The organism is Synechococcus sp. J7-Johnson (genome assembly GCF_024345795.1).
In the GTDB taxonomy this organism is placed as follows: Bacteria; Cyanobacteriota; Cyanobacteriia; order PCC-6307; family Cyanobiaceae; genus Regnicoccus_A.
In genome coordinates this window covers 1-56460 of record NZ_JAGQBU010000009.1, presented here as the reverse complement: position 1 = coordinate 56460, position 56460 = coordinate 1, and the positions used below count along the sequence as shown (strand labels likewise).

The window sequence follows — 56460 nt, the reverse complement described above, 5'->3', positions numbered from 1 at the left end:
GCCCACGGCAAGTCGATTGCGGCTGCCATGGCCGCAGACCATCACACCGAGTTTGCCGTGGGGGCCAAGGGCCGCCAGGGATTGCGCTGGAGAAAAAACCATGGGCCGTCCTGCCTGGAGGGACCCTATCGCTCCCCCCGGGGCAGTTCAGGGACCGCAGGCAGAGGGCAGAAATGCTTGGCGATATTGACTCTTGTTCGCCAGCTCAGGCGCTGTAGGCCTTGTGCGCCGGAATCGGGTAGGGAATGCGGCGATGGCGCATACGCCGCCACACCTTCACGAAAGCGCGGATCACCAGCTCAAGTTCGCCGCGGCTGATGCCGCTGTCTCGGAGCTGTCCATCGAGGCGCCGGGCATCGATCAGGCGCCGGACCATCGCCGCAGCATCCTGCTCCGACGTTCCCGGAGGCAGCGAGCGCAGGGCGGCCTCGCAGCCATCGGCGAGCATCAGGATCGCCGTTTCCCGGCTCTGGGGAGTGGGGCCGCGGTAGCGAAAGGCGGATTCCGGAGTGGAGGGATCGCGCTCACGCGCCTGGTGGAAGAAATAGCCCATCCGCAGGGTGCCCTGGTGCTCGGGAATGAAGTCTTCGAGGGGGCGGGGCAGGCGGTACTTCCGCGCCAGCTTGAGGCCCTCATCCACGTGGGCCTGCAGAACCTTGGCACTGCCGAAGGGATCATCGAGCTGATCGTGGGGGTTGGGCCCCTCGGACTGGTTCTCGATGAACCACTGGGGCGCATGCAATTTGCCCACATCGTGATAGAGCGAGCCTGTGCGGATCAGGTCCACGTCGGCACCGATAGCCCGGGCACCCTCCTCGGCCAGACCGCAGATCATCAGGGTGTGCTCGAAGGTACCCGGGGCCTCGGTGGAGAGGCGGCGCAACAGCGGACGTTCCAGATCGGCCATCTCCAGCAGGCGTGCCCGCGTCAGCAGCCCGAAGAAGCTCTCCACTAGAGGCCCAAGCAGCAGGACCCCCATCAGCAGCCCCCCCATCAGCAGGGCCTCGGCGGCCAGTTCGGTGCCGCTGGGAAGCACCTGGGTGCGCCCATGCCAGAGGGCCACGCTCTGCAGCACGAGCCACTGCAGCACCAGGGCACCGACCGGCAGCAGGGTCGCCAGCTGCACAAGCTGAGCCCGGCTGCGCTGGCGTCCGGCCAGCAGCGCCCCAGCCAGCGCCACTAGGGCCGCCACGAGCAGGCGGATTTCGCTGAAATCATCCAGCGGCTGGGGCCAGATCAGGCTGGCCACCGCCAGCCAGGCCAGGCCAGCCGGTGTTCCCAGGGCCTGGGCCAACAGCAGGGTGGGGGGCACCAGCAGAGCCAGGGGGCTGGCGGCGTTTCCCAGCCAGAGCTTGAAACCCTGCACCACAGCCAGCATCGCCAGGGCCAGCAGTGCGTGGCGCGGCTCCAGGCTGCACCGCCATCTCCGCATGATCAGCACCATCACGATGCAGCCGGCCAGGGCTTCGATGGAATAGCCCATCCAGGCCCAGAGCAGCGGCCTGCGGTTCACCATCCCGAAATAATCGAGCACGTCGTAGGCCTGGGGACTGATCGGTTCCCCGCGGCGGGCAATCAGATCCCCCTTCTTGACCACGATCCGGGGAATGCCTTGCTGGCTGAGCAGCTCCTCGATCAGCTGCTGGCTCATCAGCGTGTCGGTGCGCAGATTGGTGCGCCCCTGCAGGTTCGTGGCCAACAGGCGCCCACCCAGGCTCAGTCCGGGTTCCTCCATCGGCAAAAGCTGAAGGCGGGCAGCCTGCTCCAGCTGGCGCTTGGCGAGGTTGCCCACGATCCCCTGGCTGAGCATGCGTTGCTGGGACTTGCGCAGAGCCAGCTTCCAGCTGTTGAGATCCTTCGGGTCGCGGCCCACGAGCCAGGTCTGCTCCAGGGAGCTGAGGTTTAGGGGTCCAACACGGGTCTGGCTACTGCGCGACACCTGATCAAGCTCCAGCAACTGGCGCTCCAGCCGCTCCTGCAGCACCCTGTTGGCCTCCAGATCCACCACCTGCACATGGGTCCGGGTCCCCAGCTGGGAGCGACGCTGCTCCAGGGCCTCGCTGTTGATGACGGTGGCGTCCTTGGGCGCACTGACGCTGATCGGTGCAGGAATGCCCGGCCGCAGGCTCGGCTCCACCAGCCAGGGCCAGCTGGAGATCAGGGCCACCAGCGCACTGGCCAGCAGGATCGCAGCCCAGTCCAGCCGGCGCCAGGAGCAGAGGGCCTGGCATGGGCTTTCCTGCCGCAACAGCTGCCGCCAGATGTTCTTGAGGCGACCCCGTCGCAGCACCTTCACCATTGCCTGAGGTCAAACGCTAGCCAGGGCGCCTGCGCACGCTCCACTGCATGCTGGGCTGACAGCAAGCATGAACCGATGGCCCTTCGCCTCGATGGCCGCCAATTGGCGTCCGAGCTGGAGAATCGCCTGCGCGCAGTCATCAGCGACAGGCTTGAGCGGGCATGCCGCGCACCCGGTCTGGCGGTGCTGCGGGTGGGAGATGATCCCGCCAGTGGCGTATACGTGGCCAATAAAGCGAAGGCCTGTGCCCGCGTGGGCATCCACAGCCTGGTGAAGCACCTGGGCTCTGACATCGCTCCGGCAGAACTGCTGGCCGCGATCACGGCACTCAACAATGATCCGGCGGTGGATGGAATCCTGCTGCAACTGCCCCTGCCGGCAGGTATGGAGGAAGCACCCCTGCTGGCGGCGATCGATCCGGCCAAGGACGCAGATGGACTGCACACCCTCAACCTCGGCCGGCTGCTCAAGGGAGAGCCGGGCCCGCGCAGCTGCACACCGGCGGGTGTGATGGCCCTGCTGGCCCGCCATGGGATCGATCCCGCCGGCCGCCGGGCCGTGGTGGTGGGCCGCAGCATTTTGGTGGGTCAGCCGATGGCCCTGATGCTGCAGGCCGCTGATGCCACCGTGAGCGTGGCCCATTCCCGCACCACCGACCTGGCCGGTCTCACCCGCCAGGCGGAAATTCTGGTGGTAGCCGCCGGTAGGCCGCGCCTGGTGGGCGCCGAGCATGTGAGCCCCGGGGCCGTGGTGGTGGATGTGGGCATTCACCGCCTGGATGGGGGCCTCTGCGGTGATGTCCGTTTCGAGGAGGTGGAGCCGCTGGCCAGCGCCATCACACCCGTGCCGGGTGGTGTGGGGCCCATGACGGTGACGATGCTGCTGGTTAACACCGTGGTGAGCTGGTGGAGGCGGACGGAGGCGGGTGATCCGGGCCCAGGTTCTGCTGACAATCCTTTGGCGGATCTGCTGCCTTGAGCCACTGCCGGACCGGTGGCCTGAGAGAATCCCCGCCAGCGCGCTGGTATCCATGGCCGTGGCGGTGAGCACGGAATTTGATTTCGCCGCCTACCTCGAGTCGGCCCGGGGGCAGGTGGAACTGGCCCTTGAGGCGGCTCTGGGGCCTGAGCGGCCGGAGTCGCTCCGGGAAGCGATGCGCTATTCGCTGCTGGCCGGTGGCAAGCGCCTGCGTCCGATCCTCTGTCTGGCGGCCTGTGAGCTGGCAGGCGGCGAGGTGAACCTGGCCCTGCCCACAGCGGTGGCGCTGGAGATGATCCACACGATGTCGTTGATCCACGACGATCTCCCCGCCATGGACAACGACGACCTGCGCCGGGGCCGTCCCACCAACCACAAGGTCTATGGCGAGGCCCAGGCGATCCTCGCCGGTGATGCCCTGCTGACCCGAGCCTTCGAGATGGTTGCCCTGCGCAGCCCGGGCGTGCCGGCGGAGCGTCTGCTGCAGGTGGTCGGTGAACTGTCCCTCTCCGCCGGAGCTCCGGGGCTGGTGGGCGGTCAGGTGGTCGACCTGGAATCGGAGGGCAAGGACGTGGACCTTGACACCCTGGAGTACATACACTTGCACAAGACCGGCGCCCTGCTGCAGGCCTGTGTGCTCACCGGGGCCATGATCGCCGGGGCCTCAGAACCCCTGCTGCAGGGGCTGCGCACCTATTCCCGCGGCATTGGTCTGGCCTTCCAGATCATCGACGACATCCTTGATCTGACCGCCAGCAGCGAAGTGCTGGGCAAGACAGCAGGCAAGGACCTCACCGCCGACAAGACCACCTACCCCAAACTGCTGGGGCTGGAGGAATCGAGGCAGCGGGCTGACGCCCTGGTGGCGGAGGCAAAGGCTGCCCTCCAGCCCTGGCAGGCCAATGCCCAGCCTCTGCTCGCTCTGGCCGACTACATCACGAGCCGCGACCGATGATCGGTTCTCCCTTCTCGGCTGGTCCCCTGATTCAGTTGCTCGACAACGGAGTGCTGGCCTGGGCTCTGATTGCCTGTGGTCTGGCCCAGCTCGGCAAGTTGCTGGTGGAACTGGTGGAGCACGGCCGTTGGCGGCCGGCTGTGCTGTTCGAAACCGGTGGCATGCCCTCCAGCCACTCGGCCCTGGTCACCGGAGCCTGCGCCGGCATCGGCTGGGAGCTGGGCTTCGCTGATCCCCTCTTCGCCTTCGCCTGCACCATCGCCTTCATCGTGATGTACGACGCCAGCGGTGTACGCCGGGCCGCGGGTCTGCAGGCCGCCCGCCTCAACTCACTGCCAGCCTCCCTCTGGACCCCCGAGCCACGGCCACAGCCAGCGGCCGCCACGGCACCGCTCAACCGCCTCAAAGAAAGCCTCGGCCACACCCGCTTGGAGGTGCTGGCCGGCAGCCTGATCGGCCCGGCGATCGCCCTGACAGGGCTGGCCCTGGCCGGATCCCCGCTGCAGATCGCCCAGGGGTGGGGTTGGCTGCCCCTGGCCTGAACGACGGCGCAGCCGCTGCCCCCCTGGAGCTCACCCTCTCCCAGAGCCTCGCCGTGGACACCTTCACGGCCTGGCTGGCGCGACCGGCCCGGGATGAGCCATTCGTTCTCAGCGGCTATGCCGGCACCGGCAAGACCTTCCTCTCAATGGTCTTCCTGGCCGCGGCAGAAGCCAGGGGTCTCTGCTGGACCGCGGTGGCCCCGACCCACAAGGCTGTCGGGGTGTTGCGGGGATATGTGGAGCGGGCGGGACTGCGGCCCACCTGGCACCCCTCCACCCTGCACCGGCTGCTGCGGTTGAAGCTGCGCCGCCAGGGGGGGCACGAGGTCTGCGAGGAGACCGATCAGACCGCCCTGGCCCTGGAGCACCTGGGGCTGGTGCTGATCGATGAGGCCTCGATGGTGGACGGCAGCCTGCTGCGCTTCAGCCTGCAGGGGGCCCATCCCTACGGCACCCGCCTGGTGTTCGTGGGGGATCCGGCCCAGTTGCCGCCGGTGGGGGAAGCGAGCAGCCCGGTGTTCGCGCTGCAGCGGGCCTGCCGCGCCGATCTCAGCGAAGTGGTGCGCCACCAGGGGCCCGTGTTGCGCCTGGCCACCGCTCTGCGCCAGGAGCAGCTTCCTTGCCGATTACCGCCGGTGGGGCCCCGACGACAGACGGCCCAGGGGGATGTGGTGGTGCTGGAACGCAGCGCCTGGCTGGAGTCCGCCCAGGCTGCTCTGCGCAGGGCCGCCGCCAGCGACGATCCCGATGAGGCGCGTATCCTCTGCTACACCAATCGATCGCTGGAGCGGTTGGTGCCCCTGGCCCGCCGCGCCATCCATGGCGCCATGGCCGACCAGCTGCCGGTGCTGCCCGGCGAAGTGCTGCTCAGCCGCATGGCGGTGATGGCGCCAGCCTGCCGCCAGGGGGCCGCAGAGGGAGAGGAGCCAGACATGGTGCTGGCCTCGAACCGGGAGCTGCTGGTGCGGGATGTGACCCCGGAGCGCTGCGACCTGGCCGAGTTCGGCGTGGCGGATGCCCCGGTGATCGACACCCAGCTGGTGGAAGTGGTCTTCGGGGAGAACCCCCTGAGTCTGCGCCTGCTGCCGCCGGTTGGAACCGCCGCCAGGGAGCAGCTGGAAACCGTGCTGGCGTCCTTGCGGCGGCAGGCCCGGGAGGCGGGCCAGGACAGGGGCCGCTCCCTCTGGCGCCGCTACTTCCTGGTGCGTGATGCCTTCGCCTCGCTTGGCCCTGCCGCTGTGCTCACCGTGCATCGCTCCCAGGGGAGTGGGTTCGGAGAGGTGTTCATCGATGCGGATGTTTTCTGGCCGTCCGACCTGCGCCTGCGTCGCCAGCTGGTTTATGTGGCCGTGACCAGGGCACGGCGCGGCGTATGGCTGGCAGGAGGTCCGGGCGATGCGGCGGATCGCCGCCGCTGGCAGGAGGCTCTTGCTGAAGATCCCAGTGCTACCTAGGCCAGCTGAAGCCCCTCGATGCCCTGCCAGGCCAGATAGGCCGCCAGGGCCAGGCTGATCGTGCCCATCACCAGCTCACCATTGGCGTAGAGGCTCTGCTTGCCCCGCTGCAGCAGTGGCAGCACCCGCTCACGGCCCAGGGCCACCCCTAGCAACGGCAGCAGCAGCAGCAGACTGGCCGCCAGGCTGAAAAGGCCGGCCAAAAGCACCTCCTGGCCGCGACCCAGGCCGGCGGCCAGGAGGGCGGAGGCCCCCTTGGCAAGCAGGACCAGGTCGTCGGGGCTGACCACCTCGATCGCCACACTCACGCCGATCAACAGCGGCAGCGGCAGGGCGCAGAAGCGATCCAGCTGGCGAATCCAACCAGCGGGTTCTTCTGCGCCGGCCTTGGTGGGCAGCAGATCCCTGATCCCCAGGGCCAGCAGAGCCCCGGCACCGATCAGATCCAGGCCGGTGCGGTGGTCGCTGCCCTGCTCCATGGTCAGCAGCAGGCCATGACCAACCGACAGCAGCAAGGCCATCATCGTGGCGATGGTGAGAATCCAGCTCAGCAGAAACAGACCGCCCCGGCGCAGGGGATCGGGCCCGAGCAGCAGCAACAACAGCAGGCCGATGTGGATCGGACTGAGGCTGATGACGCTGCCGTAGGTCAGCAGCTCGGCCCAGAGTTTGGCATCGGTCATGGGGCTGGCGAGAGATCGAGGCTCAACGACGCACCTCAAACCAATCGTGCCCATCGAGCGGAATCATGCACTCGCTGACGCTGCTCACCTGGGCACCGGCAGGGCCCGACTCACACCAGATCCTGAGCTGCTCGAGGTCGTGGCTGCATCCTTCCGCCTCCAGTTCCACCCGACCGTCGGAGCGGTTCCTCACCCAACCCCCCAGGCCAAGGGCTTGCGCACGTTGGCACAAGGCCTGCCGGTAGCCGACCCCCTGAACCCGGCCACTCACGATTAGGCGCCAGCGCTCAATGGAGGCACTGCCAGCGCTGCGTCCCCGGCTGTCAACGCTGCCTCGGGGAAAGGAGTCGCCTGGGCGACCGCGTTGCGCAGGCGCCGGCAGATCTCCGGACATCCAGCCCAGTGGAGGTGCAGCCAGCTTGCGTGAATTGTTGGTGTCGTCCATCCTTCCAGCCGCGGTGCCCAACCCCAGCCTTCAAGCTGCCACAGCCGTTCGCTGCCGTCCATGGCTGTGTCGCTCAGTTCCCAGCGGTGAAACTCATGGCCAGCGAGCACCTCACCGCGGCGGGTCACCAGACCGTCGCCTAGGGGAGTGGCCTGGCGATAGCCCAGTTGCAACGAACCGCGCCTGGCGCTGAACGGCAGCAGGCCGGCCATGGCGTGGGCCTCACCCAGGGGATCCTCCAGCATCTGGCCAAGCAGCAGCAGGCCGCCGCACTCGGCGTAGATCGGCAGGCCGGCGGCGGCGGCCCGCCTCAGGTCGCACTGGCTGCGATGGCTGGCGGCCAGCTCAGCGGCATGCAGCTCCGGGTAACCCCCCGGCAGGATCACCCCCCGGCACCCCTGGGGCAGGGGCTGATCGGCCAGGGGTTGCCAGGGCAGAGCGGTCACACCCAGAGCCGTGAGCAGTTCCGTGGCTTCGGGATAGCGGAAGTGGAAGGCGGCGTCGCTGGCGATGGCGATCGGCAGCTCCCCTCCGCGCTCGTTGCACTCCAGATCCGCTGGTGTCTGGGCTGAGCGCTCCAGGCACCAGCGGATCGGATCGCGGGCGCTGCCCTCAGCGACCTTCAGGGGCGGCGGCGGCGCCAGAAGAGGCAGCAGGCGCTCCAGATCCAGGTGGCGCTCTGCCAGGGCGGCCCACTCCTCGCTTCTGGCCTGGAAATCCTGCAGCTCATCGGGAGGCAGCAGTCCCAGATGCCGGGAGGGCAGGCTCAGGTCAGGGTGGCGGGGCAAGGCCCCCAGCAAGGGCATGGCGATTGAGGCGAGGGCCTCGCTCAACAGGGCCCGGTGGCGTTCAGTACTCACTCCGTTGAGCACCACCCCGGCCAGCTCAAGCCCCGGCTGGTGATCACGAAAGCCCCGCACCAAGGCCGCCAGTGAGCCCGCCTGCCGGCTGGCCTCCACCACCAGCACCACCGGCAGACCCAGCAGGCTGGCCACCTCGGCGGAGCTGCCTTCGGCGCTGGCCCCCCGGCCATCGAAGAGGCCCATCACCCCCTCCACCAGGCAGTGGTCGGCCTGGCTGCCCCACCAATGGAAGGCCCGTTGCAGCCACTCCTGGCCGCAGAGCAGGCGGTCAAGGTTGCGGCAGGGCCGCCCGCTCACCCGCCCCAGCAGCTGGGGGTCGAGGTAATCCGGCCCCACCTTGAAGACCTGAACGCTGCCCCGGCTGCGGCGCAACAGGGCGCTGAGGGCAAGGCTGAGAAGGGTCTTGCCGCTGCCGCTGCAGGGGGCGGCGATCAGGCAGGCCATGGCTTCGAACCCGCAGGCCGTCAGGCGTTGGGCAGGAGTTTGGCAGCCAGCGGCGCCGCGGCGGCCAGCAGGGGATTGGTGGAGTCGTGTCCACCCCCGAGCAGCCGGGCCATCTCCCACTCATCAGTGGCATGGGCCATCGGCACCACCTCCTCGGCCAGCTCCATCCGGGCCATGCCCCCGGCCTCAAGGCGCATACAACCGCCCGATTCTGAACAGAGGATCACGCAGAGGGGCTGGCTGCCTGGCGGTTGGCAGATCAGGCGCAGACCCACCACGCTGCCCGGATGGCTGCTGGGCACACCCACAGGCACGGGTGTGAGATGGAATTGGACGGGGATTCCGTCATTACGCTCGAATTCGGCACTGATCCCCTCCTCAGCGGCGGCGTTGCTCTCCACCCAGTGCCAGCCGAGGCGATCGGCCAGCCAGGCGGCCAGTAACAGGCCCTGCACGGGATGGGTGCCTTCGACGTCGATGTCTAGCTGCACCACGTGATTGAGGGCGTCACGGCGGCTGGGGGGGTCAAAGACCATGGCCAGCGATTCCCGCCAGGCGCGCTGCCGCAGCCAGTTGAGGTCGTTAACGGGCTGACCGCTGCCCACGCAGCTCTCCAGCAGGTCCAGGCAACGGCGCGGGGTGCCGAGGGCCGTGTCAATCACCAGGCGGCGACCAGGTTCAGCGAGAGCCTCCAGCAATTCAGGCGCCTCATCCAGGGAACCGTTCCACCAGACCCAGCAGGGCAGATCAGCGGGCACGAGAGGCTGCAGCAACTGCAGACCCTGCTGCAGTGCACCGAAATCGCCCCGCAGCACCACCACATCGCCGCAGGCTGCGGTGGTGCCTTCGCCCGGCAGGGGGCAGTAGGCCGCCACCAGGGTTTCCAGGGGCTGGCCGTGGTTGAGGGTGGGCGCCAGAGTGATCAGCCGACGGGGCTGGAAGGCGCTGATCGCCGCGTCAATGTGCTGGCCGCGCAGATCTTCGATGGCATGGTCACCGCTCTGCTGACCCAGGGCCCAGGCGAGCTTGGGCGAGAGGGGGGAGATGCTCAGGGGCAGATCACAGGTGAGCACGGCCTCCCGTGCGGCCTCCAGCAGTTCAGTGCGGACCACACCGGTGACGGGGCCGTCGAGGCGGCCGGTACGCACCAGATGCTGCTCAACCCAGGCCGGTTGCCAGACCAGCAGGGTGAAGGTGGAGGCCCCGCTGGCGGATTCGAGGTCCTGGCTCCAGAGCTTCTCGAGGTAGTCGGTGAGCTCGGGCGGTGGCAGGGCCACGGGGGCCTGAAGGGTGAGCTGGGGGGACATGGGGTTGGCTCGTTAGGGGAGGGGCAATGCCGGGGGCAGCCATCGGAATTGGGCTCGGAGCGGGGCTCACCTCAGGGGCGGCGCCACATCAGTCCATCGCGGCCCAGGAGGTTGTCGGCAGCGGCGGGGCCCCAGGTGCGGGCTTCATAGGGGTGGACGGGCAGCTGCCAGGGGCTGTCCTCGATCAGCTCCAGCAACGGGGTGTACAGCCGCCAGGCGGCCTCCACCTCATCGCCGCGGGTAAAGAGAGTGGGGTCTCCCAGCATGGCGTCGGCGAGCAGGCGAACGTAGCCCTCGTCGGAGGGTTCACCGAAGGATTCGTCGTAGGAGAAGTGCATGTCGACCGGACGGCTGCGCATCCCCGATCCCGGGGATTTCACTTCAAAGCGGAAACCGGCCCCTTCATCGGGCTGGATGCGCAGGATCAGCTGGTTGGCGGTGGGACTGCCTCCGGCTGCATCGAACAGATGCACAGGTGCCTCCCGGAAGGTGAGCACGACCTCGCTCATGCGCTTGGGCAGGCGTTTGCCGGTGCGCAGGTAGAAGGGCACCCCCTGCCAGCGCCAGTTGTCGATGAACAGCTTCATCGCCACATAGGTTTCCGTGGTGCTGTTGGGATTCACCCCGGGTTCCTGGCGGTAACCGGTCAGGGGGCGCCTGGCGGTGCCACCGGGGCCGTACTGGCCGCGCACGCAGCAGTTCCAGGGTTCAAGCTCATCGGCCAGCCGCGCCGACTGCAGCACCTTGGCCTTCTCATTGCGGATCGCCTCCGCATCGAAGCGTCCCGGGGCTTCCATCGTTGTGAGCGCAAGCATCTGGGTGAGGTGGTTCTGCACCATGTCCCTCAGGGCACCGGAGCTTTCGTAGTAGCCAGCCCGCTCCTCCACACCCACGGTTTCAGCCGCGGTGATCTCGACACTGGCGATGTAGTTCCGGTTCCAGATCGGCTCGAAGATCGTGTTGGCGAAGCGGAGCACGAGGATGTTCTGGACCGTCTCCTTGCCGAGATAGTGGTCGATGCGGAAGACCTGGCTCTCCTTGGCGCTGGTCTGCACGATCCGGTTGAGCTCCTGCGCACTGCCGTAGTCACGACCGAAGGGCTTCTCGATCACCACCCTGCTGCGCTCGGGGTCACTGAGCAGGCCAGCGGCGGCCAGGGCGCTGCAACCACTGCCGTAGAACTTCGGCGACACCGAGAGGTAGAAGGTGCGGTTATTGCGCGTGGCCCGGTGGCGGTCGATCACCTCGAGCCGCTGGGCCAGGCGCACCAGGTGCTCGGGTTGCTGCAGATCCACCGGCTCATAGAACAGACCGGCGGCGAACTGGTCCCAGGCTCCGCGGTGCTCATGGATCAGGTCGCCGAGGGCTTCGGCCATGTGGCCGCGGAACTCTTCGTCGCTCCAGGGGCGCCGGGCGCAGCCCAGCACGGCGAACTCGGTGGGGAGCCGCCGCTGGCGGAACAGCTCGAACAGGGCCGGCACCAGCTTGCGAGAGGTGAGGTCTCCGCTCGCCCCGAAAATCACCAGGCACTGGGGCGAGACCACACGCTCCTGGCGTAGCCCGACCCTCAGTGGATTGGTGAGCGTGACGGTCATGGAGTTGCAGCTGATGACACTGGTTTACCCACGAAAGCGGGGAACACCCAGCAAAGGGCATGGGCAGGCCCCCTCTGTGCTGATTTCGGCAAAAAAAAGCCCGCCGTCATGGCGGGCTGAAGCGGTACGGAAAGGGCTGTCCGGAGGGTGCCTGATCAGTAGGTTTCCACGTGCCAGCGATCGGCCTTCTTGAGCTGGGGACGAAGTTCTGACCAGTTGAGACCCTTGCTTTCGGCGGCCTTGCTCATCGCTTCATCGATGCCGGGTTCCATACCCCGCAGGCCGCACATGTATACGTGAGTCTTAGGGTCTTCGATCATGGTGAAGATCTCATCGCCGTGCTCAGCAACACGATCCTGGATGTACATCCGACCACCGCTGGGATTCTGCTGTTCACGGCTGATCGCTTTGGTGTAGCGGAAGTTGTCGGGGAATTCGGAAAGGTAGCTCTGGAGATCGTCTTCGTAGAGCAGGTTCGGAGTGGTGGGAACACCCATGATCAGCCAGGCCTTGCCCCGGAACTGATAGCCGGGGTTTTTGGCCCGCTCGCCTGGATCGAACATGCGGCGCAGGTAGGCCCGCATGGGGGCGATGCCGGTGCCGGTGGCCAGCATGATCACATTGGCGTCTTCATCGGGGGGAAGCAGCATCTCCTTGCCAACTGGGCCGGTGATCTTGACCTTGGCGCCAGGTTCAATGTCACAGAGGAAGGTGGAGCAAACTCCATTGATCGTCTCGCCATCCTTTTCGTACTGCAGTTGGCGGACGCAGAGGGAAACGGTCTTGGCTTCGAGGTTGTCGCCGTGGCGGGTGCTGGCGATTGAGTAGAGACGAAGCTTGTTGGGCTTGCCATTGCTGTCGACTCCATCGGGAATGATGCCGATGCTCTGGCCCTCCACGTAGTGAAGGTTGCCCTCGGAGAGATCGAAGGTGATGTGATTGACCCTGCCGATCGCCCCTTCAGCCAGAAGGGAATAATTTCCGAGCACGGTGCCGATGTATGGATCCTTCGGCTTGTAGAGATTGACGGGAACAGCTTCGTGCTTGACGGGGGTGGTCACGGGAGCAGGGGCAGCGTTGGCAGCGGTCGAGGCGGGCTCGGGAGTGAGAGCGGCGGAGGCCTGATCAGCAGGCGTGACCGAGAGCAGGCGTCCGCCCTGCTGGTTGATCATGCGCAAAGTTGCCTGCATCTGAGAGAAAGGGATGGTCAAGCAGCGCTCGGCCGTGCGTGTGCCAGCCGCTTTGAGGCCCTCCACCACAAGGGTGAACATGCGGGCATCGGACTGACGAGGCGCTGCGGTCGAGATGCGCATGAACCCTCAAACTCCTGAAAATCGGATCGATCATAGGCAACGCCAATGATCGATCCCTCCCAGACCGTTGGCCTTTCCGCACCAGCAACCGAGTGTTGCGGTTAGGTTTGGTGGCGGCTGGATTGATCCGGCTTGCCACGAATCCGGCGTTCCCCCTCACTTGGCGCAACTTTCGGTTCTGACAACTCCATCGATCCAGGGCCTGCTCAGCAGCCAGGAAGCCTGTTCACTGGACACGATCCAGCAGGACATGGAGAGACTGCCGCAGGGGGCCCGGCGTCTGGCGGTTCAGTTGCGCCTCGAGCTCCCACCTCCGCAGATCTGGGCCGTTCTCACCGATTACGAGAACCTCAGCCGCTTCATCCCCAACCTCTCGACCTCGCGGCTGCTCTGGCGCCGGGGGAACACCGTTGGACTGGAGCAGGTGGGCTGTCAGCAGTTCTGCGGCCTGCGGTTCAGCGCCCGCGTCGAGCTGGAACTGCAGGAGCATCACGACGACGGCCTGCTCAGTTTCAGCATGCGAGAGGGCGACTTCCGCCGCTTCGAGGGTGCTTGGCAGGTCAGCGGCGAACCCGGTGGATCGCGGTTGCTCTACGAACTCACCGTGCAGGGTCGCCAGGGCATGCCGATAGGCCTGATCGAGCAGCGCCTGCGCGAAGACCTCGCTGCCAACCTGCGCGCCGTGCAAAGGGAAGCCCTGAGCCGCGCCCGCAAATCCTGAGCGAATCACATCAAGCCGGGATCTTACGAAGGGCCTGATTTCAGATGAGATCATTCTAAAGAATGCAGAACCGAGCCATTACTTGCTCACGTCTGCTCGCACTAAATCAGAGTTTCGGTTACAGCCATTGACATTCTGATTCAGAAAATCTCTTCAGACGAACATTGTCAAAATGAGATCAAAATGTATACTGCCGATCAGCATCAATCGGAAGCATTCTGCGAATCTCAGCAATCATCAAGACCTCTGAAATGCCTGACAGAGCAGACATGATCCAGAGTTGAAAACATTTGCGTGATCGACTGAATCTGCCCAGGTCTAAATACAAAGACGAGTGCAAGAAGAATAATCGTGATACCCCCAAGGGGATTCGAACCCCTGTCGCCTCCGTGAAAGGGAGGTGTCCTAGGCCTCTAGACGATGGGGGCGAGGCCACGGAGCAAGAGCGTTTTCAGGCGCCGTTTCCGTTATCTGGACGCTACGGGTCGGAGTGTCCCTTCGTCAAGGCAAGACCTGGCTGGGGGAGTTCTGCCCTGACCACACCGGAACGGTGAAATGGAAGCAGGCCCCTTCACCGGGCTCGGAAACCACCCAGATTCGCCCGCCATGCACTTCGACGATGCGGCGACAGACCGAGAGGCCCACCCCGAAGCCAGAGGTCGTTCCCGAGGTCTGCGGAAGCCGCACCCGCTCAAGGAAGATCCGCTCCTGCTCGCCGCGGGGAATTCCCGGACCGGTATCGCAGACACTCACCTGCACCCATTGGCTGGTGCGGTGCAGCAGCGAAAGAGTCACCTCGCCATCGTCGGGGGTGAATTTCAGCGCGTTCTCCAGCAAGTTCAGCAGCACTTGGCGCATGCGCCGCTGATCCGCGAACACATCCGGCAGGTCGGCGGGGATGTCGGTGGTCAGGCGCAGCGTCCTGCCAACCCACATTTTCTCCAGCTCCAGGATCGCCTCCGCGGCCACTGGCGCCAGGTCAAGCCGCTGGGGGTTGAACAGAGCTTCCCAGCGGGTGGTGCCTACCTCCAGCAGATCCTTGGACAGATGCTCAATGTCATCTAGGCGGCGGTCGAGGACATCCCTGCAACGGGTGTTGTTGATGTGCCCGAGTTGCAGGCTTTGCAGAGCCAACTTGGCAACGGTCAGGGGGGTGCGCAGCTCATGGGCCACCATTCGCAGCAGCCGCTCCTGCACCCGCAGGCGTTCGATCAGGGTTTCGTTCTCCTGACGCAGCACCAGCACCTGATCCTCCAGCTGCAGCTCCCGCTGGGAGCGGCTGCCATCCATTTCGGCGGGCCGCAGACTCATGCCCAGATCGCTGACCACCTCCAGCTGCTGCCAGCGGGGCAGCCAGCCCTTCAGCTGATCCAGCACCGCATTCCCGGCCAGCACCTGGCGAGGAGGCGGCTCCAGTTTCACCAGAGCCGGGGTGGCCACCAACCGATGCAGCTCCAGCAGCTCAGGACGCAGGGCCGGGTCGGCCAGCTCAAGGGCCACATCAAAACCACAGTCGCAGGTTTCGAGGTAATGCAGGACCCCAGTCAGATCGGCGGAAGCGAGATGGTGCGGGGCCGCCACCAACAACAGCTTGAGAGGCCGGCGCTTTGCCGGGAGGCTGCCCTTGGCGTTGCCGGAGAGTGGCCCTGGGGCAGTCGTGCCGGAGTCAGCATTTCCCGCTTCAGGCACCTTGGGGGCAGGCGAGATCGTGGAGATCACCTTATGGCTTCGAACGCTGGGCCGAGAGCTGGCTATGACGAACCTGTCAACCGTCCCTCTGACGTTCACGCTCTTCATGACCCCATCCACGGAACGGGTGCCGCTGGACCCGTCCGGGCCTGCAAGGCGAACCCCCCAGGACAGCCGCATCCAGTTGGACAGCAGCCTGCGGCGGTGGTTTTCGCGCAACCTCGGCCTGTGGCGCTCCCGGCGCCTCTATTTCTTCCGTGACGAGGAGGAGCCCCTGCGCCTCGACCTCCTGCTGCGAATTGAAACGTTCGAGCAGCCGGTGGAGGGGGAGGCGGCTTACCGCTTCAGCTGGAAGCCGGAGCAGGATTTCGGCTTCTATGCCCGCAAGCCCCAGTACCAGCCAGAGGGGAGCCTTGACGCCTATCTCTGCGGACACCAGCTGCGGCGCAGCAGGGGGTATCTCGTGGAGCAGCCGATGCGCTCACAGATTCGCCAGGTGGATGAGCATCAACTGATCTTCGAGTCGCAGCACCAGCACTGGGACATCCAGCAGCACATCCGACTGATCGATCAGGATCGCTTTCGGACCTGCTCGATCTTCTCCTGGCGGGACGGTGAGCTCGACATCACCGAGACGCACCACGAGATCCGGCTGGAGGGTCCCGGAGATCCCCTTCCCGCCGATTGAAGTTCGCGCCCCTGTGCATCAGCATGGAGGTTGATGAACACGCTCTCCTTGCGCCTCACACGCCGCCTCCGCCGGTTCCTGTTGCTGGCTGCCGCCCTGATCATTCCAGCCGCTGCAGGAGCCGCCCCCGCCCAGGCGGCACCCGCCAGCGAAAGCGAGATGTCGCTTTACACCAGAATTGCGGCGGTCAACGTCTGCATTGCCCGTGGCGCCAAAGTCGAGTTCGACAAGGCAGCCAGCATCGCCGGTGAAACCATCGCGCAGTTGATCATGGGCCAGCACAACGGTCAGATCAAGCAGGTAGGCACCAAAGCCCTCACGATTGAGGAGCTGCGGCGCGGCTCGGTGAACTCTGCGGTGATCGGTGCCGTTGAGCTCTGCCCCAAGGAGGTGCCGCCGGATGTGGTCAAGAAGGTGAACGATGCCCTCAAGCAGCAGGGCGGCAAGTAGTCCCAAGGGCCACCTGCGTTGGCCCACCGGCGGACGCATCCGGACACATCCGGCCACAGCCAGAGTTGCAATTCAGACGGTCCTGTTGGCTTTGCTGATGGCATCCCCTCGGGGCTGTCCTCCAGCTTGAACACCATGACCGTCTTCATTCGCCATCTTCCCTTGCTGCTCGCTGCCGGGCTCTGTGGCCTCGGCGCTTCGCTGCCCGCCTCAGTCTCAGCCCAGGAGTACGGATGGGGCTATCAGGGCTACCGGCTGCCTACGGATCGGTACCCGATCTCCCGCAACGCCGCTTATGGCGTGACTCCAGTCCGCAACTGGCCGCCGGCTCCCTACCAGGACTACGACAACCAGGCCTACGACAGCCGGGACTTCACCAGCCAGCTCCCCAACGGCAGCACCCCTTACAGACAGCCGGTGCCCACCACCTGGGAGGAAGCCCAGGCTCTGCAGCAGCGCTGCTCGATCGGCAGGCTGGTGGGCGGGGTCATCGGCGGTGGCCTCGGCTATGCCGCCTCCCGCGAAGACGGCCGCACCTGGGCGGTCCCCCTGGGAGCCCTGCTCGGATCCCAGGTGGGATGCAACGCCGGCCAGGGCCGTGGGCCTCTGCCCTGGTGAGCGGGGCGCCAGGATCAGGGGGTCTTCTCCCCCTGGCCTGATGAGCGTCGTGCGGCTGGCCGACTATCGACCCTTCCCCTACCGGCTTGAGCGCACCGACCTGACAGTGCGCTTTCTCGGTGACGAGGCCCTGGTGGAATCCACCCTGCTGCTTGAGTCCCTTGCCGCATCTGATGACGCCAGAGATCCGCTGGTGCTGCGCGGTGAAGGGTTGGAGCTGCTCTCCATCAGCCTCGATGGCCGGCCCCTGCTGCTCGACGAGATCGGGCGCGACGGCGACGCCTACATCATCACGAGCACTCCTGCGGGGCCGTTTCGCCTGAGCAGCGAGGTGCGCCTGCACCCACGTGCCAACAGCAGCCTCGAGGGGCTCTACGCCAGCGGAAGCATGGTCACCACCCAGTGCGAAGCGGAGGGGTTCCGTCGCATCACCCTCCACCCCGATCGCCCCGATGTGCTCAGCCTGTTCCGGGTGCGCATCGAGGCCGAGCGCGGCACCTTTCCTGTTCTGCTCTCGAACGGCAACTGCATCGAGCAGGGCACCCTGCCGGCCCTGGCCGGAGAAGAGGAGCGTCACTACGTGGTCTGGGACGACCCGTTCCCCAAGCCCTCCTACCTGTTCGCCCTGGTGGCTGGGGTGCTGGAGGAGGTCCGCGACAGCTTCACCACCGCCAGTGGCCGCAAGGTGCAGCTACGCCTGCACGTGGAGCCTGGTGATGCACCCTACACGGGCCACGCCATGACCTCCCTGCAGCGCTCGATGGCCTGGGATGAGCGCGTCTATGGGCTGGAATACGACCTCGACGAATACAACATCGTGGCCGTCCGCCACTTCAACATGGGCGCGATGGAGAACAAGAGCCTCAACATCTTCAATTCAAAGCTGGTGCTCGCCGATGCAGCCACGGCCACCGATGCCGAACTGGAGAGGATCGAGAGCGTGATTGCCCATGAATATTTTCACAACTGGACTGGCAATCGCATAACTTGCCGCGACTGGTTCCAACTTTCACTCAAGGAGGGACTCACCGTCTTCAGAGATCAGTGCTTCACGGCGGATCTGCATGCGCCGTCGCTGAAACGGATCGAAGATGTGGCGATGCTGCGCAATACCCAGTTCCGCGAAGATGCAGGTCCCACTGCCCACCCGGTGCAACCGGATCATTATCAGGCGATCGACAACTTCTACACCACCACGATCTACGAAAAGGGTGCGGAGGTGATCCGGATGCTGCATACCCTGCTCGGCCCGGACACCTTCATGCGTGGCATGGCCTCCTATGTGCAGCGCCATGACGGCACCGCCGCCACCTGCGACGACTTCGTTCAGGCCATGCAGGATACTGCCGAGACGACAAGCGATGACAGCAAGACCGCCGCCAGCAAGTTCTGCTTCGAACAGTTCCGCCGCTGGTACCACCAGGCGGGAACTCCGCGACTGGAGGTGCAGCGCCTCTGGGACGGGGATCAGGGCCGCCTGTCTCTGACCATCCGCCAGTACACCCCGCCTTCCCCGGGCCAGCCCGACAAGCTGCCACTGGTGATCCCCCTTGCGCTTGGAGCGGTGGACCAGGCAGGAGAGCCCTTGCTGCTGCAACACCCAGGTGAAACCACCGCCAGCGCTGAGGCCGACAGCCTCGACCATGCCTGGGGGCCGCTGACACGGCTGCTCGTGATCGATAAAGCCGAGCAGACAGTGGTGTTCGAGGGCTTCGAGCCCCGCAGCCACCCGCCGGCCCTCTCCCTGTTGCGCGGCTTCTCCGCTCCGGTGCAGCTGGAATTCGATCGCCCGCACGAGGAACTCCTGCATCTGCTCAGCAGTGATGGCGAGCCGCTGGCCCGTTGGGATGCTGGCCAGATACTGCTGTCTGAGGTGCTGCTGCGCCGAGCGGCAGGAGCCTCGGATGAGGCACTCGAAGATGGGCTGGTGGCGGCGTTCAGCCGAATTCTGCTGGAGGGCACTCTCAGCGATGGCAACCGCTGTGCACTGCTGACAATGCCGGGTCTGGCGGAACTGGAGGCAGCCACTGCTCAGCCGGACCCGCCGGCGCTCTTCCTGGCGATCAGGGCACTGCAGACCCGCTTTGGTGAGGCCCTCGCCGATCCCCTCAGCGATTGCCTTGAGCGCTGCCGTCCCCAGTGGGGGCTCCCCTGGCCCGAGGGTGTCGGCGATCGCCAGATCACTGGACTGGTCTGGTCCTGGCGTGCTGCCGCCGGCGATGGGGCGGTGATGGCCGAGGCCGCCGCCGCAGTGGAGGGTCCTTCGATGACCCTGGCGAGGGCCGGGCTGCGGGCGTTGCAACCCCTGGAGGGACCCGAACGGAAGCGGGCGATGGCGGCCTTCTACGAGCGCTGGCAGGCAAGACCGGTGATCCTCGATGCCTGGTTCAGCCTGGAGGCCTCCGCCCCCTTCCCTGATGGGCTCGAGCGAGTGGAGGCCCTGCTGGCTCATCCGCGCTACGACCCGGCAGCTCCGAACTCCGTGCGGGCCGTGCTCGGCGGCCTGGTGGCCAACACACCGGTGTTCCATGCCGCTGATGGCAGCGGCTACCGCTACTTGGCCGATCAGATCGCCCGGCTCGACCAGCGCAATCCGATCACCGCTTCGAGGATGGCCAAGGTGTTCAGCCGCTGGCAGAGCTATGCGCCCGAGCGGGGGGAGCGGATGCGAGAGGCGATGGAGCAGCTCGCGACCGCTGAGCTCTCGGCCAACACCCGGGAGGTGCTGGATCAGAGCCTGGGGCGGGAGCTGCGTGGGTAAGGATCCGGGTAGAGGGCCCCGTGCAGTCGCTGGAAGCTGGAGCGGCGCGCACTCGCCCCCTCCGGCCCCCCATAGGTTCCCCAGAGCCCTTCCCAGTAGAAGTAGATCACTCCCATGCCACGCCTGGCCACCTGCTGCACCTTCTTCTCCAGCACCGCTGAGGAGGTGGTTCGGCCCCCAAAGCCAGCCAGCACGCCGATCTGCACAGGCATGCCCCAACGCCGGGCCTTCACCAGCGCGGCCTGGCCGAGGTCCTTGGTGAACCCGGCTACGGAATGGGCATAGTTCTGGACCACCAGTTCATCCACCAGCTCCCCCAGGGCCCAGATCTCCCAGTCCTGCAGCCAGTGGTTGTAAGCGAAACGGAAGGGCCCGGGGGAGTGGCTGATCACAGCCCCGCTGCTTTCCTTCTTCATCCTGGCGCGCAATTCCCGCAGCAATCCTGTGAGCTGCTGGCGCCGCCAGGTCATCCACTCGCGGTTGTTGTAGTCGCTGGGGGGCTCGCGGCCCTTCTCCTGACGGAAAAGGGCGCGGGTATGGGCGTCGTAGCCGAGCTCCACAGGCCAGGCGAAGTGGTCATCGAGCTGGATTCCGTCGACGCCGCAACGCTCCACGATCTCACCGATCAGCCCGATCACCCGCTCGCGCACGCCGGGATGGGACGGATTCAGCCAGACCCGCAGATCCTTGAGCGGCGAAGTCTTGAGGTTGGCCCCATGCATGGCGTAGAGGGTGGAGCCGTCGCTGCGTTGCAGCACCCACTCGGGATGGCGGCGCACCACTTCGGCATCGGCCGGCTCCATCAGGCCGTACTCGAACCAGGGGATCACTTTCATGCCCCGCCTCTGACCGGCCTTGGTTAATCGGCAGATCGGATCGAGGGAGGCGTTCACCTGCTTAAGCTTCGGTTCCATCGGCGCGTAGCGGCTGCGGTGGAACGTGAACCCCCGACTCCAGACGTTTGGGTAAAGGGTGTTGAAGCCGGCGGCATCGAGTTCGGCCACCGTTTTCTCGATCAGATTGGCGTCGTAATAGAGGGGGCTGGGGCTGTTGGTGAGCCAGACACCGACCCGCTGGCTGGCAGCCAGTGCCGGCAGAGCTCCCAGGGCCTGCAGGGAGGAGGTGAGCAGCACGGTGGCCAGGGCCGGCAGGGCCCTCTTCAGGCGGACCCTGCGAGGCATTTGCCCGTTCAGGCCAGGGGGAGTGGGGCGCGGCAACAGGTGTCGGAACAGGATGGGGGACGTGGGCGAAGGGACGGGGCCTGGCGGTGGGGCTGAGCGGAAAGGCCTCACGGAACGGCTTAACGGAACATCGAGCTCACGGAGCTTTCTTCGTGGATGCGCCAGATGGCCTCGCCGAGCATTTTGGCCACAGACAGCACCTTCAGCTGGGGGAAGTTACGTTCGTCGCTGATCGGGATGCTGTTGGTGACCAGGACTTCCTCAAGCAGTCCCGGCTCCGAGAGCCGCTCGATGGCAGGGGGTGAGAAGACCGCATGGGTGGCGCAGGCCAGCACGCGACGGGCCCCCTGGCGCCGCAGCAGACGGGCCCCCTGGCAGATCGTGCCGCCGGTGTCGATCATGTCGTCGATGAGAACCGCCGTCTTGCCGGCCACGTCGCCGATCACCGTGAGGCTTTCGGCCACGTTGTGGTCTGAGCGACGCTTGTCGATGATCGCCAGGGGCGCATCGTGCATCCGTTTGGCGAATGCCCGCGCCCGCGCCACACCGCCGACATCGGGGGACACGACCACCATCTCGCCCAGGTCGCGGGCTGAGAGGTAGTCGACAAGAACCGGTGAGCCGTAGATGTGGTCGCAGGGAATGTCGAAATATCCCTGGATCTGGGAGGAATGCAGGTCCATGGCCAGCACCCGGTCAACGCCGGACTGAGCCAGCAGGTTGGCCACCAGCTTGGCCGTGATCGATTCCCTACCGGCGGTCTTGCGGTCGGCACGGGCGTAGCCGTAGTAAGGGATGACGGCAGTGATCTGGCGGGCGGAGGCCCTGCGGCAGGCGTCCACCATGATCAGCAGCTCCATCAGGTGATCGTTCACCGGGGCGCAGGTGGGCTGGATCAGGAAGACGTCGCAACCCCGGATTGATTCCTGGATCTGGATGTAGAGCTCACCGTCGGCAAAGCGCTTGATCACACGCGGACCATCCGGCACACCCAGGTAGCTGGCGATCTCGTGGGCCAGGGCGGGGTTGGAGGTGCCGCTGAACAAGCGCAGACGGCGGGTGTCGTGGGGCTTGCTGTCCTGCTCCACCCGTTCAGCAGTCAAGAAACTGGTCACGGGGGGCGTGATCAAGCAGGGCTGGAGCCTGATGGTAGAAGCCTCCCGGCCCGGCGTAGGCAAACAATGATGAAGCCAGCGGGTTCGCCCCCCACCGCCGCGGGCTCGATCCCCCCCCTGCGCGTGGTGCTGGCGGGTGCTGCGGCTGCAGATGCCGCCGCTGGCATCGAGGAGGCCGCCGGCAGGTTGGCGGCCTTGGTCGGAGTGTGCTCCCTGCCGCCGCTTGTGGCGGCCAGCGATGAGGGCAGAGGAGGAACGACCTCAGACTGTCCGGACACGGATGTGAACGTGTTGATGACAGAGCTGAGCGGCCGCAGCGGCTCCTGGATCGTGCCGTTACTCCAGGACCCAGGTCGCTTTCAGCCCTGGGGTGGGCGCTGGTCGGAGCTGCTGGGAGCCTGGCGCCAGCCGACCGTGCTGCTGATCGAGGCCCACCAGGCGGATGGAGGCCTGCCCGCGGGCTGCACTGCCCTGATGCAGCGCTGTGGGGTGCCGCTCCTGGGCCTGATCCAGTGGGGTGGCCGCTTCGATCATGAGGCCCGCCGTCGCGATGGACTCCCCTGGCTGGGGGTGCTGGCTCAGGACGAAGCCGCTGACGATTGTGCGGATCTGGTGTTGAACCTGAGTCGGCGCTGGAGCCAGATCGCCGCCGAGGCGATCTAGTCGGCTGCTGAGGGCTTCAGCGGCCAGAGAGGTGTGGGGGCCTTGGCGCTGATCTGGCGCAGGGTCTGATCCGGCTTGGACGGAGCTTCGAGCGGCACCCGGCTGTAGCGCACCGGCTTGTTCTGGCGCAGGCCGGCCGTGACCAGGCTCAAGGCTTCCTCCTGAGTGAGGTTGGTGTCGAGCTGGGAGGTGAGCCGCTGCCAGCGCTCCGGTAACTGGGCCCATTGGTCCGGGCGGGTCAGCTCGCTCACCAGCAGACCGACCACCTTCTCCTGCCGTTCCCGGCGGCCGGCTTCCCCCTGGTCCTTGTTGCGGTAGCGCACCAGTTGCTCCACCTGAGCACCCTTGAGCCGCTGCAACCCGCCCTGGAGATCGATGCTGAACGCCTGGCTTTTGTCTTTGTAACTGAGGGGCTGATCCAGGTTCGCCTCCAGTCCCCCCAGTCCGTCCACCAGCTCCCGCAGAGCCGAGCGCGGCAGCACCACGTAGCGCTCGGGCTGGCCGGAATCAAGTCCCACCAGCTCTGCCACCGCTCCCGCACTCAGGGCAGCGCCCCCCTGCTTGTAGAGCGATCCCAGCGGCTGCACGTTCGTCTGCCCGGGCAGCTTCACGGCCAGTTCGGTGGGAATGGCGAGCACCTGCAGGGGGCCGGAGGGGTCCACCCGCAGCAGCATCAGGGTGTCGCTGTTGGCGGCACCGGCCGGGGCTGCGCCGTTGCTGGCGGCCGCCAGGCGATCGGCGTCGCTGCCGATCAGCAGCACCGTGATCGGCCTGGAGGGGGGACTGGCCAGGGGGGCGGCCTCGCCGTTCTGCTCCTCACTACTCAGTCCCTGATCCTGCTGTGGCCAGAGCCGGTCGATCAGGCCAACCGAGGCCACCAGCCCGAGGGCGCCCAGGCCCAGCCCCGCCAGCAGCTTCCATGGCCCGCCACGCCGTGGCCCCGCTGGAGATGCTGACTTGCCTGCCACGACTGAATTGACCTGAGGAATCGCCTCACTTTGACGCAGCTTGTTCAGGGTCGGTGCGGTGGCCGATAAGTTGAGGACCTCCACCATTCCCGTCGGGATTCAGCATTGAGCGCCGCTTCCCGTTCAGGTCCCGCCCAGTCTGCCGGTCCAGGCCGTGGCCAAGAGCTGGCTCCCCACGAGCGGGCCCGCCCCCTGGCCAAGGGCAGTATCAAACCGGCCCGGGATCTCTGCAGTGAGTGCGGGCTGTGCGACACGGGCTGGGTGGCTTACGTGCGCAGCGCCTGCCCCTTCCTCACCCAGGGATTCGACCGGATGGAGGAGCGGGCCCACGGCCGCAGTCGCGATCTGGCCAACGAAGACGAGCTCTATTTCGGTGTGCATCAGCGCATGCTCAGCGCTCGCCTGCAAGCTCCGATCGATGGCGCCCAGTGGACCGGCATCGTCAGCCGGATCGGTGTACGCGCCCTGGAGAGCGGCCTGGTGGATGCGGTGCTGTGCGTGCAGCAAAGTCCCGACGATCGCTTCACGCCGGTGCCGGTGCTGGCGCGAACCCCCGAGGAGGTGTTGGCGGCTCGGGTGAACAAGCCCACCCTCTCGCCAAATCTGGAGGTGCTGCAGCAACTGCCGGGCAGCGGCATCCGCCGCCTGCTGGCGATCGGGGTGGGCTGCCAGATCCAGGCTCTGCGGGCCGTGCAGGACACCCTGCCCCTGGAGCAGCTGTATGTGCTGGGCATGCCCTGCGTAGACAACGTCAGCCGCAGCGGGCTGCAGACCTTTCTGGAGAGCGCCAGCCGCTCACCGGACACGGTGGTGCACTACGAATTCATGCAGGACTTCCGCATCCATTTCCGCCACAGCGACGGCAGCGAGGAAACCGTTCCGTTCTTCGGGCTCGACACCCCCAATCTCAAGAGCGTCTTTGCCCCCAGCTGCCTGAGCTGCTTCGATTACACCAACGCCGGCGCCGATCTGGTGGTGGGTTACATGGGAGCCACCTTTGGCCGCCAGTGGCTGGTGGTGCGCAATCCGAAGGGTCAGCTGCTGCTCGATCTGGTCGAGGCCGAGCTCGACACCGCCCCGGTCACCAGCCAGGGCGACCGCCGCACCGCGGTTCAGCAGGGGATCGAGGCCTATGACAAGGCCGTGAAGCTTCCCCTCTGGCTGGCGGAGCTGGTGGGCTTCTTCGTGAAGCGCTTCGGCCCGAAGGGATTGGAATACGGTCGCTTCTCGATCGATTCCCACTTCACGCGCAATGCCATCTGGGTGAGACGTAACCACCCGGATCAGGCGGATCGCCACATCCCTGCCTTCGCCAAGGCCATCATCAGCCGATATCGCCTGCCCGATTGATGCCCGTGCCCTCTGGCCCCGACCACGGGCCCTCCAGCCGGCACTGCGGCGTGCTGCTCCATCCCACCGCCCTTCCAGGCACACCTTGCTGTGGAACCTTCGGCATGGCGGCTCGCCAGTGGATTGACCAGCTGGCCGCGGCCGGCATCGCCGCCTGGCAGTTGTTGCCTCTGGCCCCCACTGACGGCACCGGCTCCCCTTACAGCTCTCCCAGCGGTTTCGCTCTCAACCCCTGGTTCCTCGATGCCGACGAGCTGGTGGACGAGGGATTCCTTGAGCCCGTCGACCTCGAGACTCTGCCTGGCGGCAGCTTCGAGCGTCTTGACCTGGAGGCTGCACCGCTGCGGGCGGCGGCTCTTGGAGAGCGCTTGCTTAAACGCTGGTCTGCTCAGAGCCTGGAGCGCCAGCAGGCATTCACCAGCTGGCGGCGCCAGGAGGATGGCTGGCTGCGCGACCATTGCCGCTTCATGGTCTTGCGAGAGAGCCAGGGCCAGCAGCCCTGGTGGACCTGGCCGAGGCCCCTGGCGCGGCGCGGGCGCCTGGCCCTGCGCCAGCTGGATCGGGAAGCCTGCGGCCTGCTGCTGCAGGAGGCCCTGGTTCAGTGGCAGCTGCAGCGGCAGTGGCACCAGCTGCGCCAACACGCCAGAGCACGTGGCGTGCGCTTGATCGGTGATCTGCCCTTCTATGTCGCCCACGACAGCGCCGATGTCTGGGCAAACCGCCGCCTGTTCTCCGTGCGCGCCGATGGCTCCCTCACTGAGCAAAGCGGCGTTCCCCCTGATTACTTCTCCGACACCGGCCAGCTGTGGGGCACGCCGGTCTACCGCTGGAGCCTGCACCGGCTCACCGGGTTCCGTTGGTGGATGCGCCGGCTGGAGCGGCAGTTGCAGCTGCTCGACCTGCTGCGGCTCGACCACTTCCGCGCCCTGGAGTCGTACTGGAGCGTGGCCGGCCAGGCCGAGACGGCCCAGGAGGGCTGCTGGCGCCCGTCCCCTGGGGTGGCCTTGCTCACAACTCTCAAGGCCCGTTGGCAGCAGCAGCAGGCCGGCGGCGGCGGCAACTCAGCTTCAGGCTCTGCCTCAGCCCTGCCCCTGATCGCTGAAGACCTTGGTGTGATCACCCCGGAGGTGGAGGCCCTGCGAGATCGCTTCGCCCTGCCGGGCATGAAGATCCTGCAGTTCGCCTTCGATGGCAACGACGACAACCCTTACCTGCCGGCGAACTACCAGGGTGATCACTGGGTTGTCTACACCGGCACCCATGACAACGCCACCTGCCTGGGCTGGTGGCGGAACCTGGAGGAGGACCAGCGGCGCCAGGTGGGGGAGCTGGTGGGACACACCATCGACGCACCCGGCTGGCAGCTGCTGGAGCTGGCTCTGGGCTCCTCTGCCCAGTTGGCGGTGGTGCCCCTGCAGGATCTGCTCCACCTCGATGATCAGGCCCGCTTCAACACCCCCGGCACCGCCTCGGGCAACTGGACCTGGCGTCTGAGTCAACCGATCGCCAGCCTCAATGACCCTCTTCATGGGCTCCAGGGGCTGGCACAGCGCTACGGGCGCACGGGGGCCCCTGCCGTCGCTGAGGCTGTGGCCGGAGGCAGCCGGTAACGGCCACCTCCGCCAGGCTCGGGCGCCAATGGCTGGCCGTCCCAGAGCACCGAGCCCTCTGACGGCACCGGTTCCAGGCTCAGGCGCAGGGGAGGCCTCAACTGCAGCACCAGCTCGCCTGTGGCTCCGTTGAGCTCGGTCTTCACCCCCGCATCACTGCCGAGGCTGATGCGGGTGGGTTGGCCCAGCTGCAACCGCAACACCCCGGCGGCGGGACGGCGCTCAACGCCCCCCTCCAGCAAGCGTTGCCTGGCCACACCCTGGGCCGCCTGCTGCAGGGGCCTGAGGTCCGGATAGGCCTGCAGCAGCTCGGCGTTGGGGTCAGGGGCCCGTTGCTCCGCTGCCGGCAGGGCTGGGATCGGCTTCAGGGCCAGCAGGTTCTCGGCCGCCAACCGCCGCTGCTGCAGATTCACGCCGTAGATCAGCGCCAGGGTCAGCACCCCATAGAGCACGGTCCCCTGCCAGGTGGTGAAGACATCGATCGAGCCTGGAGTGAAGCGTGAGAGCAGGGCCTGACGCCCGGAAACGCCATGCTTGGTCGCCTCGCCCCGGTCCGGCAGGGCCCCTTCGAGGGCACCGGCGGGAAGATCCAGGTGCTGCTCCAGCAGCGGCAGCATCGTTCGGAGATAGGCCGGCTCAGGCAGCCGCTCGCGCCATCCCCGCTCCAGGGCTTCGAGGACAGGAGTGCTCACCCGCGTCTCGATCGCCAGCTCCCGCAGGCTCAGGCCCCGGGCTTCCCGCTGCTGCCGCAGCTGCCTGCCGGCATTGAGCAGGGGATCCTCCCGCGGCTCGACCGGCAGGCTGGGCAAGGCTTTCTGCCAGGGCCACCGACGCCTGAGGCGTGGTGCAGCCGTGGAATTTCTGGATGGCGGCATCGATCAGGGCAGTGGTTCGATCGGTCCGCGGCTCAATCCCGCGGGTCCAGATCCTTCCATTCTTGGGGGGCAAGGTGGCGCCAGCGTCCCTCAGGCAGATCGCCAAGGCGCAGCGGGCCGATCGCCACCCGCTGCAGATCGCGCACGGGGTGACCCAGCAGCTCGGCTGTGCGCCGTATCTGTCGGTTCCTGCCCTCACCCATCTCGAGCTCCAGCAGGGTGCCCCTTCGCCCCCGCGCCAGCTCCCGAACCACCACCGGCTGACTGGGCTGGCCATCGAGGGGCACACCCCGGCGCCACTGCTCCAGCACCTCAGGACCGGGCTCACCGCTCACCCACACCCGGTAGTGCTTGCGGTGGCCGAAGCGGGGATGGGTGAGGCGCAGGGTGAGCGCACCGTCATTGCTCAGCAGCAGCACACCCCGGCTGGCGGCATCAAGACGCCCCACGGGATGGAGGCCGGTCCCCATGCCCAGCTCCGGCGGCAACAGATCGAGCACCGTGGTTCGCCCCTCGGGATCCTGGCAACTGCAGATCACGCCGCGGGGCTTGTTGAGCAGGACGGTGATGGTGCGGGCCGCCGCACCCACCGGCGTCCCATCGAGCTCCAGCTGATCACTGGAAAGATCCGCATGGTCCCCCAACCGCGCCACGGCCCCGTTCAAAGTCACCCGCCCCGCCAGGATCAGCTCCTCGGCCCGGCGGCGGGAGCAGAGTCCAGCACTGGCCAGCAATTTCTGGAGTCGTTGCGCCGTCATGCCTGGGTTCTGCGTCTGGTCTCGATGCGGGGATGGGGGGACGGGCGAGGCCGGATCACCACTCAGCAGGCGGAAGAGATGGCCTGAACCGGCAGGTTGATGGTAATTTACGAAACACAAAGGTTTCCTAACTCACCGATTCGGCCCCATGCCCTCCCTCCCCGTGGCCGCCGCAGCCTCCGCCTCGTCCCTGGTCCCCACCGGCGACCTGGTGCGCTCCTACCTGCGCGACATCGGCCGCGTGCCACTGCTGACCCATGAACAGGAGATCACCCTGGGCCGTCAGGTGCAGGAGCTGATGCGTCTGGAGGAAGCGGAGCAGGAACTGGAGATGCGAGCGGGCGGTCAGAAGCCGAGCGCCGAGGAATGGGCGAATGCGACGGGTCTGAGCCCGGCTCTGCTGAAGCGCAAGCTGGCCAGCGGCCGCCGTGCAAAGGAGCGGATGGTGGCTGCGAACCTGCGGCTGGTGGTGAGCGTGGCGAAGAAATACACCAAGCGGAACATGGAGCTGCTGGACCTGATCCAGGAGGGAACGATCGGTCTGGTTCGGGGTGTGGAGAAGTTCGACCCCACCCGCGGCTACAAGTTCTCCACCTATGCGTATTGGTGGATCCGCCAGGGGATCACGCGGGCGATCGCGGAGAAGAGCCGCACGATCCGGCTGCCGATCCACATCACCGAAACGCTGAACAAGCTGAAGAAAGGCCAGCGGGAACTGAGCCAGGAGCTGGGCCGCACGCCCACGCTGAGTGAACTGGCGGTGGCGGTGGAGCTGCCGGAGGAGGAGGTGAAGGATCTGCTCTGCCGGGCGCGTCAGCCGGTGAGCCTGGAAACGAAGGTGGGCGACGGGGACGACACGGAGCTGCTGGATCTGCTGCAGGGAGATGGAACGCTGCCGGAGGAGAGCGTGGATAGCGAGTGCCTGCGGGGCGACATGCGGGCGCTGCTGGAGCAACTGCCGGAGCTGCAGCGCAGCGTGCTGACCATGCGGTTCGGCATCAACGGGGATGAACCGATGAGCCTCACGTCGATCGCCCGCACTCTGGGCATGAGCCGCGACAAGACCCGCAACCTGGAGCGCCGTGCCCTTGAGGGCATCCGCTCACGCTCCTGCCGCCTCGAGGGCTACCTGGTGGCCTGAGAACGTGCCCTTTTTCGAGGTCTACTGGCGGGGGGAGTGCATCGCTGATGCCGGCGATCTGGAGGAAGCTCTGACTTGCTACACCCAGGTCCGCCCCAAGGATCTTGGCTGGCAGGAAGCCTGGGATCAGGCCGAAGCCGAGAGTGATCCGCCCCCCGTTGTCTGCCGCTACCGCTCCTTCGAGGCCTTTCTAGACAACGAGGAAGCTCTTGAGACGATCCCGGTCACGGTGGCCATGCTCGAGACCGCTGGCAGCGAAGCCTGATCCCTTGGTATTGGCGCGGTTCTGATCACCCTGAACGTGAGGTTCAGCCGCTCCTGCCGCACCCGCAACCGCCGTGGCAGCGCATGCAGCCAGTGCTGCTGGGTGGGAGGGTCCATGACCAGCAGATCTCCGTGGCTCAGCTCGAGAAGGAGCGGCTCGGCTGCCCCGGGCCGGCGGTCGCGGGGCCTGAGCCGGAAGCTGCGGCTGGCTCCGAGGCTCAGGGAGGCGATCGGCGCAAGTGGTTCCAGCTCCGGTTCATCGTCGGCATGCCAGCCCATGGAATCGGTGCCGTCGCGGTAGCGGTTGAGCAGCACTGAGTTGAAGCGCCAGCCCAGCGTGATCTCCAGAGAATCCCTGATCTCGATCAGGGCATCCGACCAGGGCTGGGGCTCATTGGCCAGGCCGCTGTAGCGGTACGAGCAGCCGGGATCTGCCACCCAGCAGGTGAGCCGCGGCATGGGGTGGGTGCGGCCGAACAGGGTGATCGACTCCTGTCGCCAGGGGATTTCCTGCTGCAACCGACTCAGTTGCCCTTCGGGATCCTTGGCCCATGCGGGCCAGAGGCGCAGGGCCAGGCCAGGGGCCTGCCACTGATGGATCTGGCCTGTGGGCTCCATCCAGGCAAACGCTTCAGGCTTCAGAAGAACTGATCGAAGTTGTCGAAATCCACGGCCTTGAAGCTGCCGTCCTGCACCTGCCGCATCAGCCCCTCCAGTTGCGCCCAGAGTGCGCCACCGGTGAGCAGGGAGAGCAGCAGGGCCACCAGCAGAGCCGTGCCACCACCGAAGCCGAACACCTGCAGGCTGCCGCCGATGAACAGGGTCACTCCCAGAATCAGCCCCGCATAGGACGCGACGGTTTCTGCCACCGCCAGGGGCAGCAGGTTGAGCCGGTCCTGCTTCCAGCCGTCAAGCCGGTTCTGCACCAGGCGAGAGAAGGTCAGACCGCAGAGAATCGCGATCGCAAAGCCCACTCCTGCCAGGAAGAAGGGTGGCTGCCCCACCGGCACGTACTCCAGCAGGATGTCGGCGCCCTCGAAATCGGCGAAGGAGCCCGCCGCGTACCCCTGAGTGAGGGCCTCTGAACCGGTGGGATCGCTGATCACGGGCAGGCTTTCAAGGGTTTGACGCTGACCCTAGCGATCAGGAGACGGGTGCCCGGCCACTCAGGCGGCCGGTGCCAGGGGGTTGAGCCGCTGCAGCAGCCCGCCCACCACCTTGGACGGGGAGAAGGTGCGGCGCAGCAGACCCATCAACGCCTGCAGGTCCTCGGTGTTCAGGTGGTTGTCGCGCACCAGCATCAGCAGCAACCGCTGGCGCAGGCTGCCGCCACGGGGACCGAGCAGCAGGCGCAGACCTGCTCCGGCCACCGGCAGCAGATCAGGGTTGGCATCGTCCTGTTCCACAACCCCCAGCAGGCTTTCGAGCCGTTCCAGCTGCAGGTGGCCCTGGCGATCGAAAAGCACCTCCAGCAGCTTCTCCCGCAGCTCGGCGGTATCGCCGGCCAGCAGCCGCCGAGCCACATAGGGATAGGCCACGCGGATGATCTTGAAGCCGGGATCGAGCCGCAGGGCCAGCCCTTCCTGACTCACCACCGCCCGGATGATCAGGGCGAAGCGGGCCGGCACCCTGAAGGGGTAGTCGAACATCAGCTCCGAGAAGCGATCGGTGATCGCCTTGAAGTTGAACGAGCCCACGCTCTCCCCCAGCTGGCCGCCCAGCACCGTCTCCAGAGCCGGGACAATCGGGGCGAGATCGGCGTCAGGACGCAGGAATCCGAGGGTCCGGAAATCGACGGCAAGGGCTTCGAAATCCCGGTTGATCAGATGCACCACCGCACCGGTGAGAGTGAGCCGATCGGCATCGCTGATCGAATCCATCATCCCGAAATCGACATAGGCCACGTGGCCCATGGCACCTGTGCGCCCCGGCAGAGCGAAGAGGTTGCCTGGATGGGGATCGGCGTGGAAATAGCCGAACTCCAGCAATTGCTGCAGACCAGCCATCACCCCGGTGCGGATCAGGGCATCGGGCTCGAGCCTGTGCGACTCCAGTTCCAGCCGGTCCTGCAGCTTGATCCCGTTGATCCAGCTGGTGGTCAGCACCCTGCGGCTGGAGAGCTGCCGCTCCACCCGTGGCACCGTGACGGCAGGGTTGTCAGCGAAGAGGGCGGCAAAACGCTCAGCGTTATCGGCTTCGCGTCTGTAATCGATTTCATCGAAAAGGGTCTGGCCGAACTCATCGATGATGTCGCCGAGGCCGAAGCCCAGGTTCAGGGGAAGGAATGGAGCGGTGAGCACCCCGAGCAAGCGGATGATCACCAGATCGCGGCGCAGGATATAGGCCAGGTTGGGCCTTTGCACCTTCACCGCCACCCACTGGCCTGTTGTCAGCTCCGCCTTGTACACCTGTCCCAGGCTGGCCGCTGCCACGGGGTAGGGCGGGAAATGCTCGAAGAGTTCCACCGCCGGTGCCCCCAGCTCCGCTTCGATCTCCGCCAGGGCCAGCTCGTGGGGGAAGGGGGGCAGGTTGTCCTGCAGCTCGGTGAGCTGGTCGAGCCAGTCGCGACGCACCAGATCGGGGCGGGTGGAAAGGGCCTGCCCCACCTTGATGAAGCAGGGACCCAGCTGGGTGAGTGTCTGGAGGATGCGGCGGCCCAGTCGCTGTTGCACGGAGCGATCGCTGCTGCTTCCCTGCACCACGAGCACCAGGGCCAGCCAGCCCAGCTGCCACAGCACCGCCACCAGGCGCGACACCAGGATCCAGGGGCGCAGCAGCATCCAGCGCAGATCGGCGGCTGGCTCGTAGCGGGGCGGTGGCCCTTCGACCCGGGCGGAACGCGCTGGTGAGGCCGGGCGCACAGGAGAGCTGGCGGTGATGGGGAAACTCCTGCGACGCCTGAGGTGGTGACCCCAGACTCTAGAAAGTCCAGGGCTGGTGATGCTCCTGCTGTCGACCCTGCGTCAGGGCCTCCCGCGCCTCGATCTGCACCTGCCCGCCCATGGGCGAGGAAGGGGTCTGGCGCCGGGCCTGCGCCAGCTGCTGCGGCAGCGCCCCGGCCGCTGGGATCTGCCGGAACTGCCCGAGATCGGAGGGCCGCTGGAGCCAGGTGGTGCCGTGGCCGCCGACCAGGCCGAATCTGCCCGCCTCTGCGCAGCCGATCGCTGCTGGTTCGGGGTGAACGGAGCCAGCGGGATGCTGCAGGTGGCCCTGCTGGCTCTGGCCAAACCCGGCGAGCGGGTGCTGCTACCGCGCAACCTGCACCGCAGCCTGCTGCACGCCTGCGTGCTGGGCGGACTGCGGCCGGTGTTGTTCGATCTCCCCTTCGATCCGGCCACCGGACTGTGGCTGCCACCAAGCCCCGACTGGCTGCTGCGGCGCCTGGAGCAGGCCCCAACCCTGGCGGCGCTGGTGCTGGTGCATCCCACCTACCAGGGCCTGGCGGGAGATCTGCAGGGTCTGATCGCGGTGGCCCACCACCACGGCCTGCCGGTGCTGGTGGATGAAGCCCATGGGGCCCACTTCGGCCAACCGGGTCTGCCGATGGGGGCTCTGGCGGCCGGGGCCGATCTGGTGGTTCAGTCTCTGCACAAGAGCGCAGGTGGACTGGCCCAGAGCGCCGCCCTGCTGCTGCGGCGCGGGCGGGTGAGCGAGGAGGCGATCGAGCGGTCTCTGCTCTGGTTCCAGACCTCCAGTCCCAGTGCACTGTTGCTGGCCTCGGCGGCGGCGGCCTTCGCGCACCGCCACAGCACCGCCGGCGCCCGGGGCCTGAGCCGGGCCATCGCCCGGGCGAACGAGCTGCGGCAGGCGCTGGAGAGAGCCTCCCTGCCTCTGGCAGCCAACCAGGATCCCCTGCGCCTGGTGTTCCACAGTGCCGCCCTGGGCATCAATGGCCTTGCGGCCGACGCCTGGCTGCTCCAGCGGGGCGTGATCGCCGAGCTGCCCGAGCCCGGCTGCCTCACCTTCTGTCTGGGGGAACGCCCACCGCGGCGGGTTCGCAGGCTTCTGCCCACCCAGCTCAACCAGCTGCGCCAGGCCCTTGGCGGGCCAGCCCTCCTCCCCTTCACACCACCGCCGATTCCCGCCCTGATGGAGCCGGAGCTGACCCCTGGCGAGGCGTGGAGGCTGCCCCACCAGACCCTGCTCCTGGAGCAGGCGCTTGAGAGGCTGGCGGCGGAGCCGATCTGCCCCTATCCACCGGGAATTCCCCTGTTGATTCCAGGTGAGCGGATCGATGCGGCGCGACTGGAGTGGCTGAGGGAGCAACGCCGGCTCTGGCCCGGCCAGATCGCTGATACGGTGAAGGTTGTGGCCTGATGGGCGCTGCGGATGGGCGCAAGGCAGGGAGCTGGTGATTCAACACGGCGATCCGAGCCAGTACCTGCCTTCCAGTGGGATTTCGTCACCCCGGGACTGCCCGACCAGGCCTTTGAAGATGCCCCGGGTTTCACTCCCACACCAATGGAGTTGAGGGTGATGCTGCTGGCCCATCTGCGCCCCAGGGCCGATTCCACGGTCTGGGATGTGGGCGGCGGCACCGGTGCCCTGGCCCTGGAGATTGCCCGCCTGATGCCCCTGGGCCAGGTGCACACCCTGGAGCGGGATCCGGAGGCGATCGAGCTGCTGGAGCGCAACCGGCGGCACCTGGCCATCGACAACCTGCACATCCACGCAGGCGAGGCGCCCGATGGACTCTCCCTGCTGCCGCAGCACCCCGATCGGGTGATCCTGGAGGTGGGCCGCCCACTGGCCAGCGTCTTGCGTGCGATCTGGGCGGCCCTGCAGCCCCGCGGACGGCTTGTGATCAGCACCGCCAGCCTGGAGGGGCTTGTGGATGCAACCAATACTTTGGCCCAGTTGGAAGCCAGGGACGTTCAAGTGGTGCAGGCGACGGTCCATCGCATGCAGCGTCGCGGCAGCCAGGCCCGCCTGGCGGCGGCTGAGCCTCTCTTTTTGATCGCTGCCGAGCGCCACGGGTGAGTCAGGGTTCACGGCCGCGCACCTCGCTTTCACGGCTGTTCAGCGGCTTCGCCGCTGGAGGCTTTGGCCTTGTGGTGGTGAGCCTCGGTAGCTGGTGGTTCACTGTGGCGGTAGGGGTGATCGTGCATCTGGGGCTGCTGGAGTTCTTCCGCCTGGCCCAGTTCAAGGGAATCCGACCCGCCACCAAGACCACGCTGGTGGCCTGCCAACTGCTGCTGTTTGCCACCCAGTGGGCCAGCGGCGGCGGCATGGCGGTCGACCTGGCGGCGGCGGTGGTGCCGGTGTCAGGGGCGGTGATCTGCGGCTGGCTGCTGCTTCAGCCGGTGACAGGCACCATCGCTGATATTGCCGCTTCGATCTTCGGCCTGTTCTATCTGGGCTTCCTGCCCAGCCACTGGCTGCGCCTGCGTGATCTGCTCGATCCAGCCCTGGCACCCCAACTGCAGGGAGCCAGCTGGCCCTTCACCCCGGGCATGGCGCTCACCCTGATGGCCTGCCTGATGGTGGTGGCAACCGACATCGGCTCGTACGTGATCGGCCGCCGCTTCGGATTGCATCCTCTCTCGCCGATCTCCCCGGGCAAAACCGTGGAGGGCGCCTTCGGCGGTGTGGCCAGCGCGGTGCTGGTGGGCGTGGTGGGCGGCCTGTTGCTGGGCTGGCGCTGGGGCTGGGTGGTGGGCGGATTGCTGGGGGGGGTGGTGTCGCTGTTTGCCCTGGTGGGGGACCTCACCGAATCGATGATGAAACGGGATGCGGGGGTGAAGGACTCCGGTGATGCGATCCCGGGTCACGGGGGCATCCTTGACCGAATCGACAGTTTTCTGTTCACCCCGGCGGTGGTCTACTACTTCGTGACCTTGCTGGTGCCGCTGCTGGCCTGAGGTTCGTTCAGGGGGAGACCCGGGCTTCACCCTGGAGCTGGAGCATGTCGGCTTCGAGGCTGGCCCGCTCGATGCGGATGTTCGGGTCCATCGGCAGGCGCCCGCGCAGGTGCCCGTTGAGGTCACGGATCACGACACTGCCCTGGTCGGCTTCGGGGCGGGTTTCCAGCTCGATCAGCTGGGCCTGACCATGGGCCTCGGCGGCAACGATCAGGATGTCCCGGGCAATGCGAAGCTGCCTGAGAGGGCCAAGGCCGAGCAGCTGCTCCCCGAGGTGGTCACTGAGATTCCGCCAGCGGGGACGGTTCAGGGAGCTGCTCAATCCATCGGCCGTGAAAGCCACCTTGCCGCGGATCAGGAAGGCATGCTTGAGCTGCACCGGTTGGCCGCGCAGAACCCCAGCGACCTGGATCCGCAGGGGATCGCTCTGGAGTTCCACCAACTCGATCTCCAGCCCCTGGTACACCACCTGGCGGGCCATCAGGCTCACCCCATCGAGGCGGCCGCGCAGCAGGTTGAGGGCGGAACCATGCAGCTGGATCTCCAGGCTCTCGACGGCCTCGCATTGACTGCGAATCCAGAGCTGGAGGCCGGAAGCGAGCAGTTGCAGCACTGGACCGCTGCTGGGGGAACGCGACGGCTCGGCGGGTTCAGCTCCAGCCATGCAGGCGAGGTCAGGAAGGCTCCTCCTAACAGAGATCGTTCCCTGTTTTCACCTGGTGATCAGATCGCTCTGACGACCAGGTGGAGGTCTGGCTCGCTTGCGACCTGGACGGCTCACCTATGCTTTTATAATAAAAACGTACAAGAGGTTCAAAATGAACAATAAAAAATTACTAGCCATGGGATGCGGCTTTGCCGCCAGTGCCGCTGGCACCCTCCTCGCCATCCCGGCCCGTGCGGCTGAACCCGCCGCCGCAATGGCTCCCGGTTCAGCCGCACTGCTCTCACCTGATGGCTCAGCCATCGCCCTCAGCCCTAGCCCTGAGCCCAACACCAGCGCCAATGCCAGCGTGGCCCAGAGCTTCGGCAGCAATGAAGCGCCCCTCTATGAGCAGGCCACAGGTTGGTACGTCGGCCTGGGTCTCGGCGCTGCCTGGCCCACTGACACCGGCATCCGCAGCCGCAACCTGGATGACCGCGGCTTTGAGAACATCAACGGCGATCTAAGTTTCGGTGGTGGCTTCTCCGGCGATCTCGCGGTTGGCTACGACTTCGGGGCGTTTCGCACCGAGCTGAGTTACGTCTACACCAGTTCCAGCGTCAACGACGTGTCCTTCTCGATTGATGGGAACGACTACGACCTCAATTCCTCCGGTTCCATCAACAAGAACGACATCTTCGCCAGTGGCTACTGGGACATCAGCACCGGCAGCCGCTGGACTCCCTACATCGGCGGCGGTGTCGGTTACACCAACCTGAGCACACCCCGCATCAGGGTCTCAAATAACGGTGAAAGCGCCTCCACCGGAGGAGCGAACGTGGGGCTGTTCGGCTGGCAGGCCAAGTTGGGTGTGAGCTACGGCGTGAGCAACGCCAGTGACGTCTACCTTGAGGGCACCTACTCCGGCGCCTCCGGATTCGACGGCGAGAACATCCGCTACGACTCCTACAACGACTTCGGCGCCAAGCTGGGCTTCCGCTACCGCTTTGGCCAACCGGCTCCCGAGACGGTGGTGGTGACCCCGGCCCCCGAACCGGCGCCGCAACCCGCCCCTGAACCGTTCGTCCAGCCAATTCCTGAGTCCGCTCCGATCCGCGGCCTCTGGTGAGCTGATGTCCCGCAGGCCCTTCGGCCGCCGATTTCTGGCCTCAGCAGACGGCGGCCACGGCCTCGGGCCGGTCCAGGTGGGGGAGGTGGCCGCAGGCCGCCAATTCCACGACCCGATCGCCCAGCAGGGCCAGGGCGGCTTGCTTCTGTGGCAGGCGCAGGATCCGGTCATCGGCTCCCCACAGCACCTTGAGGGGCTGGCCTGGCAGGGGGTCTCCGCAGCCGGCGAACCCTCCGCTGCGGGCGAAGCTGCCCAGGGCCTCCCCCCAGCCAATCACCTGAAGGTGGAGCGAAGCGATCTCCTCCTCGGCAGGTCCCACGCTGATGTCGGGGTTGGCAAAAGCCTGCCGGCAAAGTCCGCGCCTCACCCCAGGCAGGGCGAGAAAGCGCACCCCAAGCCGATCCAGCAGGGGGGGCAGGGGCATGGGGCGTCCGGTGAGTCCGGCGGGTGCCAACAGCAGCAGCCTGTCCACGCGGGAAGGCAGGCGCCGGGCCAGCTCCACCGCCACCGCTCCGCCCATGGAGGCGCCGATGACACCCAGAGGTGGTGATGCGTTCGGAGCTGAGGCCGACTCGATGCGCTCCACCACCGCCATGAGATGGTCGATCACACCACCTGGATTGTATCGACCAGAACTGGGGCGAGGGCTGAAGCCAAAACCGTAGAGGTCGGGAATGTAGAGACGAAAGCGGGAAGCCAGCAGCGGCGCCAACCGCCGAAACTCCAGCAGGGAGCTGTCAAAGCCATGCAGGAGCAGCAGGGGTTCACCCTCTCCGAGCACGGCAACGGGCCATTCCCCCGTGAATCCAGGCAGCTGCCACCACTGCACCCGTCCAGCCAGGTCACGCCCCTGGGGATCGATCAGGTTTTTGGCAGCTCTGGCGATCAACTCCGGACCCTGACACCACTCCAGCTGGGGGAAGCGGCTCAAGGACTGCTCTCAGGACAACGGCTGGTCTCGGCGCAGGGAGCTGAAATGAATTCAACCTGACGTGACTCCGCCATGGTGCTCACCATGGCGGTCAACAGGTCGTTGGCGCTTACGGCGAAGGGCAAGTGGTGAAGATCTGAGCCTGGCTGAACGGCGAAGGAGCAGACAGTGTTGAGGTCGTTGAGGCTGGCCTCGGCGAGGCCGAGATCCTCGAGACTCACAGGCAGACCCAGGGCCCTGAAGAAGGGGATCAGCTGACGACGGGCCTGGCTGGCCAGGCGGTGGCCACCGAGAAGCTCCTCCAGACGTAACTGGGCGAGAACGCCGAAGCCCACCTTTTCACCATGGAGAAGGTGGTGGCAGGCGGGCAGCTGGGTGAGTCCGTTGTGGACAGCGTGAGCGGCCACGGTGCGACAGCGGGCACCACCAAGGCCCCCGATCAGGCCGGCAGTGAGAGCTGCGGCCTCAGCCACCCGCACCCAGGCTTCGCCACCGGGCTCTGCCAGGGCGGCTTCAGCTTCCAGCAGCAGTTGATCACGCAGGACGCGGGCCTGCTGCACCGCCTGCTGCACCAGCCCGTCACCACTGGCGCCACTGCTCACTGAAGCCTCATACCACTTGGCGATGGCATCTGCGATGCCGCTGGCAAGGGTGTGCCCAGGAGCTTGCAGCACCAGATCGTGATCGAAGATCAACAGGTCGGGGCAACGATCGAGGGCCACATCGGAGCGAAAGGCTCCTTCCGCCGAATAGAGGTTGGCCAGGGCTGTCCAGCCGGCGCAGGTGGCGGCACTGGTAGGCACGGTGATGCACGACAGGCCGAGGCGATGGGCCAGCAATTTGCCCGCATCGAGCACCTTGCCCCCCCCCATCGCAATCACTCCATCACAGCGGCCGGCCTGGGCTTCTGCCGCAAGGCGCTGGAGATCGTGCTCACAGCAGTCGAACAGAAGGTTGGCCGCAAGAGGCTCAAGACCCAGATACAGCAGATCCGCGCAAGCTTGTTTGCGCAGGTGAGCTGTAGCGGGGCTGCGGCCCAGCAGCATCGGCCGGCGGCAGAGGGAGGGAAGCGAGTCGAAGGAAGACGACCATGCGGAAGGCCCCCGCACCAGGCGGGCGGGGGCAATCGCGTGCTGACTGATAGCTGTCACCATCGAGGCGTCAGACGCTGGCACCGGCCAGTTCCGGCTCCGCAACCACGGTCTGGTGGCGAATCACCACCTGCTTCTCGTCGTTGACATCGACCAGGGCCGAATCACCCTCCTTCAGACGCCCGGAGAGGAATTCCTCAGCCAGGGAGTCTTCAAGCAGACGCATCACGGCCCGGCGCAGGGGACGGGCGCCGTAGCTGGGGTTGTAGCCCTCTTCAACAAGGCGCTCCTTGAAGGCCTCGGTGACTGAGAGGCCGATGCCTTTCTCCTGCATGCGCCCGAACACTTCGCGAAGCATGATCTCGGCGATCTCTTTGACCTCGTCGCGGCTCAGTTGCCGGAAGACGATGATTTCATCAAGACGGTTGAGAAACTCAGGACGGAAGTACTGCTTGAGCTCCTCGTTGACCAAGGAACGGATGCGGTTGTACTGAGTTTCCTCCACGGCGGCGCCGGAGAATTCAAAACCGAGGCCACCGCCACCTTTTTCAATCACCTTCGAACCGATGTTCGACGTCATGATGATGAGAGTGTTCTTGAAATCCACTGTGCGGCCTTTCGAATCAGTCAGTCGACCGTCTTCGAGGAGCTGCAGCAGCAGATTGAAGACATCGGGGTGAGCTTTCTCGATCTCATCGAAGAGCACCACGGTATAGGGACGACGGCGCACGGCCTCAGTGAGCTGTCCGCCTTCATTGAATCCCACATAACCAGGGGGCGAACCGATCAGTTTGCTGACGGTGTGGCGCTCCATGAACTCGGACATGTCGAGGCGGATCATCGCCTCCTCGCTGCCGAAGAAATAGGCGGCCAGGGACTTGGTGAGCTCTGTTTTGCCCACGCCAGTAGGGCCGGAGAAGATGAAGCTGGCGATCGGGCGGTTGGGGTTCTTCAGGCCCACCCGGGCGCGGCGGATCGCCTTGGACACCGCCCTGACAGCCTCATCCTGGCCGATCAGGCGCTGGTGCAGGGTCTCTTCCATGTTCAGCAGCTTCACCGATTCGCTCTCGGTGAGCTTCTGAACGGGAACACCTGTCCAGGAGGCCACGATCTGGGCGATATCCTCTTCGGTGACAACCGGATGGCGTTCGCTGCTGGAGGAAGCCAGGGCATTGTCGGCTGCGGTATTGACCTCGGCCTCGGCCAACGCCTCGGCGGATCCTGCGACAGCGGTTGAGACCGCCGGCTCCTCATCCCGACGGGCCTGAAGGATTGAGCGGATCTGATCGCGCAATTCCACTTCCTTGTCGCGCAGTTCGCCAGCCTTGCCGAAATCCTGCTGGCGAACGGAATCTTCTTTCTGCTTCTGAATGGCCCGCAGTTGCTTGTCGAGCTCCTTTGCCGCAGGAGGCAGCTTGGAGTTCAACAGGCGCACGCGGCTGCCGGCTTCATCGACAAGATCGATGGCCTTGTCGGGCAGGAAGCGATCGGAGATGTAGCGATCACCGAGGGTGGCTGCTGCCACCAAGGCTTCATCGCTGATTTTCAGGCGATGGTGCTGCTCATAGCGCTCGCGCAACCCTTTGAGGATCTCAATGGTGTCGAGCACGGAGGGCTCGCCGACCATCACAGGCTGGAAACGGCGCTCGAGAGCTGCATCGCGCTCAATGTGCTTTCGGTATTCATCCAGAGTGGTGGCACCGATGCACTGCAGTTCACCTCGGGCCAAAGCCGGCTTGAGGATGTTGGCTGCGTCGATCGCCCCTTCAGCAGCACCGGCACCGATCAGGGTGTGCACCTCATCGATCACCAGGATCACGTTGCCCGCGCCCCGGATCTCTTCCATGATTTTCTTGAGGCGCTCCTCAAATTCACCCCTGTACTTGGTGCCGGCCACCAGCAGGCCGATATCGAGGGTGAGGACCCGCTTGTCTTCCAGGATGTCGGGAACTTCGCCGACCACGATGCGCTGGGCAAGCCCTTCAGCGAGGGCGGTCTTGCCGACGCCGGGTTCACCGATCAGCACAGGGTTGTTCTTGGTGCGCCGACCGAGGATCTGCACAACCCGATCAATCTCGTTCTGGCGACCCACCACGGGATCAAGCTTGCCCTCGGCTGCCAGCTGGGTGAGGTTGCTGCCGAATTCGTCGAGTGTGGGGGTTTTGGTGGAGCCCTTGCTGCCGCCGCCACCAGCGGTGACCTCTGCGGTTTCACCAAGCATCCGGATCACCTGGGTGCGCACCTTGGCCAGATCGACCCCGAGATTCTCCAGAACGCGAGCGGCAACGCCCTCACCTTCCCGGATCAGGCCCAGCAGCAGGTGCTCAGTTCCGATGTAGTTGTGCCCGAGCTGACGGGCCTCTTCCAGAGAGAGCTCCAGTACGCGTTTGGCTCGAGGCGTGAACGGAATTTCAACGGCCACGAATCCGGAACCGCGGCCGATGATCTTCTCCACCTCGACACGTGCGTCCTTGAGGTTGACACCCATCGACTTGAGCACCTTGGCGGCCACACCAGTTCCCTCACCGATCAGACCCAGCAGGATCTGCTCAGTGCCCACGAAGTTGTGGCCCAGCCTTCGGGCCTCTTCCTGGGCCAGCATGATCACCTTGATGGCCTTCTCGGTAAACCGCTCGAACATCTGCGGTGCCTGTGCAAGTCACACCAACCTATCAGGGCTGAGAGGGTGTGCGTGATTCTGCCTTCAATTCGGGCAGAATCACTGCAACAGCAGGGATCGAGCGCCTCGATCACCACACATAGGAGGCTGGATTCGTACGGCCTTACGCATCAACAAATGGCGGCAATCCGTACCTCCGTGATCGCCAGTGATTGGTGTTGCAGTCAGCGATGACACAACTATCCAGTTGTGTCATCGAGTTGGCGCCATTGGATCAGAGCGTCCTGCCCATCGCGGTAGTAACCGCGACGGCGGCCGGTGCAGCGAAATCCGAGCGAGCCGTAGAGCCCAAGCGCGGCCGTGTTGCCAACCGCCACCTCCAGGCTGGCCCCGCTGGCGCCGCGCTCACGCCCGTCCTGCATCAGTTCATTCAGAACCATGCTGGCCAGGCCGATGCGGCGATGCCCGGGGTGCACCAGCAGCAGCAGGATCTGCAGCTCATCGAGGATCAGCCAGCTGCTGCCCACCGCCACCAGTGCGCAGCCGTGAAACACCCCGAGCACGTTGCGCCCGCTTCCCTCCAGCTCCTGGCTCCACTGCTGCAGGTCCCAACCCTGAGGCCGGCAGAGCTGATCGAGCTCGTGGCATGCGCCCGCATGGCCTGGAGCCAGACGCTGGGTGCTCAGCTCGATCGGCCCAGCCCCTTCGATGCTCATCCTTACGATTGGGGTCTACAGGACACAGCCCAAGGATGATGCCGATGACAGTCTCTCCCGTCACCCCGGCAGATCAGGCCGTTGGCAGCGTGCCCTCGCCCAGGCCGGCGACACGCCCCTTCGAGTCGAACGCCGATCCGCTCAGTCCCAACCGCAACCTCACCCCACTCACCACGAGCCTCGACGCCCGCGAAAGGCTCCAGGTGGGTGGTTGTGATCTCGGCGAACTGGCTCGCCGCTACGACACACCCCTTTATGTGCTCGATGAGGCCACCCTGCGAGCCAGCTGTCGGGCCTACCGAGAGGCTCTCGCCGCCCACTACCCAGGGCCATCTCTGGCGCTCTACGCATCCAAGGCCAACAGCAGCCTGGTGCTGAGTGCCCTGGTGGCCTCTGAAGGTCTCGGCCTCGATGCGGTCTCAGAGGGTGAGCTGCTGACTGCCCTGCAGGGGGGCATGCCGCCGGAGCGGATCGTTCTCCACGGCAACAACAAGTCGGATGAGGAGCTCTCCCTGGCGGTGGCCCACGGCGTGACCGTGGTGGTGGACAACGACCATGACCTGGAGCGCCTCGCCGAGCTCGCCCCGGCCGCCGGCCGCGTGGTGCCCCTGATGTTGCGCTTCACTCCCGGCATCGAGTGCCACACCCACGAGTACATCCGCACCGGCCACCTCGACAGCAAGTTCGGCTTCGACCCCGACCAGCTGGAGCCGGTGCTGCGCCGTCTGGCCGGGTGCCCCTGGGCCCGCCTCACGGGCCTGCATGCCCACATAGGCTCCCAGATCTTCGAACTCCAACCCCACCGGGATCTGGCCGGGGTGATGGCCGATGCCCTGGCCCTGGCCCGCTCCCTCGGCCATCCCGTGCGTGATCTGAACGTGGGCGGCGGCCTTGGCATCCGCTACGTGGCCTCCGATGATCCACCGACCATCGAGGAGTGGGTGAAGGGGGTGGCGGAGGCCGTGGTGCACGCCTGCCGCGAGAGGGATCTCGAGCTGCCCCGCCTGCTCTGCGAACCCGGCCGCTCCCTGGTGGCTACGGCCGGCCTCACGCTGTACACGATCGGCAGCCGCAAGCAGATCCCCGGCCTGCGCACCTACCTCTCGGTTGATGGGGGGATGAGCGACAACCCCCGGCCGATCACGTATCAGTCGAGCTATACGGCGGTACTGGCGGAGCGGCCCATGGCCGTTGCCACGGAAACGGTCACCGTGGCAGGCAAGCACTGCGAATCCGGCGACGTCCTGCTCAAGGACCTGGCCCTGCCCCCCAGCAGCAGCGGCGACCTGCTAGTGGTCTTCGCCACAGGCGCCTACAACGCCTCGATGGCGTCGAACTACAACCGCATCCCCAGACCCGCGGCAGTGCTGGTGCATGGGGGTGAGGCGGAGCTGGTGCAGCGGCGGGAGCGACCAGACGAACTGCTGCTCCACGACGTCCTGCCAGAACGTTTTCGGCAGATACCATGAATCAAGTGCTGTAGGGATCTGTGATCTGGCTGAGGCTCCTCGATCTGCGCCTGCTGCTGGATCTGCTCTTCGCCTCGGCTCTCGGGATGCTTTTGCTGGCCCGGGTGCGTGAATCGCGCACTCTCTGGCTGCTGAGGGGCTGGCTGTTTCTGGTGGCCCTGGTCTGGGTCGTGCAGCGCTTCGCCAACCTGCCCCTCACCACCCGCCTGCTGGAGGCAGTGGTGCTGGGCTGCAGCCTGGCCCTGGCGATCCTGTGGCAGGGAGAGCTCAGGCGCCTGATGGAGCTGCTGGGCACCGGTCGCCTCGACGTGCTGCTGGGAAACCAGGGTGCCGACCAGGAGATGTCGGGCGCGGTGGCGATGCTCACTGAGGCGGCCGGACTCCTCTCCCAGGGCCGCCGCGGCGCCTTGATCCTGGTGGATCTGGGCAGCGATCTACGCCCTGAAGACTTTCTCAACCCCGGCATCGAGCTCGACGCCATGCTCTCGGTGGATCTGGTGCTGAACCTGTTCGCCGCCGATACACCCCTACACGATGGGGCCCTGCTCGTTCGCGGCAGCCGGATCCTCTCGGCTGGGGTGATCCTGCCCCTATCCCGCCAGGGCATCACCCGCTACGGCACCCGCCACCTGGCGGCCCTGGGCATCACCGAACGCTTCGATCGCTGCCTCTGCATAGTGGTCTCCGAGGAGACCGGCACCCTTTCTCTGGCCCGCCAGGGCAAGCTGGAACGGCCGATCACCAGCAGTCGTCTGCGTGAGCTTCTGACGGCCGCCCTGGCGCCCTCCTCCGCCAAAACCCCGGCCAAGAGTCCCGGAGGTTCGGTGGTGACGCTTCCCACTGGACGTACCGTGGCCGAGGACACGCCCGAATCCCGCGCATGAGTCGCTCTCCGGCGACCACCGACCCGATCCAGGTTTCAGCCCAGCCCTCCGAGCTGCTGCCGGCCTGCCTGGATCCCGCCCGGTTGCCGGCCCATGTGGCCGTGATCATGGATGGCAACGGCCGATGGGCCCGTCAGCGCTGCCTGCCGCGGATGATGGGGCACCGCGAGGGAGTGGAAGCCCTCAAGCGCACCCTGCGTCTCTGCAGCGACTGGGGCATTGGTGCCCTCACCGTCTACGCCTTCTCCACCGAGAACTGGAACCGGCCCGGCGAGGAAGTGACCTTCCTGATGCACCTGTTCGAGCGGGTGCTCGCCCGTGAACTCCAGGCCCTGGAGCGCGAGCGGGTGCGCATCCGCTTCCTGGGCGACCTGGAGCAGTTACCGGAGGGGCTGCAGGAGCGCATTGCCGCCGCCGAGGCCCGCACCGCAGCCAACACCGGCATCCACTTCAACGTCTGCACGAACTACGGCGGACGGCGGGAGCTGGTGCATGCGGCCAGGCGCCTGGCTGAACGTGCAGCCCGCGGTGAACTCGACCCCGCGGCGATCGATGAGGCCCACTTCGAGGCCGAGCTGCTCACCGCAGGCGAGGTGGACCCCGATCTGCTGATCCGCAGTAGCGGCGAGTACCGCATCAGCAATTTCCTGCTGTGGCAACTGGCCTACGCCGAGATCCACATCACCGATGTGCTCTGGCCCGATTTCAATGAGCAGTCCCTGCTGCGGGCCGTGCTGGATTACCAGGGCCGTCAACGGCGCTTCGGGGGGGTCGAGCCCCTGCTTCCCCCCAGCGCCTGACCACACTCTTCTCCCACTCCCTGCCCCTTTGACCACGACGACACGCCCCTCGGCCGCCGCCGCTTCGGCCCCAGACCTCCGCCACGACTGGAGCCGCGGTGAGATCCAGGAGCTGCTGGAGATGCCGCTGATCGACCTGCTCTGGCGAGCCCAGACCGTGCACCGGGCCGCAAATCCGGGCTACCGGGTACAGCTCGCTTCTCTGCTCAGTGTCAAGACCGGCGGTTGCGAGGAGGACTGCGCCTACTGCCCCCAGTCGATGCATAACAGCAGCGATGTGAGCGGGCGGCCGGAGCTGGAGGTGGAGCCTGTGCTGGCGCGGGCCCGGGCCGCCAAGGCGGCGGGGGCCCATCGGTTCTGCATGGGCTGGGCCTGGCGCGACATCCGCGATGGCGCCCCCTTCGAGGCGATGCTGGCAATGGTGCGCGGGGTGCGTGAGCTGGGTCTGGAGGCCTGCGTGACCGCCGGCATGCTCAGCGACGCTCAGGCCGAGCGCCTGGCGGCGGCTGGTCTGACTGCCTACAACCACAATCTCGACACCAGTCCGGAGCATTACGACCGGATCATCACCACACGCACCTATCAGGAGCGGCTGGAAACGTTGGCCCGGGTCCGCCAGGCGGGTATCAAACTCTGCTGCGGCGGCATCATCGGCCTTGGGGAGACCACCAGCGATCGCGCCGGCCTGCTGCAGGTGCTCGCCAGCCTCGACCCCCATCCCGAGAGCGTGCCGATCAACGCCCTGGTGGCGGTGGAGGGCACACCGCTGGAGCAGCAGCAGCCGGTGGACCCCCTTGAGCTGGTGCGGATGGTGGCCACCGCACGCATCCTGATGCCCTTCAGCCGGGTGCGCCTGAGCGCCGGCCGTGAACAACTCAGCCGGGAGGCCCAGATCCTCTGCCTGCAGGCGGGGGCTGATTCAATCTTCTACGGCGACACCCTGCTCACAACCGGCAACCCTGATGTGGACTCCGACCGGGCGCTGCTGGCGGCAGCGGGGGTGAACGCCCTGGAGGTGCCCCCTGGTTGAGGCTGCCTCTGGTCGGAGCGAAGCAGCAGCGGTCCAGCAGGTGACGGCCTTCTACCGTTTTGCGTCTTTGAACGCCGACATCCTCCACGCCCTGCGCGAACGGCTGCAGCAGCTAGGCCGCGCCGCCGGAGTTCATGGCACGGTGCTGCTGGCCCAGGAGGGGGTGAACGGCACGATCAGTGGCACGCCACCGGCGGTCGAGAGCCTGCTGGCGGCGCTTCAGGCAGGCGCCGGCCTCGATGCATTGGAGCTGAAGACCAGCTGGAGCACCGTCGTCAGCTTTGATCGGCTCAAGGTGCGCCTGAAGCGGGAGATCGTCACCCTTGGAATCGAGGGGCTCGATCCGACCCAGGGGGCGGGCACCAACGTGCCGCCCGAGGCCTGGAATGCGTTGATTGACGATCCCACCACCTTGGTGATCGACACGCGCAACGCCTACGAGGTCGCGATCGGCAGTTTCGATCGGGCAGTCGATCCCGGCACCGCAAGCTTCCGCGACTTTCCGGCCTGGGTGAAGAAGGAGCTGCGCCCCATGGTGAAGGAGCGACGGCCCGAGCGCCTGGCCCTCTTCTGCACTGGCGGCATCCGCTGCGAGAAGGCCACCGCCTACCTGCGCCAGCAGGGCTTCAGCGGCGTGCACCAGCTGCAGGGCGGCATCCTGCGCTATCTCGAAGACATCCCCGAAGCCCGCAGCCGCTGGCAGGGCGAGTGCTACGTGTTCGATCGGCGCGTGGCCCTCAACCACCGGCTCGAACCCGGCAGCCACAGCCAGTGCCACGCCTGCGGTCTGCCCCTGGGTCCAGAGGATCGCGCCCTGGAGAGCTACGTGGAGGGAGTGAGCTGCCGCCACTGCCTCAGCCGCTTCAGCGACAGCGACCGCCAGCGTTTTGCCGAGCGTCAGCGCCAGATGCTGATGAGGGAGCGGCGCAGCGTCCAGTTTGAGTGATGAGCCAACTGGACGCCATGGCCGAGCCCTCCCTGCAGCAGTGGCACCCTGAGAACTACGAGGCCAAAGCCCGCTTCGTCTCGGATCTGGGAGCCCCAGTGCTGGCACTGCTTGATCCCCAGCCCGGCGAGCGCGTACTTGATCTCGGCTGCGGCGATGGGGCGCTAACCGAGCAGCTGGTGGCACTGGGGGCGAGGGTGATCGGCGTCGACGCCAGCGCCGCGATGGTGGCGGGCGCGCGCGCCCGGGGGCTGGAAGCCCAGATGCTGAATGGCCAGGAGTTGAAGTTTGAGGCCGGCTTCGAGGCGGTCTTCTCCAACGCCGCCCTGCACTGGATGCTGCAGCCCGAACGCGTGATTGCCGGGGTGCACCGGGCCCTGGTGCCGGGGGGGCGATTCGTGGCCGAGATGGGAGGCCACGGCAACGTGGCCGAGATCCACGGCGCCCTTGAGCGGGCCTTGGATGCGAGGGGGCTGAGGGCACCCCACGACACCTTCTTCCCCACCCCTGAGCACTACGGCGCAATGCTGGAGGCGGGGGGCTTTGGAGTGGAATCGATCAGCCTGATTCCCCGCCCAACGCCCCTGCCCGGCGATGTAGGCGACTGGATCACCACCTTTGCCCAAGGATTCCTGGCGCCATTGCCCCCTGAGGAGCGTCCGGCCTTGGTGGCTGAGGTGGTGGAAGCCTTGCGGCCTCAGTTGCTCGGAGCCGATGGCTGCTGGCGCGCGGATTATGTGCGCCTGCGCTTTCGCGCCATCCGCCGGTAGGAGGCCAAACCATGAGCGAGCAGGCGTTACCCACCACAGCAGAGGGGATCGAGGCGCTGGTGACGGCATTCGAAGCCGCCACCCTGCCCCGAGCCCGTTGGACCCACGAAGCCCATCTGGCCGTGGCCCTCTCAACCTTGGACCAGCGGCCGTTCAATGCCGCTCTCGAACACCTGCGCTCCCGCATCCGCGCCTACAACGACGCCACAGGCACCACCAACACCGATCACTCCGGCTACCACGAAACCCTCACCGTCCACTTCCTGCGGGGGGTGAGTGGCCACATCGCCAGCCACCCGGGCTGGCCCCTGACAGACTCGCTGGCCGCTCTGCTGGCCTCGCCCCTGGGGGAGCGCGACTGGCCCCTGGCCGCCTACAGCCGCGCACGACTGGAGTCGATTGAGGCGCGCCGCAACTGGCTGGAGCCCGACCAGGGCGCCAAGGCCCTCTGGGCCGCCGGGTGGCCGCCTCGCTCCCGGGCCAGCACCTACCCCGCCCCGTTCGCTGCCCTGATGAAGGGTCGGGAGAAGCGTGGGCTGGGGGAGGCCTTCGGTCTGCGCCACTTCGGCGTCAACCAAACCCGCTTGAAGCCCGGGGCCCGCACCGCCCTGCGCCATGCCCACAGCCAACAGGACGAATTCGTCTACGTGCTCGAGGGTCATCCGACCTTGATCACCGATGACGGCGAGCGAGAACTGGCGCCGGGCCTGGCGGCAGGCTTTGCTGCCGGGAATGGGAACGCTCACCACCTGATCAACCGCACGGCGGTGGATGTGGTGCTGCTGGAGATCGGCGATCGCACCCCCGGCGATCAGGTGGAGTATCCAGACGACGACCTGCAGGCCCGGTGGCACGACGGCGGCTGGCGCTTCAGCCGCAAGGATGGAACGCCCTGGTGATGTGGTCTGTGCCCCATGTGCTGATCATCCATGCCGTGGCCGACTACGGAGCCTGGAAAGAGGTGTTCGATCAGGCGGCGGGGATGCGCAAGGCTGCCGAGAAGATCAGCTACCAGCTGCTGCGGTTCGATGGCTCCGCAAACACGGTGGTGCATTTCTCGGCCTGGAGTTCGCTGGAGCGGGCCCGCGACTTCTTCGAGTCCGAGGAGCTGGTGGCGATCCGCGAGCGGGGGGTGCTGTAGGTGCCCATGGCGGATCGGCCGATCCTCTACAGCTTCCGCCGCTGCCCCTACGCGATCCGGGCCCGGCTAGCCCTGGCGGCAGCGGGTCTGGAGCCCGGCCGTGATCTGGAGCTGCGGGAGGTGAACCTCAAGGCAAAGCCACCCGAACTGCTGGAGGCCTCCGCGAAGGGCACAGTGCCGGTGCTCATGCTGCCGTGTGAGGGGATGCAGGAGAGCCGCGTGATTGATCAGAGCCTGGCGGTGATGCGCTGGGCCCTGGAGCGCCACGACCCCGGCGATCTGCTGCGGCAGGCCGACACGCCTGGCCACGCCGCCCAACGGGCGTTGATCGAGGCGTTGATCGCCAGTAACGACGGCCCCTTCAAGCACCACCTCGACCGCTTCAAGTACGCCGGCCGCAACCCTGGCGCCGACCCAGAGGAGCATCGGGCAGCGGCCCTAACGATCCTGCGCGAATGGAATGCCCGGTGGCCCCAGCTGGGTGACCGGCCCTCCCTGGCGGATCTGGCCCTGTTGCCGTTTGTGCGCCAGTTCCGGCTGGCGGATCCGCCAGGGTTCGACAGCGCCGAGGGCTTCATGGCGGTGCAGGCGTGGCTGGGGCGGTTCCTGACCAGCCCGGAGCTGGCGGAGGTGATGGCCGCGCCCTGGGCATCGCGAGCAGCCTGGCGCTCCCCGCGCTGGCTCTATCACCTGGCCCTGGCCCCGGAATGGCGCGCCGCCAGGAGCGAGGGGGTCTACCGCCGCTCCAGCCGCGGCCTGAGCCTGGAGGAGGTGGGTTTCATCCACGCCAGCCACTGCCATCAGCTCGAGGCCACCCACCAGCGCTTCTACGCCGATGCGGCCGATGTGCTGCTGCTCACGATCGATCCCAGGCGCCTGGCGGCGGCTGACATCGCTGTGGTGGAGGAGCCGGCCCCCGGCAGCGGCGAGCTCTTCCCCCACATCCAGGGCCCCCTGCCGCTGGCGGCGGTGCTGGCCTGGGAGCCGTTCCCCGCATGAGCCATCTGGCGGAGTTGGAGGGGTGGGGAGCGTCGCGGGGATTGCTGCTGCGCCTGCAGGTGAGCGGGCCCGCTGCGCTGCGGGGGCTGCGGGTGGGGGTGGCCCGCCCTGGCCCCGAGGGCGGCCCCCAGCTGCTGGGGGACCTCAAGGGGTGGGCGATTCCCACCGCCGGCGGCCTTCATCTCGACACCCTGCGCATCCAGGTTCCGCGCGGCGAGCCGGCCGCTGCCCTGGTTGGTCCCTTGATCTGGGCAGCCACCTTCGCCTGGGCGCTCGAGCACACCCCCTGCCGCCGCGCCACGCTGCTGGCCATCCGCGACGACGAGCACCAGCACCGCCGCCTGGTGCGTTATTTCCGCCGATTGGGCTTCGAGCCGATGCGGGAGCTGGGCGCGGGAGTCCTTGATCTGCCGCAGCGGCTGCTCTGGGGCGGCTCGGGATTGCTGATGCGGGGCGACTGCGCCGAGGGTCTGCGGCGCTGTGAGCGCACGCTTGGCCTGATCACGCCAGCTCGCCGGGCAGGAAGCGCTGGATGAACGCTGGCTGGGGTTGAACCACCAACGATCTGAAGGCGACCAGCTCAGTTGTCGATGAACACCGAATGTGCCGTACGCACCACCCGTGGATCGGGCTCACCGACGATGTCGTGGTCCTTGTGCTCGTAGTCCAGGGCGTGGAGGACGCTGCGGATGGCGCCGAGACGGGCCCGCCTCTTCTCGTTCGAGTTGATGATCGTCCATGGCGCCACGAGGGTGTCGGTGGCTAGCAGCATTTCGTTGCGAGCATCGGTGTACTCGTCGTACTTCGCCACGCTCACCTCATCGATCGGAGACAACTTCCACTGCTTGAGCGGATCCTCGCGCCGGTCGTCGAAGCGCAGCTTCTGTCGGCCCTGCGACACGGTGAACCACATCTTGAAGACCATGATTCCACTGCTGACGAGTGACTGTTCGAAGGCGGGAACCTGGCGGAGGAACAGGGCATGCTCCTGCGGTGTGCAGAAGCCCATCACCTTCTCGACACCGGCCCGGTTGTACCACGACCTGTCGAACATCGTGATTTCTCCGGCCGATGGCAGGTGCGGGACGTAGCGCTGGAAGAACCACTGGGTCACTTCGGCATCGTTGGGTTTCGCCAGCGCGACATGTTCACTACCGCGAGGGTTCAGGTGTTGGCGGAAGCGCTTGATCGATCCACCCTTGCCCGCCGCATCGCGACCTTCGAACAGGATGACCACTCGCTTTCCGATAGCCTTGATGTGGCGCTGCGCCTTGAGCAGTTCGATCTGGAGCGATCTGAGGTCTTGCTTGTAGTCCTTCTTATCGATCGGTTCGTCGTAGGGAAGATCGTTCTGCATCTCCTCGATCGTCTCTATGGGCGATGGGCTTTGCTTCTTGCTCATGCGCCCATTTTAATCGGGCGGAGCGATCCTCGCCCTGGATCGCGTTGCGAGGTCGTCACACCCAGGCGACACAGAGCAACTCCGCCTGGGCCAGCACGGTCTTCACCGCCTCCTCCTGCAGATCGGGGGGGTAGCCGTATTTGTTGAGGATGCGTTTCACCATCACGCGGATCTTGGCGCGGGCGCCTTCGCGCAGGGTCCAGTCGATCGTCACGCTCTTCTTGACCTGGGTGATCAGTTCGGCGGCGATCACTTTGAGCTTGGCGTCACCCATAGCCCGTACCGCGCTGTCGTTGGCGGCGAGGGCATCGTAGAAGGCGACTTCGTCGTCGGTGAGGCCGAGGGATTCGCCGCGCTTGGTGGCGGCATCGAGTTCCTTGGCGAGGGTGATCAGCTCCTCGATCACCTCGGCCGTGGTGATGGCGCGGTTGTGGTAGGCGTTGAGGGCTTTCTTGAGCTTCTCGGAGAACACCTGGCTCTGCACCAGGTTGTGCTTGGAGCGCACTTTCAGTTCGTCTTTGAGCAGCTTCTCCAGCAGCTCGGCGGCCACGTTCCTGTGCTTGAGGCCCCGCACCTCGGCGAGGAACTGATCACTGAGGATCGAGATGTCGGGCCTCGGCAGGCCGGCGGCGGTGAACACATCGATCACCTGACCTTCGGTGGTGATCGCCTTGCTCACCAGCTGGCGGATGGCGGCGTCGATCTGCTCGGGCGACCGGCTGGTGGAGCTGCTCTGTTTGGAGAGGGCGGCCTGCAGGGCCTGGAAGAAACTCACGTCGTCGAGGATCGCGGTGGCCTCTTCGCTGGCGGCGCAGAGGGCGAAGGCACGGGAGAGCTCGGCCACCAGCTGCAGCCAGCGTTGCTTGCCGTTCTCCTGCTGGAGGATGAAGTCCTGACCGGCGGGAAGCAGCTGCAGGCGCTGGCTGGGGGTGCCGCTGCTCCAGGCCGACCAGTCGAAACCATGCAGGAGATCCGAGGCGATGCCGTGCTTTTCGAGCATCACGGCGATGGCCTGGGCGGTGTCGAAGGTGGGGTCGCCCCGGCCGCCGCTTTGGGTGTAGGTGGCAAGAGCCCGCTTGAGCTGGTCGGCGAGGCCGAGATAGTCCACCACCAGGCCGCCCGGCTTGTCGCGGAACACCCGGTTGACGCGGGCGATTGCCTGCATCAGGCCGTGCCCCTGCATCGGCTTGTCGGCATACATGGTGTGCAGGCAAGGCGCATCGAAGCCGGTGAGCCACATGTCGCGCACGATCACGATCTTGAAGGGGTCGGCGGCGTCCTTGAAGCGGTTGGCCAGCTGGCGGCGCGCTTCCTTGCTGCGGATGTGGGGCTGCCAGTCGGGGCCGTCATCGGCACTTCCCGTCATCACCACCTTGAGGGTGTCAGTGGCCCACGCGGGCCTCAGCCGGATCAGGGCGTTGTAGAGATCCACACAGATGCGGCGGCTCATGCACACCACCATCGCCTTACCGTCCATCGCCTCCAGGCGTTTTTCGATGTGCGCCACCAGGTCGGCGGCCACCAGGGCGAGGCGCTTGGGATCACCCACCAACGCTTCGAGGGCGGCCCACTTTGTTTTCAGCTTTTCCTTCTGGGTCAGCTCCTCGCCCTCGGTGATCTCCTCGAACTCCGCATCGATCCTGGGCAGCGCTGAGGCATTGAGGGAGAGCTTGGAGATGCGACTCTCGTAGTAGATCGGCACGGTGGCCTTGTCGGCCACGGCGCGCTGGATGTCGTAGATGGAGATGTAATCGCCGAACACGGCGCGGGTGTTGGCGTCGGTCTGCTCGATCGGCGTGCCGGTGAAGCCGATGAAGGAGGCGTTGGGGAGGGCGTCGCGCAGGTTGCTGGCGAAGCCGTACGACATCTCACCGGTTTGCTGGTTCACCTTGGCGCCGAAGCCGTACTGGCTGCGGTGGGCTTCATCGGCGATCACCACGATGTTCTGCCGGGCGCTCAGCTCAGGCATCGGCTCACCCTTTTCGGGCATGAACTTCTGGATGGTGGTGAACACCACGCCGCCACTGGCGCGGTTGAGAAGTTCGCGCAGCTGGTCGCGACTGGCGGCCTGAATGGGCGTCTGGCCGAGGAGGTCAGCGCAGCGCTGAAACTGGCCGAAGAGTTGGTCGTCGAGATCGTTGCGATCGGTGAGCACCACCAGGGTGGGGTTGGCCATCGCGGCCGTGCGGATGATGCGGGCGGCAAAGAAGAGCATGGTGAAACTCTTGCCGCTGCCCTGGGTGTGCCACACCACGCCGGCGCGGCGGTCGCCGGGCTGGCCGCCCTGGCTGCGGGCTGCCTGGCCCAGGCCGCTGGCGCGCACGGTTTCCTGCACCACCGCATTCACGGCATGGAACTGGTGATAGCCAGCGATGATCTTGTGCAGGGCACCCGAATCCGGGTCTTCCTCGAAGACGATGAAGTGCTGCAGCAGATCGAGGAAGCGCTGGGGCTCGAACACACCACGGATGAGCTTTTCCAGCTCCAGGGCCGTGGCGGGGGCATCGGCTTCGCCCTCGATGCTGCGCCATACCTTGAACCACTCCTGGTTGGCCGTGAGTGAGCCGATGCGCGCCTGCAGCCCATCGGCTCACCACCAGGGCGGCGTTGTATTGAAGGAGCGAGGGAATCTCGGCTTTGTAGGTTTGCAGCTGGGCGTAGGCGCTCCAGATGGTGGCGCCTTCAGCAGCGGCGTTCTTGAGCTCGATCAGGCCCAGGGCCAGGCCGTTGAGGAACACCACCAGGTCGGGACGGCGGTTGTGCTGGCCGTCGCTGACGCTGAACTGATTCACCACCAGCCAGTCGTTGGCGCTGGCATCAGCGAAATCCACCAGCCGCACATGGTCGCCGGCGATGCTGCCATCGGCCCGGGGGTATTCCACTGGAATCCCCTCCCGCAACAGGCGGTGGAAGGCGCGGTTCGTCTGCACCAACGAAGGCGTGGCCAGGCGCAGCAGCTTGCGCAGGGCCTCCTCACGGGCCTCTTCGGGGATGGCCGGGTTGAGCTGGCGGATGGCCTCGCGCAGCCGGCCCACCAGCACCACATCGCCGAACGACTGCCGTTCCGCCGCCGGTTCACCGGGGGCGAGATCAGGGCCATGGCGCACCGCATAGCCCAGCTCCTGGAACCAGCCGAGGGCCGCCTCTTCGATGAGGGCTTCGTTGAGGGTCATGGGGGCGGTCGGCGCCGAAACGAACGTGGGGCCCAGATCTGCACCAGAATGGGGCCAAACCGCCCAGAAACAAGCCCGTGCGTACGTTCTCGGCTGTGATTGAGCGCTGTCCCAGCACGGGACTGCTGGTTGGCTATGTACCTGGATTCCCCGGGGCCCATAGCCAGGGAGAAACCGTTGAGGAATTGCAGGCCAATCTCCATGAGGTGATTGAGATGCTGCTTGAGGATGGCGAGCCCCAACTCGAAGCTGATTTCGTCAGCTTGCAGCAGATTTGTGTAGCGAGTTAGGGACTTGGGTCAGCTACCTGTTCTGAAGCCAGCGGAAGTGGTGAGGATCCTGCTGGCCATGGGTTTCGTGGAAGTGAGACAGAGAGGATCCCACAAGCAGTTCAGGGATGCCCTTGGCCGGTGCACCACCGTTCCTTTCCATCAGAGCCGTGACATCTCGCCACCACTGCTGCGTCAGATCGCCAAAGACATCGGCATGACGGCAGAGGACTTCATCGGCAAGCGGTAAGTATCAGCACGGTCACTGCTCTGCAAGTACAGCCGCCCCCCCCACGAACGAATCTGTGCAATTTTTGCAATGGTTGCCATTGGGTCTGGCGTGAACCTCAGAAAGGGCGGCAGCAAAAGCCTCTCGGGAGGGCAGCGGGAACCGGCTTTCGAGGTCTTGAAGCTGGCGTTTATGCGCGGACATAACCCAACCGTGCTGGTTCGAGGTTAGCTGTGCTAACCCAGTGTAGCGATGGCATCGTTTGATGGTCGCGGCATCGTCCGACGGACCCTCCAGCTCAATCTCGCGGCACGCCTGTTCGATCCTGCAACGTGCCGCTCACGTACTTGTGCAGCACGCTGCTGATCAGGGTTTGATAAGGGATGCCTTCCTGCAGGGCGCGGGTGCGGATGGCCTGGAGGTCAACGCTGGAGAGGCGGATGTTGATCCGCTGGTCTTTCAGGCCCGTAGCCTTCGCCGCATTCTGGAGCTGGCTGAGAGTAAGCGTTCAGGGGTCGGGACAGCACGCGGCGAACTTCGTCTCTGCTGAACCCTTGACGGCGAGATGATTCCCGTTTGCATCTCAGGCAGAGACTGCTTGAGATGGGAGCCCCTCCTGCTGGCATT

General features: G+C 66.2%; 52 protein-coding genes, 1 tRNA gene and 1 pseudogene (1 of these 54 only partly in view). 29 read left to right on the top strand and 25 right to left on the bottom strand.

The window, feature by feature from the left end; translation table 11 throughout:
- Window positions 1-102, bottom strand: the beginning of a protein-coding gene (locus KBY93_RS06590) for a sirohydrochlorin chelatase (RefSeq protein WP_255093476.1). 1026 nt of this gene lie to the left of the window's left edge; the window shows 102 of its 1128 coding nt (coding positions 1-102); its start codon is at window positions 100-102; its stop codon lies beyond the left edge, outside the window.
- Window positions 103-205: 103 nt separating this feature from the next.
- Window positions 206-2299 carry an HDIG domain-containing metalloprotein gene (locus KBY93_RS06585; RefSeq protein WP_255093474.1) on the bottom strand — a complete coding sequence of 698 codons (2094 nt, stop codon included), beginning with the start codon at window positions 2297-2299 and terminating at the stop codon, window positions 206-208.
- Window positions 2300-2374: 75 nt separating this feature from the next.
- Between KBY93_RS06585 and folD the strand changes: the two genes are divergently transcribed.
- From folD to KBY93_RS06565, 4 genes are read left to right on the top strand one after another with little or no spacing between them, the layout of a single operon-like run.
- Window positions 2375-3277: a bifunctional methylenetetrahydrofolate dehydrogenase/methenyltetrahydrofolate cyclohydrolase FolD gene (gene folD, locus KBY93_RS06580; protein ID WP_255093473.1), complete on the top strand. Its 903-nt coding sequence runs from the start codon at window positions 2375-2377 to the stop codon at window positions 3275-3277.
- 52 nt (window positions 3278-3329) lie between these two features.
- A complete protein-coding gene (gene crtE, locus KBY93_RS06575; protein WP_255093471.1) occupies window positions 3330-4232 on the top strand; it encodes a geranylgeranyl diphosphate synthase CrtE in 903 nt (300 codons plus the stop codon).
- Entirely contained in the window at window positions 4229-4774 is a 546-nt protein-coding gene (locus tag KBY93_RS06570) for a divergent PAP2 family protein (RefSeq protein ID WP_255093469.1), read from the top strand. Before crtE ends, KBY93_RS06570 begins: the two co-directional genes overlap by 4 nt.
- On the top strand, window positions 4756-6228 hold the full coding sequence (locus KBY93_RS06565) for an AAA family ATPase (protein ID WP_399222711.1): 1473 nt from the start codon (window positions 4756-4758) through the stop codon (window positions 6226-6228). Before KBY93_RS06570 ends, KBY93_RS06565 begins: the two co-directional genes overlap by 19 nt.
- Here the strand turns inward: KBY93_RS06565 and KBY93_RS06560 are convergent.
- From KBY93_RS06560 to petH, 6 genes are all read right to left on the bottom strand, one after another.
- On the bottom strand, window positions 6225-6911 hold the full coding sequence (locus KBY93_RS06560; protein WP_255093468.1) for a GAP family protein: 687 nt from the start codon (window positions 6909-6911) through the stop codon (window positions 6225-6227). The two genes, KBY93_RS06565 and KBY93_RS06560, sit on opposite strands and share 4 nt — an antisense overlap.
- Window positions 6912-6933: 22 nt before the next feature.
- Window positions 6934-7182, bottom strand: a complete 249-nt coding sequence (locus KBY93_RS06555) for an acylphosphatase (protein ID WP_233129926.1) — start codon at window positions 7180-7182, stop codon at window positions 6934-6936.
- A 2-nt stretch (window positions 7183-7184) separates the two neighbouring features.
- A complete protein-coding gene (locus KBY93_RS06550) occupies window positions 7185-8663 on the bottom strand; it encodes a cobyrinate a,c-diamide synthase (RefSeq protein WP_255093467.1) in 1479 nt (492 codons plus the stop codon).
- A 20-nt stretch (window positions 8664-8683) separates the two neighbouring features.
- Window positions 8684-9970 (bottom strand): glucose-6-phosphate dehydrogenase assembly protein OpcA, encoded by a 1287-nt coding sequence (locus KBY93_RS06545; RefSeq protein ID WP_255093466.1) that lies wholly within the window; start codon window positions 9968-9970, stop codon window positions 8684-8686.
- Between the two features lie 71 nt (window positions 9971-10041).
- The gene (gene zwf / locus KBY93_RS06540; protein ID WP_255093465.1) at window positions 10042-11565 is read right to left on the bottom strand and encodes a glucose-6-phosphate dehydrogenase; all 1524 of its coding nucleotides are present in this window, start codon (window positions 11563-11565) and stop codon (window positions 10042-10044) included.
- A 155-nt stretch (window positions 11566-11720) separates the two neighbouring features.
- Window positions 11721-12878: a ferredoxin--NADP reductase gene (gene petH / locus KBY93_RS06535; RefSeq protein WP_255093464.1), complete on the bottom strand. Its 1158-nt coding sequence runs from the start codon at window positions 12876-12878 to the stop codon at window positions 11721-11723.
- Between the two features lie 160 nt (window positions 12879-13038).
- Here petH and KBY93_RS06530 point away from each other — a divergent pair, with 160 nt between their 5' ends.
- Window positions 13039-13599 (top strand): SRPBCC family protein, encoded by a 561-nt coding sequence (locus KBY93_RS06530; protein ID WP_255093463.1) that lies wholly within the window; start codon window positions 13039-13041, stop codon window positions 13597-13599.
- Between the two features lie 355 nt (window positions 13600-13954).
- Here KBY93_RS06530 and KBY93_RS06525 read toward each other — a convergent pair.
- Both KBY93_RS06525 and KBY93_RS06520 read right to left on the bottom strand, forming a co-directional pair.
- Window positions 13955-14027, bottom strand: a tRNA-Glu gene (locus tag KBY93_RS06525).
- A gap of 73 nt (window positions 14028-14100) precedes the next feature.
- The gene (locus tag KBY93_RS06520; RefSeq protein ID WP_399222707.1) at window positions 14101-15318 is read right to left on the bottom strand and encodes a histidine kinase; all 1218 of its coding nucleotides are present in this window, start codon (window positions 15316-15318) and stop codon (window positions 14101-14103) included.
- A 76-nt stretch (window positions 15319-15394) separates the two neighbouring features.
- On the opposite strand from KBY93_RS06520, the gene KBY93_RS06515 reads away from it, so the two are divergent.
- From KBY93_RS06515 to pepN, 4 genes are all read left to right on the top strand, one after another.
- Window positions 15395-15976 (top strand): hypothetical protein, encoded by a 582-nt coding sequence (locus KBY93_RS06515; RefSeq protein ID WP_255093462.1) that lies wholly within the window; start codon window positions 15395-15397, stop codon window positions 15974-15976.
- A 33-nt stretch (window positions 15977-16009) separates the two neighbouring features.
- Entirely contained in the window at window positions 16010-16426 is a 417-nt protein-coding gene (locus tag KBY93_RS06510; RefSeq protein WP_255093461.1) for a cAMP phosphodiesterase, read from the top strand.
- Window positions 16427-16561: 135 nt separating this feature from the next.
- On the top strand, window positions 16562-17044 hold the full coding sequence (locus tag KBY93_RS06505; protein WP_255093460.1) for a hypothetical protein: 483 nt from the start codon (window positions 16562-16564) through the stop codon (window positions 17042-17044).
- A 40-nt stretch (window positions 17045-17084) separates the two neighbouring features.
- Window positions 17085-19805, top strand: coding sequence for an aminopeptidase N (pepN, locus tag KBY93_RS06500; RefSeq protein ID WP_255093459.1), 2721 nt, complete (start codon window positions 17085-17087; stop codon window positions 19803-19805).
- Here the strand turns inward: pepN and KBY93_RS06495 are convergent.
- Together KBY93_RS06495 and KBY93_RS06490 are read right to left on the bottom strand one after the other, a co-directional pair.
- Entirely contained in the window at window positions 19775-20986 is a 1212-nt protein-coding gene (locus KBY93_RS06495) for a glycoside hydrolase family 10 protein (protein ID WP_255093458.1), read from the bottom strand. The genes pepN and KBY93_RS06495 overlap by 31 nt on opposite strands.
- A 119-nt stretch (window positions 20987-21105) precedes the next feature.
- Complete coding sequence (locus KBY93_RS06490) at window positions 21106-22101, bottom strand: ribose-phosphate pyrophosphokinase (protein ID WP_094553773.1); 996 nt, start codon at window positions 22099-22101, stop codon at window positions 21106-21108.
- Between the two features lie 66 nt (window positions 22102-22167).
- On the opposite strand from KBY93_RS06490, the gene KBY93_RS06485 reads away from it, so the two are divergent.
- The gene (locus KBY93_RS06485; protein ID WP_255093457.1) at window positions 22168-22764 is read left to right on the top strand and encodes a hypothetical protein; all 597 of its coding nucleotides are present in this window, start codon (window positions 22168-22170) and stop codon (window positions 22762-22764) included.
- Here KBY93_RS06485 and KBY93_RS06480 read toward each other — a convergent pair.
- Entirely contained in the window at window positions 22761-23819 is a 1059-nt protein-coding gene (locus KBY93_RS06480) for an LCP family protein (RefSeq protein ID WP_255093455.1), read from the bottom strand. The two genes, KBY93_RS06485 and KBY93_RS06480, sit on opposite strands and share 4 nt — an antisense overlap.
- A 78-nt stretch (window positions 23820-23897) precedes the next feature.
- Between KBY93_RS06480 and KBY93_RS06475 the strand changes: the two genes are divergently transcribed.
- Both KBY93_RS06475 and malQ read left to right on the top strand, forming a co-directional pair.
- Entirely contained in the window at window positions 23898-25082 is a 1185-nt protein-coding gene (locus tag KBY93_RS06475) for a Coenzyme F420 hydrogenase/dehydrogenase, beta subunit C-terminal domain (protein ID WP_255093529.1), read from the top strand.
- Entirely contained in the window at window positions 25082-26692 is a 1611-nt protein-coding gene (gene malQ, locus KBY93_RS06470; RefSeq protein WP_255093454.1) for a 4-alpha-glucanotransferase, read from the top strand. The genes KBY93_RS06475 and malQ overlap by 1 nt, the downstream gene beginning before the upstream one ends.
- Here malQ and KBY93_RS06465 read toward each other — a convergent pair.
- Entirely contained in the window at window positions 26635-27501 is an 867-nt protein-coding gene (locus tag KBY93_RS06465) for a RodZ family helix-turn-helix domain-containing protein (RefSeq protein WP_255093453.1), read from the bottom strand. The genes malQ and KBY93_RS06465 overlap by 58 nt on opposite strands.
- A gap of 98 nt (window positions 27502-27599) precedes the next feature.
- Window positions 27600-28325 carry a pseudouridine synthase gene (locus tag KBY93_RS06460; protein WP_255093451.1) on the bottom strand — a complete coding sequence of 242 codons (726 nt, stop codon included), beginning with the start codon at window positions 28323-28325 and terminating at the stop codon, window positions 27600-27602.
- A 148-nt stretch (window positions 28326-28473) separates the two neighbouring features.
- On the opposite strand from KBY93_RS06460, the gene KBY93_RS06455 reads away from it, so the two are divergent.
- Window positions 28474-29466 (top strand): RpoD/SigA family RNA polymerase sigma factor, encoded by a 993-nt coding sequence (locus tag KBY93_RS06455; protein ID WP_255093450.1) that lies wholly within the window; start codon window positions 28474-28476, stop codon window positions 29464-29466.
- Window positions 29467-29634: 168 nt separating this feature from the next.
- On the opposite strand, the gene KBY93_RS06445 is transcribed toward KBY93_RS06455, so the two are convergent.
- The 3 genes from KBY93_RS06445 to KBY93_RS06435 are packed head-to-tail and all read right to left on the bottom strand — an operon-like array spanning window position 29635 to window position 32510.
- Window positions 29635-30348, bottom strand: a complete 714-nt coding sequence (locus tag KBY93_RS06445; protein ID WP_255093448.1) for an alpha-ketoglutarate-dependent dioxygenase AlkB — start codon at window positions 30346-30348, stop codon at window positions 29635-29637.
- Between the two features lie 20 nt (window positions 30349-30368).
- On the bottom strand, window positions 30369-30836 hold the full coding sequence (locus tag KBY93_RS06440) for a hypothetical protein (protein WP_255093447.1): 468 nt from the start codon (window positions 30834-30836) through the stop codon (window positions 30369-30371).
- Window positions 30837-30896: 60 nt separating this feature from the next.
- On the bottom strand, window positions 30897-32510 hold the full coding sequence (locus KBY93_RS06435) for an AarF/ABC1/UbiB kinase family protein (RefSeq protein ID WP_255093527.1): 1614 nt from the start codon (window positions 32508-32510) through the stop codon (window positions 30897-30899).
- A 160-nt stretch (window positions 32511-32670) separates the two neighbouring features.
- Here KBY93_RS06435 and KBY93_RS06430 point away from each other — a divergent pair, with 160 nt between their 5' ends.
- The 3 genes from KBY93_RS06430 to KBY93_RS06420 are packed head-to-tail and all read left to right on the top strand — an operon-like array spanning window position 32671 to window position 35591.
- Window positions 32671-34047, top strand: coding sequence for an aminotransferase class I/II-fold pyridoxal phosphate-dependent enzyme (locus tag KBY93_RS06430; RefSeq protein WP_255093446.1), 1377 nt, complete (start codon window positions 32671-32673; stop codon window positions 34045-34047).
- Between the two features lie 12 nt (window positions 34048-34059).
- Window positions 34060-34710, top strand: a complete 651-nt coding sequence (gene cbiT / locus KBY93_RS06425; RefSeq protein ID WP_255093445.1) for a precorrin-6Y C5,15-methyltransferase subunit CbiT — start codon at window positions 34060-34062, stop codon at window positions 34708-34710.
- Window positions 34707-35591, top strand: coding sequence for a phosphatidate cytidylyltransferase (locus KBY93_RS06420; protein WP_255093444.1), 885 nt, complete (start codon window positions 34707-34709; stop codon window positions 35589-35591). The genes cbiT and KBY93_RS06420 overlap by 4 nt, the downstream gene beginning before the upstream one ends.
- A 7-nt stretch (window positions 35592-35598) precedes the next feature.
- Here the strand turns inward: KBY93_RS06420 and KBY93_RS06415 are convergent, their stop codons facing one another.
- On the bottom strand, window positions 35599-36255 hold the full coding sequence (locus KBY93_RS06415; protein ID WP_255093443.1) for a DUF2993 domain-containing protein: 657 nt from the start codon (window positions 36253-36255) through the stop codon (window positions 35599-35601).
- Between the two features lie 178 nt (window positions 36256-36433).
- On the opposite strand from KBY93_RS06415, the gene KBY93_RS06410 reads away from it, so the two are divergent.
- On the top strand, window positions 36434-37363 hold the full coding sequence (locus KBY93_RS06410) for an outer membrane protein (RefSeq protein ID WP_255093442.1): 930 nt from the start codon (window positions 36434-36436) through the stop codon (window positions 37361-37363).
- A gap of 40 nt (window positions 37364-37403) precedes the next feature.
- On the opposite strand, the gene KBY93_RS06405 is transcribed toward KBY93_RS06410, so the two are convergent.
- The 4 genes from KBY93_RS06405 to KBY93_RS06390 all read right to left on the bottom strand — a co-directional run bounded on the left by KBY93_RS06405 (window position 37404) and on the right by KBY93_RS06390 (window position 42721).
- Entirely contained in the window at window positions 37404-38276 is an 873-nt protein-coding gene (locus KBY93_RS06405; RefSeq protein WP_399222729.1) for an alpha/beta fold hydrolase, read from the bottom strand.
- A 14-nt stretch (window positions 38277-38290) separates the two neighbouring features.
- Complete coding sequence (locus KBY93_RS06400) at window positions 38291-39448, bottom strand: iron-containing alcohol dehydrogenase (RefSeq protein WP_255093440.1); 1158 nt, start codon at window positions 39446-39448, stop codon at window positions 38291-38293.
- 7 nt (window positions 39449-39455) lie between these two features.
- Complete coding sequence (locus KBY93_RS06395) at window positions 39456-42026, bottom strand: ATP-dependent Clp protease ATP-binding subunit (RefSeq protein WP_255093439.1); 2571 nt, start codon at window positions 42024-42026, stop codon at window positions 39456-39458.
- Window positions 42027-42244: 218 nt separating this feature from the next.
- A complete protein-coding gene (locus tag KBY93_RS06390) occupies window positions 42245-42721 on the bottom strand; it encodes a GNAT family N-acetyltransferase (RefSeq protein WP_255093438.1) in 477 nt (158 codons plus the stop codon).
- A 44-nt stretch (window positions 42722-42765) separates the two neighbouring features.
- Here KBY93_RS06390 and lysA point away from each other — a divergent pair, with 44 nt between their 5' ends.
- The 10 genes from lysA to KBY93_RS06340 all read left to right on the top strand — a co-directional run bounded on the left by lysA (window position 42766) and on the right by KBY93_RS06340 (window position 51296).
- The gene (lysA, locus tag KBY93_RS06385) at window positions 42766-44190 is read left to right on the top strand and encodes a diaminopimelate decarboxylase (RefSeq protein WP_255093437.1); all 1425 of its coding nucleotides are present in this window, start codon (window positions 42766-42768) and stop codon (window positions 44188-44190) included.
- A 20-nt stretch (window positions 44191-44210) separates the two neighbouring features.
- Window positions 44211-45074 (top strand): diadenylate cyclase CdaA, encoded by an 864-nt coding sequence (gene cdaA, locus KBY93_RS06380; protein WP_255093436.1) that lies wholly within the window; start codon window positions 44211-44213, stop codon window positions 45072-45074.
- On the top strand, window positions 45071-45874 hold the full coding sequence (locus tag KBY93_RS06375; protein WP_255093435.1) for an isoprenyl transferase: 804 nt from the start codon (window positions 45071-45073) through the stop codon (window positions 45872-45874). Before cdaA ends, KBY93_RS06375 begins: the two co-directional genes overlap by 4 nt.
- 121 nt (window positions 45875-45995) lie before the next feature.
- Window positions 45996-46904, top strand: coding sequence for a biotin synthase BioB (bioB, locus tag KBY93_RS06370; RefSeq protein WP_399222727.1), 909 nt, complete (start codon window positions 45996-45998; stop codon window positions 46902-46904).
- A 40-nt stretch (window positions 46905-46944) separates the two neighbouring features.
- A complete protein-coding gene (locus KBY93_RS06365; protein WP_255093433.1) occupies window positions 46945-47850 on the top strand; it encodes a rhodanese-related sulfurtransferase in 906 nt (301 codons plus the stop codon).
- A 17-nt stretch (window positions 47851-47867) separates the two neighbouring features.
- A complete protein-coding gene (locus KBY93_RS06360) occupies window positions 47868-48620 on the top strand; it encodes a class I SAM-dependent methyltransferase (RefSeq protein ID WP_255093432.1) in 753 nt (250 codons plus the stop codon).
- An 11-nt stretch (window positions 48621-48631) separates the two neighbouring features.
- The gene (locus KBY93_RS16140) at window positions 48632-49519 is read left to right on the top strand and encodes a cupin domain-containing protein (protein ID WP_315856390.1); all 888 of its coding nucleotides are present in this window, start codon (window positions 48632-48634) and stop codon (window positions 49517-49519) included.
- On the top strand, window positions 49519-49761 hold the full coding sequence (locus tag KBY93_RS06350) for an antibiotic biosynthesis monooxygenase (protein ID WP_255093431.1): 243 nt from the start codon (window positions 49519-49521) through the stop codon (window positions 49759-49761). The genes KBY93_RS16140 and KBY93_RS06350 overlap by 1 nt, the downstream gene beginning before the upstream one ends.
- Window positions 49762-49767: 6 nt before the next feature.
- Entirely contained in the window at window positions 49768-50760 is a 993-nt protein-coding gene (locus KBY93_RS06345) for a DUF952 domain-containing protein (protein ID WP_255093430.1), read from the top strand.
- Window positions 50757-51296, top strand: a complete 540-nt coding sequence (locus KBY93_RS06340; RefSeq protein WP_255093429.1) for a hypothetical protein — start codon at window positions 50757-50759, stop codon at window positions 51294-51296. Before KBY93_RS06345 ends, KBY93_RS06340 begins: the two co-directional genes overlap by 4 nt.
- Before the next feature lie 44 nt (window positions 51297-51340).
- On the opposite strand, the gene ppk2 is transcribed toward KBY93_RS06340, so the two are convergent.
- Complete coding sequence (ppk2, locus tag KBY93_RS06335) at window positions 51341-52162, bottom strand: polyphosphate kinase 2 (RefSeq protein WP_255093428.1); 822 nt, start codon at window positions 52160-52162, stop codon at window positions 51341-51343.
- Window positions 52163-52217: 55 nt separating this feature from the next.
- Window positions 52218-55335: pseudogene (locus tag KBY93_RS06330) on the bottom strand (type I restriction endonuclease subunit R).
- Window positions 55336-55412: 77 nt separating this feature from the next.
- Here KBY93_RS06330 and KBY93_RS06320 point away from each other — a divergent pair.
- Window positions 55413-55625 carry a type II toxin-antitoxin system HicB family antitoxin gene (locus KBY93_RS06320; protein ID WP_255093427.1) on the top strand — a complete coding sequence of 71 codons (213 nt, stop codon included), beginning with the start codon at window positions 55413-55415 and terminating at the stop codon, window positions 55623-55625.
- Window positions 55626-55665: 40 nt separating this feature from the next.
- Window positions 55666-55854 (top strand): type II toxin-antitoxin system HicA family toxin, encoded by a 189-nt coding sequence (locus KBY93_RS06315; protein WP_255093426.1) that lies wholly within the window; start codon window positions 55666-55668, stop codon window positions 55852-55854.
- Window positions 55855-56460: the final 606 nt, after the last annotated feature.

Excerpts from the sequence above, each read along its gene's own strand:
- KBY93_RS06390 (WP_255093438.1), bottom strand. The coding sequence starts at position 42,721 with ATGAGCATCGAAGGGGCTGGGCCGATCGAGCTGAGCACCCAGCGTCTG.
- KBY93_RS06395 (WP_255093439.1), bottom strand. The coding sequence starts at position 42,026 with ATGTTCGAGCGGTTTACCGAGAAGGCCATCAAGGTGATCATGCTGGCC.
- malQ (WP_255093454.1), top strand. The coding sequence starts at position 25,082 with ATGCCCGTGCCCTCTGGCCCCGACCACGGGCCCTCCAGCCGGCACTGC.
- crtE (WP_255093471.1), top strand. The coding sequence starts at position 3,330 with ATGGCCGTGGCGGTGAGCACGGAATTTGATTTCGCCGCCTACCTCGAG.
- KBY93_RS06445 (WP_255093448.1), bottom strand. The coding sequence starts at position 30,348 with ATGGAGCCCACAGGCCAGATCCATCAGTGGCAGGCCCCTGGCCTGGCC.
- KBY93_RS06495 (WP_255093458.1), bottom strand. The coding sequence starts at position 20,986 with ATGCCTCGCAGGGTCCGCCTGAAGAGGGCCCTGCCGGCCCTGGCCACC.
- zwf (WP_255093465.1), bottom strand. The coding sequence starts at position 11,565 with ATGACCGTCACGCTCACCAATCCACTGAGGGTCGGGCTACGCCAGGAG.
- bioB (WP_399222727.1), top strand. The coding sequence starts at position 45,996 with ATGCCGCTGATCGACCTGCTCTGGCGAGCCCAGACCGTGCACCGGGCC.
- KBY93_RS06360 (WP_255093432.1), top strand. The coding sequence starts at position 47,868 with ATGGCCGAGCCCTCCCTGCAGCAGTGGCACCCTGAGAACTACGAGGCC.
- KBY93_RS06460 (WP_255093451.1), bottom strand. The coding sequence starts at position 28,325 with ATGACGGCGCAACGACTCCAGAAATTGCTGGCCAGTGCTGGACTCTGC.
- KBY93_RS06505 (WP_255093460.1), top strand. The coding sequence starts at position 16,562 with ATGACCGTCTTCATTCGCCATCTTCCCTTGCTGCTCGCTGCCGGGCTC.
- KBY93_RS06410 (WP_255093442.1), top strand. The coding sequence starts at position 36,434 with ATGGGATGCGGCTTTGCCGCCAGTGCCGCTGGCACCCTCCTCGCCATC.
- KBY93_RS06550 (WP_255093467.1), bottom strand. The coding sequence starts at position 8,663 with ATGGCCTGCCTGATCGCCGCCCCCTGCAGCGGCAGCGGCAAGACCCTT.
- KBY93_RS06585 (WP_255093474.1), bottom strand. The coding sequence starts at position 2,299 with ATGGTGAAGGTGCTGCGACGGGGTCGCCTCAAGAACATCTGGCGGCAG.
- KBY93_RS06570 (WP_255093469.1), top strand. The coding sequence starts at position 4,229 with ATGATCGGTTCTCCCTTCTCGGCTGGTCCCCTGATTCAGTTGCTCGAC.
- KBY93_RS06435 (WP_255093527.1), bottom strand. The coding sequence starts at position 32,510 with ATGCTGCTGCGCCCCTGGATCCTGGTGTCGCGCCTGGTGGCGGTGCTG.
- cbiT (WP_255093445.1), top strand. The coding sequence starts at position 34,060 with ATGGGCGCAAGGCAGGGAGCTGGTGATTCAACACGGCGATCCGAGCCA.
- KBY93_RS06430 (WP_255093446.1), top strand. The coding sequence starts at position 32,671 with ATGCTCCTGCTGTCGACCCTGCGTCAGGGCCTCCCGCGCCTCGATCTG.
- pepN (WP_255093459.1), top strand. The coding sequence starts at position 17,085 with ATGAGCGTCGTGCGGCTGGCCGACTATCGACCCTTCCCCTACCGGCTT.
- lysA (WP_255093437.1), top strand. The coding sequence starts at position 42,766 with ATGACAGTCTCTCCCGTCACCCCGGCAGATCAGGCCGTTGGCAGCGTG.
- KBY93_RS06515 (WP_255093462.1), top strand. The coding sequence starts at position 15,395 with ATGACCCCATCCACGGAACGGGTGCCGCTGGACCCGTCCGGGCCTGCA.
- KBY93_RS06485 (WP_255093457.1), top strand. The coding sequence starts at position 22,168 with ATGATGAAGCCAGCGGGTTCGCCCCCCACCGCCGCGGGCTCGATCCCC.
- KBY93_RS06375 (WP_255093435.1), top strand. The coding sequence starts at position 45,071 with ATGAGTCGCTCTCCGGCGACCACCGACCCGATCCAGGTTTCAGCCCAG.
- KBY93_RS06400 (WP_255093440.1), bottom strand. The coding sequence starts at position 39,448 with ATGGTGACAGCTATCAGTCAGCACGCGATTGCCCCCGCCCGCCTGGTG.
- KBY93_RS06340 (WP_255093429.1), top strand. The coding sequence starts at position 50,757 with ATGAGCCATCTGGCGGAGTTGGAGGGGTGGGGAGCGTCGCGGGGATTG.
- KBY93_RS06545 (WP_255093466.1), bottom strand. The coding sequence starts at position 9,970 with ATGTCCCCCCAGCTCACCCTTCAGGCCCCCGTGGCCCTGCCACCGCCC.
- KBY93_RS06510 (WP_255093461.1), top strand. The coding sequence starts at position 16,010 with ATGAACACGCTCTCCTTGCGCCTCACACGCCGCCTCCGCCGGTTCCTG.
- KBY93_RS16140 (WP_315856390.1), top strand. The coding sequence starts at position 48,632 with ATGAGCGAGCAGGCGTTACCCACCACAGCAGAGGGGATCGAGGCGCTG.
- KBY93_RS06480 (WP_255093455.1), bottom strand. The coding sequence starts at position 23,819 with ATGGTGGAGGTCCTCAACTTATCGGCCACCGCACCGACCCTGAACAAG.
- folD (WP_255093473.1), top strand. The coding sequence starts at position 2,375 with ATGGCCCTTCGCCTCGATGGCCGCCAATTGGCGTCCGAGCTGGAGAAT.
- petH (WP_255093464.1), bottom strand. The coding sequence starts at position 12,878 with ATGCGCATCTCGACCGCAGCGCCTCGTCAGTCCGATGCCCGCATGTTC.
- KBY93_RS06415 (WP_255093443.1), bottom strand. The coding sequence starts at position 36,255 with ATGGCTGGAGCTGAACCCGCCGAGCCGTCGCGTTCCCCCAGCAGCGGT.
- KBY93_RS06560 (WP_255093468.1), bottom strand. The coding sequence starts at position 6,911 with ATGACCGATGCCAAACTCTGGGCCGAGCTGCTGACCTACGGCAGCGTC.
- KBY93_RS06345 (WP_255093430.1), top strand. The coding sequence starts at position 49,768 with ATGGCGGATCGGCCGATCCTCTACAGCTTCCGCCGCTGCCCCTACGCG.
- KBY93_RS06455 (WP_255093450.1), top strand. The coding sequence starts at position 28,474 with ATGCCCTCCCTCCCCGTGGCCGCCGCAGCCTCCGCCTCGTCCCTGGTC.
- ppk2 (WP_255093428.1), bottom strand. The coding sequence starts at position 52,162 with ATGAGCAAGAAGCAAAGCCCATCGCCCATAGAGACGATCGAGGAGATG.
- KBY93_RS06350 (WP_255093431.1), top strand. The coding sequence starts at position 49,519 with ATGTGGTCTGTGCCCCATGTGCTGATCATCCATGCCGTGGCCGACTAC.